Below are 55,991 nucleotides of genomic sequence, written 5' to 3'. Positions count from 1 at the left end.
GTGCATGATCGTCGACGTGGGCTCCGCGGACGACGTGCTCACCGTCCCGGTCACCGCCGTGCGCGGCATGGGCGAGGACGCCTCCGTCTGGGGCCCGGGCGACACAGGCGAGCCGGAGGAGCGGTCCGTCACGATCGGCATGTCCGACGGCACGCGCGCAGAGGTGGTGAGCGGTCTCGAGGAGGGCGAGTCCATCCTCGAGTACGTGCCGGGCACGGAGCCGGACATGGACGAGGGCATGGACTTCGGGATGGTCGGGTGACGGCGCCGCTGCTGCACCTCGAGGGCGTCGCGCGCTCCGTGCGCCTGCCGGACGGCTCGCTGCTGGAGATCCTGCGCCGCATCGACCTGACGGTGCACCCGGGCGAGCACGTGGGGATCGTGGGCCGCTCCGGCACCGGCAAGTCGACCCTGCTCAACATCCTGGGACTGCTGGATCGGCCCACCGGCGGGCACATGCTGTGGGACGGCACCCCCACCGCCCGCCTGTCGCAGCGCACCGCCTCCCGGATCCGCGGTGCGCAGATCGGCTTCGTCTTCCAGCAGTTCAACCTGCTGCCGGGACGCACGGCGCTGGAGAACGTCGCCCACCCGCTGCTCTACGGGACCGCCGCAGAGGTCCGCACCCGCAAGCGGCGCGCCCGTGAGGTCCTCGAGCGGCTGGGCCTGGGGGAGCGCGCCGATCAGGTGCCCACCCGCCTGTCCGGCGGTGAGCAGCAGCGGGTCGCGATCGCGGTGTGCTCGCTCACCCTGGTCGTCGCGATGTCGACGATGGCGCAGGACTCGCTGCGGGCCAGCTGCGAGCAGATGAGCGGCCGCGCGGCCACTCTCACCCTCGAGACGGAGGACCCGCGGCTGAGCGCCGATCCCGCCGCACTGCGGGCGGCGGCGGACCCGGTGCTCGAGGAGTTCTCGATCACGCGGACCACCGTCCTGTCGCAGTCGCAGGTGCTGGTCACCGGGCGATACGGCGACGAGTGGGCGGACACGCTGCTCATCGAGCCGGACCACGGCACGATCTTCAGCGCGGAGCTGGTCGCCGGTTGCTGGTTCGCCCCCGGCGACGAGCAGAACCTCGCCCCGGCGGCCGTCGTGAACGAGAACGTCCTGGCGGATCAGGGCCTCACAGCCTCGGACCTCCCTGCCTCGATCGAGCTGGCCGCGACCGAGGGCGGGGCCCCGCTGACCGCGACCGTCATCGGGGTGACACGCGGCAACCGGTGGGAGATGCGCGAGGTCCGCCTGCTGGCCGGCGCACCTGCCGCGACCGCGCTCGTGCAGGAGCCGCAGCAGTTCTCGCTGCAGGCGTGGGTGCCGGAGGAGATCGCTGACGACCTGGCCACGCAGGTCTCCTCCCGACTGAGCGCCATAACGGGCGGGACGTGGTCCGGCTACCGGTCCGACGCCTTCGCCTTCGGGGACGATCCCCTGGGCGTCCTGCGGACGATCCTCCTGGCGATCGCGGGGCTCATCCTGTTCCTGGGCGTCATGGGGCTGCTCAACATCGCGCTCGTGACGGTGCAGCAGCGGGTGCGGGAGATCGGCATCCGCCGCAGCTTCGGCGCCACCGGGGCCCGCGTCTTCTTCTCCGTCATGATGGAGTCCGTCGTCGCGACGAGCCTGGCCGGCGTCGTGGGGATCGCCGTCTCCGTCCTCATCCTCCGCACGCCCGCGGTCATGGCGATCCTGACCGACGGCATGGCCGCGGCACCGGCCTTCCCCGTGTCCGCGGCGCTCGTGGGCTTCGCGGTGTCCGTGGGAGCGGGCGCCCTGGCCGGGCTCCTGCCGGCGATCGTCGCGACCCGCGCCCGCATCGTCGACGCGATCCGGGCGTAGAGGCGCTGTGCGGCCGTGTGCCGCCGGCGGACGCCGTCCGCCCGGCCGGTCGGCTATCATGGTCGGCACACGGGAGCTTGGCAGATCCAGGCTGAGAGGAGGGCAGCGAGCCCTCGACCGTCGAACCTGAACCGGATAATGCCGGCGCAGGGAGACCTTTCTTCATCACCCGTGCCGTTCGTCGAACGAAAGGCACTGCTCATGACGCACTCGTCTGCAGACGCATCCACCCCCTCGACCGCGCAGACCACCCCCGCCGAGGCCGCAGCCGGCCCCGCATCCCCGTCACCGGGGCGCGCGGGTGCGGGCCGCCACCGCTGGCGGACGCTCGACATCGTCATCGCCGCGGTCCTGGGCGTCGTCATCGGTCTCATCTTCACGTTCTGGAACTTCGCCGGCTATGCCGGATTCCTCGCCCTCGATGCGCTCACACCGGGCTTCGGCGGTCTGGTCACCGGTGTCTGGCTGCTGGGCGGAGTCGTGGGCGGCCTCGTCATCCGCAAGCCCGGAGCAGCCCTGTTCGTCGAGGTCCTGGCCGCGGTCGTCTCGATGCTGCTGGGCAGCCAGTGGGCGGTCGAGACGGTCTACTCCGGCATCGCCCAGGGCCTGGGTGCAGAGCTCGTCTTCCTCCTGCTGGGCTACCGCCGTTTCGGGCTGGTGGCCGCGGCGCTGGCGGGCATCGGCTCCGCTGTCGCCGCGTGGACGATCGAGCTCTTCCTGTCCGGCAACATCGAGATGAGTGTCCAGTTCCTCGTCATCTACCTCACGTGCCTCATCATCTCCGGCGCCCTGCTGGCGGGTGCGCTGGGCTGGGTGCTCACGCGTGCGCTCGCCCGCACGGGCGCGCTCGATCGCTTCGCGGCGGGCCGGGAGATCCGGGGCCTCACGTGAGCGCGGCCGCGCGCGTACGCTCCGCCCACGGATCCGCACCCGCCCGCGTCGTCGCGACGGGGTGGGGCTGGCGGCACGCCTCCCGCAGGAGGGCGGCCGTCGCCGGGGTGGACCTCGTCCTCGAGCCCGGCGAGCGGGTCCTCCTGCTGGGTCCGTCCGGCGCCGGCAAGTCGACCCTGTTGGGCGGGCTCGCGGGCATCCTGGGCGACGAGGAGGACGGCGAGGAGACCGGCACGCTCACCCTGGACGGGCGACCCTCGGCCTCGCAGCGGGGGAGGGCCGGTCTCGTCCTCCAGGACCCGGACGCCAACACGATCCTGCCCGCGCTGGGCGACGACGTCGCCTTCGGGCTGGAGAACCTCGCGGTCCCGCGCGACGAGATCTGGCCGCGGGTCCGTGCGGCCCTCGACGCGGTGGGGCTCACCTACCCGCTCGATCGCCCCACCGCGCACCTGTCCGGCGGCGAGCGACAGCGCCTCGCGATCGCCGGTGTGCTCGCGATGGGGCCGGGCCTGCTCCTGCTGGACGAGCCCACCGCGAACCTCGACCATGCGGGCGCGGACGAGGTCCGGCGCGCCGTCGCGGCGACCTCGACGACGCTCGTCGTCGTCGACCACCGGGTGGACCAGTGGATCGATCTCGTCGACCGCGTCCTCGTCCTCGAGCCCGGCGGCGGCATCACGGCGGACGGCTCGCCCGCAGACGTCTTCGACTCCCGGGGTGCGGCTCTCGCGGCCGCGGGCGTCTGGGTGCCCGGCGCCCGCCCCCAGGTCGAGCGGGCGGGCAGGACAGCTGACCACGGCCTCGGCGGCGTCCTCCTCGAGGCGGACGGCGTTGCGGTGGGGCACGGACCCGTGCCCGTGCAGCGCGGCATCGACCTGACGATCCGTGCGGGGGTCTCGACCATCATCACGGGGCTCAACGGGACGGGGAAGTCCGCGCTCGCCGTCGCGCTCGCGGGTCTCGCCGCGCCTCTGGCCGGCACGCTCACTGCTCGAGGAGTCCTGGCGCACGGCACCGCTCAGTCGCAGCCGCACCGGTGGCGGTCGCGGGATCTGCTCACGCGGATCGGGACCGTGTTCCAGCGCCCCGAGCACCAGTTCGTCGCTCGCAGCGTGCGCGATGAGCTGGCTGTGGGCCCGCGCCTCACCCGGGCCGCGGACGCGGACGCCCGCGTCGACGGACTGCTGGAGCGGCTGCGCCTCTCGCACCTGGCCGACGCCCACCCGTACACCCTGTCCGGCGGTGAGCAGCGCCGGCTGTCCGTCGCGACGGCGCTCGCGACCGCGCCCACGGTGCTCGTCCTCGACGAGCCCACGTTCGGGCAGGACCGGACGACGTGGACGGAGCTCGCCGCCCTCGTCGCCGCGCACGTCGGCGACGGGGGAGCGGCCGTGTCCGTCACCCATGACGACGACTACGTGCGCGTCCTGGGCGATGAGCGGCTGCACCTGAGTCGTGACGGGGCACCTGTCATCGACCGGGCGGAGGCGTGCGCATGAGCACCGCACCGACCGCGGACCACTCGATGGGCGACGACACCGCCGGCCTCGCACCGAGCCCCACCGCACAGCACACCCGCACGCCCGCACGGGATCCGCTGGCCAGCCTGAACCCGCTCGCGCTGTGGATCGCGGCCGCGCTCGCGTCCTTGCCGCTGCTCACCAGCATCGACCTGGTCAGCGGTGCGACGGCGCTGGGCGTGTGGCTCGTCGTCTTCCTCGCCCTGGGCATCCGGCCGCGGACGATGCTGGCCCGGACATGGCCGCTGCTCCTCGCGGCACCGCTCAGCGGACTGAGCATGCTCCTGTACGCGCAGCCCGGCGGGCGCATCCACCTCTCGTGGTGGCTCGTGACGATCAGCGACAACTCGATCGAGCTGGCCGCGGCCATCACGGTGCGCGTCCTGGCGATCGGCGTGCCCGCGCTCGTCGCGCTCGTGGGCATCGACCCCACGCGACTGGCCGATGCGCTGGGCCAGATCGCGCGCCTGCCCGCCCGGTTCGTCGTGGGCGCCCTGGCCGCCGTGCGGCTGGCCGGCGTCCTCGCCGCCGACCACCGGTCCCTGGCCCGAGCCCGCCGCGCCCGAGGCCTGGGAGACTCCCGCTCCCTGCGCGGCGCACTCTCACTGCCCTTCGCCCTCGTCGTCGCCGCGGTGCGTCGCGGGACGATGCTCGCGACGGCGATGGAGGCCCGCGCGTTCGGCACGGGGGAGCGGACCTGGGCGAGGCCCTCGCGATTGCGCCGTCGCGATGCGGTTGCGATCGCGTGCGCGCTGGGCGTGTCGCTCGCCGCCGTGGGACTCGCGGTGGCGACCGGAGCGTTCCGGCTCGTGGGGGCTGGCGGATGAGCGCGGGCAGCACGCAGGTCGGAGCGGTGGGTTCCGGTACCACGGTTCGTTCCGGGAGTGCAGCGCATTCCGGCACCGGTGGTCCTCCGGACAGGGCCGCCCGGGTGGGTGGGCTCGTCCTGGTGGACGGGACCTCGGGAGCGGGGAAGACGACCGCGGCACGGGATCTGGCGGCGGGCACCGGGGCGCGGGTGCTGCACATGGACGACCTCTACGCGGGCTGGGAGGGGATGGCGCACGCGACGGCGACGCTCGAGCGGATCCTCACCGAGCGCGCCGCGGGCCGCACCCCGCGGTGGCGGCGCTGGGACTGGCACGCCTCCGCCTGGGGCGCGGAGGAGAGCATCGCGCCGTCCGTCCCGCTCATCGTCGAGGGGTGCGGCAGCGTCACCGCGGTGACGGCCGGGTTCGCGGACCGGGTCCTCTGGCTCGACGCGCCGGAGCCCGTCCGCCGCGCCCGGGCGCTCGCCCGCGACGGCGACGACTCCTGGTGGGAGGGCTGGAAGCGGCAGGAGGCCGCGCACCGGGCCGCCCATGACCCGCAGCGGTGGGCGACGGGTTGAACCGTCGCACGGGTGGGCGGCGACCGGTGAGCGGTCCCACGTGGATCGGGGCAGTCCGTCGCGTCGCGTGCGGTGTCCGTCCGCTTCGATAGACTGGCGGACGACCGCTGACCGGCTGCTGCAGATCAGCCCGCCACAGACCAGGAGGCACACGTGTCCGTCAACACCGACCTGCAGGGAGCCCAGTACTCCCTGCCGGCCCCCTTCGAAGTGGGCCGCGAGGCGATCGCGGAGTTCGCCCGCGCGATCGGCGCCACCCACCCCGCGCACGTCGACGCGGCCGCAGCACAGGAGCTGGGGTACACGGACGTCATCGCACCCACGACGTTCGCCGTCATCCCCTCGCAGCGCTGCGAGGCCCTCTACATCTCCAGCCCGGACTCCGGGATCGACTACTCGCGCGTGGTGCACGGCCAGGAGCAGTTCACGTACACCCGGCCCATCGTCGCGGGCGACCGCCTCGCGGCGACCACGCACGTGGACGGGCTGCGGGAATCGGGCGGCAACGCGATGATCACCACCCGCACAGAGCTGACGGACGCGCACTCCGGTGAGCCCGTCGCGACCGTCACGTCGACCATCGTCGTCCGCGGCGAGAAGTGAGGAGCCAGGCCATGACGAACACCGCCGCACCCCGCCCCTCGATCGACGCGCTCTCCGTGGGCGACACCGTCATCGACACGACGATCCCCGTGTCCCGCGCGGACCTCATCGCATACGCGGCCGCGTCCGGCGACCACAACCTCATCCACTGGAACGAGCGCTACGCCAAGGAGGTGGGCCTGCCCAACGTCATCGCACACGGCATGCTGACACTGGGCTCCGTCGTCGCGCGCGTGACCGACTGGACCGGCGATCCCGGCTCCGTGCTGGACGCGCGGACCCGCTTCACGTCGATGGTCGTCGTCCCGGACGCGGAGTCCGGGCCGCCCACGGCCCCCACCGCCCAGCTCGCGCTCACCGCGACCGTGGGCGCGATCGATGCCGAGGCCGGTGTCGTCCGCCTCGACCTCGCCGTGAGCGCGGGTGACGACTCGGTCCTGGGCCGCACCCAGGTGAAGGTCCGTCTGGCGTGAGGTTCGCAGACCTCACGACCCTGCGGGTGGGCGGCCCCATCGCCCACCCGCACGAGGCCCGCACCCGCGGGGAGCTCGTGGACTTCGTCCGGGCCCACCCGATGCAGGAGCCCACCGGCGCGGCACCGCGGAAGACCCCGGACGTCCTGTTCGTGGCCGGCGGCTCCAACCTGCTCGTGGCCGACGACGGCTTCGACGGACCCGTCTGCCTCGTCCGCACCCGCGGCATCGACTGGCAGAAGCCGGACGACTCCGGCGTCGTGCGCGTGACCGTCGAGGCGGGCGAGGACTGGGACGCCTTCGTCGCGCAGACCGTCGACCGCGGCCTGTCCGGCCTCGAGGCGCTGTCCGGTGTCCCCGGCTCCGTGGGCGCCACCCCGGTCCAGAACGTGGGCGCCTACGGCGCAGAGGTCGCGGACTGCCTCACGCACGTGCTCGCCCTGGACCGCGTGACGGGGGAGGAGCACCTCCTCACCGCGGACCGGCTGGGCTTCGGGTACCGGACGTCCGTCCTCAAGCGCTCGGCCGCAGAAGCCGGCGCGGTGCGATGGGTCGTCCTCGCCGTCACCTTCGACCTGCAGTCGAGCGGCGCGGGAGCCGCCGCGGATGCGCCGGGCGACGGCGCGGGTGCCGCCGTGCGCTACCGGCAGCTGGCCACCGCGCTGGACGTCGACCTGGGCACGCGAGTGCCGGTCGCGCAGGTGCGCCGGGCGGTGCTCGATCTGCGCGCGTCGAAGGGGATGGTGCTCGACGCCGCGGACCACGACACGTGGTCGGCCGGCAGCTTCTTCACCAACCCCATCCTGTCGCTCGTCGACGACGCCGTGGGGCGGGTGACCCCGGCGGACGTCCTTCCGGAGGGGGCGCCGTCCTACCCGGTCCTCGACCACCGCACGGGTGAGGCGGACCCCGCCGTCGTCAAGACCTCCGCGGCCTGGCTCATCGAGCGCGCGGGCTTCAGCCGCGGGTACTCCGTGGGAGACGGCCTCGCGTCCCTCTCCACCAAGCACACCCTCGCGCTCACCAACCGGGGCGAGGCGCGGGCTCGGGACCTCGTCGAGCTGGCGCGTCACATCCGGGCGGGGGTGGAGGAGGCCTTCGGGATCGTGCTGGTGCCGGAGCCCAACCTCGTCGGCATCGACCTGTGAGCGTGCGCGCACCGCGGCTGTCGTACGGCCGGGCCCTCACGGCGTGGCGCGGCGGACTGCCGCGTCCGCGCACCGTGCTGCGGTCCCTCCTCGTCCTGCTGTGCTGCCTCGTCATCGTCGCGCCGTGGGCGGTGCTGAGCGCGGAGACGGACGGGACCTTCGGCCCCCACGAGGCGCACTACTCCGTGACCGGCGACGCCGCGGTCGAGGTCGACCTGGGTCCGCTGGGCGCCGTCGTCGTCCCCGCCGACGGTCTCCTGCCCCTGGGCCTGGGCGTCCACGTGGCGGTGGGGGAGATCCCGGTGGAGTCGGGCGTGGGCGGGACCACGATCGATGCGCTGGGCGGAGACCTCACGGCCTACGCGGCGCTCTTCACGGATCCCGGCGCGCACGCGCGGACCATCGCGATCGACCTGGGGCAGGACATGGCGCTGCGCGCCGCCGCGGGGGTCCTGGTCCTGGTCGCCCTCCTCGTGGGCGGTCGGGCACTGGCCGGTGCGGCCGGGCGGACCGGCAGGATCTCCGGACGACGGCCTCGGCTGCGGGCCGGTGCCGCGACGGCCGGGCTGGCCGTGCTGGGAGGGGCGCTGCTGGTGCCCCTCGAGCCGCCGCGGGCGATCGAGTCCGATCCCGTCTTCATCGGCACGCCGCTGGCCGGCGCGCAGGTGACCGGACGGCTGGGCGGCGTCGTCGACGAGGCGGCGCAGGCGGCGGCGGACCTGATCCGGGAGAACGACGAGTTCTACGGGACCGTGCGCGGCGAACTGGCGGCCGCGTGGCCGCAGCGGCCCGTCGGCACCCGGCTGGGGGCCGGTCCTCTGCACGGACTGGCGAACCCGCAGCCGGCGGATCTCGCGACGATCGTGTGGACCAGTGACATCCACTGCCAGACCGGCATGTCCCGCGTGATCGGCGACGTCGTGCGCTGGAGCGACGCGGACCTCCACATCGACGGCGGCGACGTCACGATGACCGGCACGGATGCGGAGAACGTGTGCGTCGACTCCCTGGCACAGGCGCTGCCGGACGACGTGCCCACCGCCTTCGTCAAGGGCAACCACGACTCCCGGGACACCGTCCGCCGTGCCCGGGAGGTGGGCTGGACCGTGCTGGACGGGGAGCCGGTCGAGGTCGCGGGCCTCACCCTGCTGGGTGCGGGCGACCCGCGGCGCACCGTCTTCCCCTCCGGCGACGTCCTGGAGACGGGGGAGACGGCGGAGGAGTTCACCGGACGGGTCGCGCAGACGGCGTGCGCGGCGGAGGAGGACCTGCTCGTCATCCACGACCCGCGCCACGCGGAGCCTGCGCTCCAGGAGGGCTGCGCGGACTACGGCCTCCACGGGCACTGGCACCGTCGTGTCGAGCCGGAGCAGTGGGGCGCGGGCGTGCGGACGGTCGGCTCCACGACGGGCGGGGCGCTGGCGGACGCGCTCACCCCCGGACCGCTCAAGATGCCCGCGGAGATGAGCATCCTCCGCTACGACCGGACGACCGGACAGCTGGTCGACGTGCAGTACCTCACGGTGGGGATGGACGCCTCGGTCGAGTTCTCGCCCTGGGTCCCCGCACCGCAGCCGGGACCGCTGATCGAGGTGCGGCCGGAGCCGCCCGTCGAGACGGACGCGGACGGTTCGACGTGAGCCCGGAGGAGCATGTATGCTCGATCCTCGGCGGTGATCCCTCACCGCTGAAGGGGTGTGGCGCAATTGGTAGCGCAACGGTCTCCAAAACCGTAGGTTGCAGGTTCGAGTCCTGTCACCCCTGCCAGTCAGACCGATCCGGCCGGGTCGGTGACGGTCGTCGAGGAATGAGAGGGTCGAGTGGCTGAGACCTCCGCCGCAGAGGGGAAGAAGAGGCTCGGTCTCTTCGGCCGGATCCTCCGGTTCTTCCGCGAGATCATCGCGGAGCTCAAGAAGGTCGTGACCCCGACCCGCAAGGAGCTCATCAACTACACGCTCGTCGTGCTGGGCTTCGTCGTCATCATGATGCTCCTGATCACCGGACTGGACTTCGTCTTCGGACAGCTGACCGGATGGGTCTTCGCGGGCACGACGCCGTTCTGATCCCCGGGTCGGACTGAACCCGGGGACGGGCCCGCGGAGCGATCCGCGCGCTCCCCACCGCCACCCTGACCGCACCCACCGCATCGAACGAGGAGACACCACGTGTCGGACACCACTCCGGAAGAGCTGAACCCCGAGCTCGATCAGGCGAACGCCGCCGAGCCCGCGGTCGAGGCGGACACCGCCGGTGACCTCGACGTCGACGGCGGCCAGGACGCAGAGGTCCAGGACGCGCCGGCCGCCGAGGACGCACCTGCGGCAGAGGACGCGCCGGCGCAGGACGCGCCTGCGGCCGAGGACGCCGAGGCCGAGGCGATCGAGGACTTCAAGTCCGACCTGCGCATGCAGGACGGCGACTGGTACGTCATCCACTCCTACGCGGGCTACGAGAACCGCGTGAAGACGAACATCGAATCCCGCACGGTGAGCCTCAACATGGAGGAGTTCATCTTCGAGGTGCAGGTGCCGATGGAGGACGTCGTCGAGATCAAGAACGGGCAGCGCAAGCAGGTCCGTCGCGTCCGCATCCCCGGCTACGTGCTGGTGCGCATGGAGCTGACGGACGAGAGCTGGGGCGCCGTGCGCCACACGCCCGGCGTCACGGGCTTCGTGGGCAACGCCTACGACCCCGTGCCGCTCACCACGGACGAGGTCTTCGAGATGCTGCGCCCGATCTTCGAGGAGAAGCAGGCGAAGGTCGCCCAGGAGGCCGGCACGGCCCAGGGCAACGTGGGCGACGACGCGGAGTACGTCGTCGAGTTCGAGGTGGGCGAGTCCGTGCTCGTCAAGGAGGGCTCCTTCGAGGGCCACCCCGCGACGATCCAGGAGATCCGCCCGGAGAACCAGAAGCTCACGGTGCTCCTGTCGATCTTCGAGCGCGACGTCCCCGTCGAGCTGGGCTTCGACCAGGTCAGCAAGATCTGAGCGTCCCCGCGGGGACCCACTGCACTTCGCGACCTGCGGTCGCGAATCCCCGCGGCGTCGCCGCCGCGGACACGCATCGATCAGGACGTCCGGTGTGCGCTTCCCCACAGGGATTCGCCTCCGGGCGTTCGGTCGTGGAATACTGGTGGAGTTTGACTGCGCCCCGCATCGGAGGGGACGGTCGGACCCCGCCCGTGCGAGCGTCGCACGGGTGCTGGACGAGAAGAGTAAGGACCGAACATGCCTCCCAAGAAGAAGGTCGCCGGTCTGATCAAGCTGCAGATCCAGGCGGGAGCCGCTAACCCGGCACCCCCGATCGGCCCCGCGCTTGGTCAGCACGGCGTCAACATCATGGAGTTCTGCAAGGCGTACAACGCCGCGACAGAATCCCAGCGTGGCAACGTCATCCCCGTCGAGATCACCGTCTACGAGGACCGTTCGTTCACGTTCATCACGAAGACTCCGCCGGCTGCGGAGCTCATCAAGAAGGCCGCGGGCGTCAAGTCCGGCTCGGCGACCCCGCACACGGACAAGGTGGGGCACCTCTCCGCCGACCAGGTGCGCGAGATCGCAGAGCAGAAGATGGCCGACCTGAATGCCAACGACGTCGACGCGGCGTCCAAGATCGTCGCGGGCACCGCCCGGTCGATGGGCATCACCACCGACATCTGAGACCCCCGGGTCCCACACCACTGTGGCAGGGTCCGCGCGACCCGCACCACGACTGCTAGGAGAAGAAGCAGATGGCAAAGCGCTCGAAGGCCTACCAGGCCGCCGCAGAGAAGATCGCTGCGGATACGCAGTACGAACCGGCACAGGCGATCGCCCTGGCCAAGGAGACCTCGGTGTCGAAGTTCGACGGCACTGTCGAGGTCGCCCTGCGCCTGGGTGTCGATCCCCGCAAGGCCGACCAGATGGTGCGCGGCACCGTCAACCTGCCCCACGGCACCGGCAAGACGGCCAAGGTCCTCGTCTTCGCCGCGGGTGACCGTGCGGAGGCAGCCCGCGAAGCAGGTGCCGACTTCGTCGGTTCCGATGACCTGCTGGAGAAGGTGGCCGGTGGCTTCACCGACTTCGACGCGGCTGTCGCGACCCCGGACATGATGGGCAAGGTGGGTCGCCTGGGCAAGGTCCTGGGTCCCCGTGGCCTCATGCCCAACCCCAAGACCGGAACGGTCACGATGGACGTGGCGAAGGCTGTCACGGACATCAAGGGCGGCAAGATCGAGTTCCGCGTCGACAAGCACTCGAACCTGCACTTCATCATCGGCAAGTCGTCGTTCTCGCAGCAGCAGCTGGAGGAGAACTTCAAGGCCGCGATCGATGAGGTCAACCGCCTCAAGCCGTCCTCCTCGAAGGGCCGCTACATCTCGAAGGCGACGCTGTCGACGACGAACGGTCCGGGCGTTCCGGTGGACGCGGGCACGCTGCGCGCCTGATCGCACTGCGCATCGCACGCCGAAGGGCGGGAGACCCCACGGGGGCTCCCGCCCTTCGGCGTTCCCGGAGCTCGCTTCCCCGCGCACTAGGATCGGACGCATGACGAGTGATCAGCCGACCGGGGCCTCGGACACGGGCGGACTCGCGCAGCGGTTCCTCGATGAGCACGGCGAGGCACTGCGCACGGACGGCATCGCGCTGGCCATCAGGTCGCAGGCGGTGGGTCCTGACTTCGTCGCACGGGCGCAGGAGGGGCTCGCGGCAGCGGAGGCGCAGACCGACGGCGTCACCTGCCTGGCCGTCGTGACCGATCCGGATGCGCCCCTGCTGGGGGAGGACCTGCCGCTCGAGGACGAGCGGGCAGTGCTCCAGGAGATCGCGGTGCGGCTGGCCGAGGTCTCCTTCCCGCTCGTCCTCAGCCTCTTCGAGGCGTACGGGATGGCGACGGTGCCGATCATCCTCGTCGTGGGCACGGACGGCGTGAGCGACGATGTGGGGAACTCCGGACGGTGGCCGGACCGCTACCACGATGACTTCCGCGTCGACCCCGCGCCGGCGCTCGAGCTCGCGGCACTGCAGGGCGCCGCGCAGCTGGGCGCGGCAGACCGCCCGGACCCCCGTGTCTACGCGGGCACCGGGCGCGAGCGCGGGGACATCACGCAGTACCTGGAGACGCACGAGCCCGGGGGCGCGGACGTGCTCACCGCGATGACGGTCGCCGCTGTGGGCGGGGTGGGGCTCGTCTGGTTCTTCGGTCGGCGCGCGACGCTGTCGGAGGAGCGCGAGCGGGCTGCACTGGCTGCGCGCACCCCCACGCCCGTCCCACCGGAAGTTCTCGACCGTATGCCCCTGCTGCTGGATCGCACGTTCCCTGCCATTGATCCGCAGCAGGCGCGGTCGGAGCAGGCGCTGGACCACGCGGCCGCACTGGTGGAGGACATCGATGCGCACCGGACTCTGCGCGATCGCATCCACGGGCGACTCCGTCCGGACGGCGACGCTCTCGAGCCGGACGATGGACCTCATACGTCTGACGGCAGCTCTCGCGACACGGATGGTGCACCCTGCGAGGCCGTGGGGTGGTCGTCCGAGGTCGTCGATCCGGTCCTCCCTCCAGTTGAAGTGGCCGCGCTCCTGGTCCTCGACGCGCAGCTGGACGATCGCGTGCGGACATGGGAGACCCATGTGCGGTCCGGGGCCGCGGTGGACGGTGCGGGTCCTCCGCAGCACTGCGCGCTGAACCCCTTCCATGGGCAGGCTGCCGTCCACGGAGGCTCGGTCGTCACGGCGACGGTGGCGGGACGGGACGCCGCGATCCAGGTGCCGGTGTGCGCGGAGTGCCGGGAGGCGACGGGGTGGGACGAGCCGCCGGACGTCCTGCGGGTGCGGGCGGGCAGGCGAGTGCGCCCGTACGTCGAGGTCGACGACGGGTACGCGCGCAGCATGTTCGGCGCCCTCGCACCGCTGGCGCAGGCCTGCGTCCGACCGCCCCTCTCTGACCCTGTGGGATCGCGCACCGACGTTCCCTCGGCGGCGCGTGGGATTCTGACGATCCGGGGGATCCCGCTGCTCGTCCTGCTGGGAGCAGCCGTGGTGGGCGGTGCCCTGGCGATCCTCTTCGCGGGCCTCGAGGGGCAGGAGTTCTACACGCTGCAGGAGCAGGCTGAGCGCGCCGCGGAGACGGGCCCCACGGTGTGGGGCTATCCGCTGTGGAACTGGCTGCGCGGTGTGGGTTTCGGCAGCCTCTTCGCGGTGGTCCTCGCCGTTCTGGGACTCATCGTCGTCGGCTTCGTGCGCACCATGAGGTCGGACGATGCCTCCGATGACGGTCACACGGATCAGTCTCGTTCTCGCACTCTCCTCCAGCGGGAGGAGCCGTGACAGCAGCGGGTGCGGACGACCTCGGAGCGCTCGCCGACCCCCTCGCGCAGTCGCTGGCGGGCGACCCCGTCCACGTGACCGCGGCAGCGGAGGCGCGCGTGCCGGACGAGGCGGCGGCACAGCTGCGGGAGAAGGCGCAGGCGCTGCCGTACCCGGTGCATGTGGTGCTCGTGGACGATGCGCTGAACGAGGAGTCCGGGAGCGAGCTCGTCGACCTTCTGGCCGACCGGGTGGGGGAGGACGGGGTCTATCTCGTGGCGTCCCCGCACGGTCGCGTCTCCAGCGCCGTCGTCGAGGACGGTACGGAGGCCCTGGACGATGCGCGGGAGGCGATCGCCTCGACGCAGGGCTCGGGCTCCGGCTACGAGGGGGTGCGGCTCGTCTCGACCGCGCTCGATGCCCTTGCCGAGGACGCGGGCGTCGCGGTGGCCGATGGCGAGGCGCGGGACGCGGGAACCTCTGACCGTGCGGAGGGCATGGGGGAGGGCACGAGCAGTCAGGGAACGACCGGTCAGAGCACTGAGCCCCCGGGCGGGCCGGACTTCAGCGCGGACCAGCTGGTCCTGGGAGTCCTGCTGGCCGGCATCGTCGTGGCCGCAGCGGTCTTCGCCGTCGTCGGGCTGGTGACCAGGCGTCGCGCGGCCCGGCTCGCGCTGCCCCCGCGCGTCCGCATGCCCGCAGACCTGCTGCTGGACGCGGCGCAGATGCAGCGCAGCCGGATCCGGGCCGCGCTCATCGAGGACACGCTGGGAATCGCCGCCCGCCTGCGCGCGCTCGATTCGAGGGGACTTCCCGCCGAGCAGGTCGACGAGGTGCGGCGTGGACTGGACGCGTACACGTTCGCGGGGCGCCTCGTCGATGCCGACGACGTGACCCGTGCGGATCTGGCGGGTGCGCTCGTCCTGCTGATGGAGGCGGGGGGTGCGGTGGACCGCGCGGAGTCCGCTGCCGCTGGAGGACCCACGGGTGCTGCTGGCGGACGCAGGGGTGCCTCCCGGACGGATGCCGCCCGGCTGTGCACGGTCGATCCGACCCACGGTGCCTCGAGTGCGCGCGCACGGCTGCCGCGTGGGGCGGGTGCCGGCACCACCCCGCCACTGCCCGTCTGTGCGCCCTGCCAGCGTGACCTCACCGCGGGTCGGACTCCCGCGTGGCTCCACGACCGGGGCCGGCCGTACGTCGAACGGGACACGGTGTGGTCCCGCACCTGCTTCGGCGCAGAGGACGGCGACCTCGTCGAGATGATCCGAGTGGAGCTCGTCGGGAGAGCGGGCGGGCCGGGCGCCTGAGCAGGACCGCGGCTCAGTCGTGCGGGCCCAGGGCCAACCGGTCGGCGACGCGGGAGATGATCGCGCCCAGCAGAAGCGATCCGCCCACGGCGATCGCGACGGACGCCCACAGCGGCAGCGGGATCCAGTGCGCCGTGAGCCACCCGAAGGCCAGCGAGTAGGCGGTCCAGATCATCCCCGCCCCGGTCGTCCGCGCCAGCCACTCCTTGAGGTCCAGGCGCGTCGAGCCGGACACGAGGGCGATGAGAGTGCGACCCAGCGGGATGAAGCGGGCGAGTACGGCGAAGTACAGGCCGCCGCTCTCCAGCTTCGCCTCGAGCTTCTCGATGCGGCGCTGCGCGGCGGGGGAGCGCAACAGCGGCCACTGCGTGAAGCGGCTGCCGCGGCCCATCAGGTACATGACGTGATCGCCCAGCACGGAGCCGGCCGTGCCCGCGACGATGAGCAGGATGAGCGCGGGGCGCCCGGAATGCGCGTTGACGGCTCCCAGCGCCACGATGAGCGCACTGGACGGGACGGGCGGGATCGCGGCAGACACCGCGATGACGAGACCGAACACCGGGTACAGCCACTGCGAACCCACGAGGCTCAGCACGAACTCCTGCACATCCTGCACTGGACCAGCCTAGTGCCACCGGCCCGTCCCGCTAGGGTGGGCGCATGCTCGAGACGCACACCCCAGGAGGCACGGACGTCATCGTCGCCGCGAGTGTGTTCCTCCTGGGCGGTTCGGCCCTCGCCTGGACGCTGGTGCGTCGCGACCAGCCGGCAGCGCGGTCGCATGACGGGTCCGCGGAGGCCCGGTCCGCAACCCGCATCCCACCGGAGGCCGCCGACCGGCTCCCCGAGCTGCTGGACGCAACCGCGGGCGACATCGACCCGGCCGCCGCGACCACAGAGGCCGGGCGCACCGCCGCCCACGCCCTGCTGGAGGCAGACCAGGCCTTCGCGGTCCTCGCCGAACGCGTGCGCGCTCGCCTGCCGCAGGGGACCACCCCGGGCACAGCCGCCGAGGCCGCCGCCGGGTCCCGGCCACCCTCCCGTCAGCAGGTCGAGGACGCGGTCCCACCCGTCGAGGCCGCCGCACTCGTTGTCCTCGAGGCGCAGCTGCGGGCCCGCGTGCGGGCCTGGGAGTCGCACCTGCGCACGGGCAGCGATCCCGCAGACTCACCCCTGCCGCGCTTCTGCTCCCTCAACCCGTTCCACGGCCAGGCGACGGTGACCGAGGAGGGGACTGCGGCCTCGGCGTCGGATGCGCCCGTGTGCACCGCCTGCCGTGAGGCGTTCGCGGACGGCCGGGACCCGGACGTGCTGCGAGTCCGCACCCGCAGCGGAGTGCGCCCGGTCGAGGATGCCGAGCCCGCCTACGCGCGCGGCTTCGCAGGAGCGGGCGAGGAATTGGCACGTGCCGTGCAGGAGCCGCCGGCCTCCGGACCGGTCGGTCAGCGCGGAGGCGGGCGGGCCGCGACCGGCTCCGTCCTGGGCGCGATCGCGGTGCCGGTGGCGGGCCTCGTGCTCGGGGTGGTCGTGGGCATGCTCGTCTCGATCCTCGTGGCCGGGGACGGTGCGGCCGGCGCCGCAGCGGGGGAGGGCGCGGGACCCGTGCTCCTGGGCTACCCGCTGCTCAACGCGCTGCGCGGAGCGGGGATCGGCGCGCTGGCGGCCGTCCTGGTGTTCGGCATCGTCGCGGCGGCGATCAACGGGGTGCGCCGGCTCCGGTCGGGACGGCACACGCCGGGCGACGGCTTCGACCCCAATCGGTGCGACGAGCTCGACACCCCGGTCGTCCGCGAGAACATCAGACGGCTGCGAGACCGCTGACGTGAGCCGCACCACGGCCGTCGTCGCCGCGTTGACAGCCGGCAGCGGATGACCGTAGAGTCATGCATTGCCCAAGACCGTCGGTCTCTGCGGCGCTGACTCCGTCAGGAGGACGCGACGCGGACGAAGACCCAGCAGGACGCTGGTGACCCGCGCAGGCGAGGATCTCCCGGAATGCCCAGCATTCCTTTCACTGTGAGCGTCCCGCGCCTGTCGTGGGGCGCTCTTCCTGTTCGGGGCGGGGGCACCGACATCAACGAAAGGAATGCCATGGCGAGGCCCGACAAGGCAGCCGCGGTCGCAGAGATCAAGCAGGAGCTTGAGTCCTCGAACGCCGCCGTGCTGACCGAGTACCGCGGGCTCACCGTTGCGCAGATGAAGGATCTGCGCAGGTCACTCGGTGAGCACGCCACCTACGCCGTGGTGAAGAACACTCTCACCGCCATCGCTGCCAAGGAAGCAGGGATCGACGCCTTCGAGGGACAGCTTGCCGGACCCACGGCAATCGCGTTCGTCAAGGGCGAGCCCTCCGAGGCTGCGAAGGCGCTGCGTGACTTCGCCAAGGCGAATCCTCAGCTCGTCATCAAGGCCGGAGTCCTCGAGGGCTCCGCGCTGACGGCAGAGGACATCACCAAGCTCGCCGATCTGGAATCCCGCGAGGTGCTGCTTGCGAAGGCAGCCGGTGCACTCAAGGCAGGCCTGTACCAGGCCGCTTACCTGTTCACCGCTCCGCTGGTCAAGACCGTGCGAACCGTCGACGCTCTGCGCGAGAAGAACGGCGGTGCCGACGAGGCGCCGGCCGACGACGCCTGAGTCCGACACCCCGAACACCACCACTGACCGGTGCACATCCTCCGGTCGCGAATGGAAGGAACAGCCACCATGGCTAAGCTCACCCCCGAAGAGCTCATCGAGGCTTTCAAGGAGCTCTCCCTCATCGAGCTGTCCGACTTCGTCAAGAAGTTCGAGGAGACCTTCGAGGTCGAGGCCGCGGCTCCGGTCGCAGCCGTCGCAGCCGCTCCGGCCGCCGGCGGTGCCGGTGCCGAGGCCGCTGAGGAGCAGACGGAGTTCGACGTCGTCCTCGAGTCGGCCGGCGAGAAGAAGGTCCCGGTCATCAAGGAGGTCCGTGGACTGACTTCGCTGGGCCTGAAGGAGGCCAAGGACCTCGTGGACTCGGCTCCCAAGGCCGTCCTGGAGGGCGTCTCCAAGGAGGCTGCGGAGAAGGCCAAGGAGGCCCTGGAGGGCGCCGGCGCCACCGTCACGCTCAAGTGATGCGCGCCGCGTGAGCGGGGCGGTCGCCGCACCGCTCGCTCGGCTCTCTCACGACGGAGCCCCCGTCACCGCTTCGGTGGTGACGGGGGCTCCGTGCATTCAGAACCCTGCCGCCCGCACCCGTCCGTGCGCATCGCACCCCGTCGCCGAGGCCGGGGCCGGGTCAGAGGATCCGGGTCACCCGCACGCCCAGCACCTCCGTGCCGGCGACCGGGGCGCCCGGTGCGGCGAGGAGGGATGTGGCCATCCGTGCGGGCAGGTCCGCGCGGACGGCCGGATCGTCCGCGTCCGCCGAGGCGGCGAAGGCGGCGAGGTCCGTGCGCTGGGTCCGCACGAAGTCGAGGTCGACCGGTCGCCCGTGCCCGGGCACGACATGCGTGATGCCGGGGACCTCCACCAGGCGCTCGAGCGTGCGCACCCATGCGACGGGCGAGGCGTCGAGGCCCACCTGGGGCGGTGCGCCCTCCTCCACGAGGTCGCCCACCAGCAGGAGCGGCCCCACCCGCAGGACCAGGTCCGTGTCCGTGTGCCCGGTCGCCACGAGCGCCTCGACGACCTCGCCGTCGCCCAGCTCCAGCGTGTCGCCGTCCTCCAGCGGTTCGATCGGGACCGCCAGGTCCTCCGGGCCGGGCAGGTCGAAGGCGTGCTCGGAGGCCTCCGCGTGCTGCAGCCACGCGGAGCCGGGGGAGTCCCGGACGAAGGCGGGTGAGCCGTGGAATCCGGTGACCCCGGCCTCAGCGAAGGTGGGGTTCCCGAAGAAGTGGTCCCAGTGGTCGTGCGTGTTCGCGATGGCCAGGGGCAGATCCGTGATCTGCCGCACGGCGGCCAGGAGTCGGGTCGCCTGGTCGGGGCCGGCGCCGGTGTCGACCAGCAGGGCGCGCCGCGACCCGACCACCAGGACGGATGTGAGGCGGACGGGGTCGGATGCGAGAGTGAAGACCTGCATGCCCGCATGCTCTCATCCGCAGGGAGCGAGCGATACTACCACGACGGGCTTGCGGGCAAGCCGACACGCGAGTAGTCTGGTCCTTTGCATTGCTCTGCCTTCGTGTTGCCTTCATATAGCGGTGGGCCGGACGGAGCTCGAACCCCTCGTCACACCCTGTGCGCGCACGTCGCGCACCTCGACGACGGGACCGGGCGGGCAGGTCGAACCGGAGACATCAGGTATCACCCGGAAGGATCCCATTGGCTGCTGCCGACGACCACACCACGACCGCTGCCGCTTCACCGAAGCGCATCTCGTTCGCGAAGATCCGCGAGCCCCTGGAGGTCCCGGACCTCCTCGCCCTCCAGACGGACAGCTTCGACTGGCTGATCGGCAACGACCGCTGGCAGGATCGCGTCATCGAGGCCACGGAGTCCGGCGACGAGTCCGTCGCCACCGTCTCCGGCCTCGAGGAGATCTTCGAGGAGATCTCTCCCATCGAGGATTTCGCCGGCGCCATGTCGCTGTCCTTCCGCGAGCACCGCTTCGAGCCGCCCAAGTACTCGGTCGACGAGTGCAAGGAGCGGGACATGACCTACTCCGCACCGCTGTTCGTCACCGCGGAGTTCATGAACAACAACACGGGCGAGATCAAGTCGCAGACGGTCTTCATGGGCGACTTCCCGCTCATGACCCCGCAGGGCACCTTCGTCATCAACGGCACGGAGCGCGTCGTCGTCTCCCAGCTGGTCCGCTCGCCCGGCGCCTACTTCGAGACGACCCCGGACCGCACCTCCGACAAGGACATCTTCACGGCGAAGATCATCCCGTCGCGCGGCGCGTGGCTGGAGTTCGAGATCGACAAGCGCGACCAGGTGGGCGTCCGCCTGGACCGCAAGCGCAAGCAGTCCGTCACGGTGCTGCTCAAGGCCCTGGGCTGGAGCGAGTCGAAGATCCTCGAGGAGTTCGGCGACTACGAGTCCGTCCGCGAGACGCTCGCGAAGGACACGGTCCAGACGCAGGACGAGGCGCTGCTGGACATCTACCGCAAGCTGCGTCCGGCGGAGCCCGCGACGACGGAGGCCGCGCGCACGCTGCTCGACAACCTCTACTTCAACCCCAAGCGGTACAACCTGGACAAGGTGGGCCGCTACAAGATCAACCGCAAGCTGGGGATCGACGCGCCGCTGTCCGACTCCGTGCTCAGCACGGACGACATCGTCGCGACCATCCGCTACATCGTCGCGCTGCACGCGGGCAGGGAGACGCTGCCCGGCACCCGCGACGGCCAGGACGTCGAGCTGCGCGTCGCGGACGACGACATCGACCACTTCGGCAACCGCCGCATCCGCGCGGTGGGCGAGCTCATCGAGAACCAGGTCCGCACGGGCCTGTCCCGCATGGAGCGCGTCGTCCGCGAGCGGATGACGACGCAGGACGTCGAAGCGATCACCCCGCAGTCGCTCATCAACATCCGGCCCGTGGTCGCTGCGATCAAGGAGTTCTTCGGCACCAGCCAGCTCTCGCAGTTCATGGACCAGAACAACCCGCTGGCCGGCCTCACGCACAAGCGCCGCCTGTCCGCGCTGGGCCCCGGCGGTCTGTCCCGCGACCGCGCCGGCATGGAGGTCCGCGACGTCCACCCGTCGCACTACGGCCGCATGTGCCCCATCGAGACGCCCGAGGGTCCCAACATCGGTCTGATCGGTTCGCTCGCGTCCTACGCGCGCATCAACCCGTTCGGCTTCATCGAGACCCCGTACCGCAAGGTCGTCGACGGCGTCGTGTCGGACGAGACCGTCTACCTCACGGCGGACGACGAGCTCGACTACACGATCGCGCAGGCGAACGCACCGCTGGACGACTCCTCGACGTTCGTCGAGGACCTGGTCCTGGCCCGTCCGAAGGGCGGATCCGGTGAGGCGGAGCTGTTCCCGGTCGCGGACATCGACTTCATGGACGTCTCCGCGCGCCAGATGGTGTCGGTTGCGACCGCGCTCATCCCGTTCCTGGAGCACGACGATGCGAACCGCGCGCTCATGGGCGCGAACATGCAGCGTCAGGCCGTGCCGCTGGTCGGCTCCGAGGCGCCCTTCGTGGGCACCGGCATGGAGTACCGCGCCGCGGTGGACGCCGGTGACGTCATCACCGCGCAGAACCCGGGCGTCGTGACGGAGGTGTCCGCCGACTACGTGACCGTCATGAACGACGACGGCACGCAGCAGGTGTACAAGGCGGAGAAGTTCCGCCGCTCCAACCACGGCACGTCCTACAACCAGCGCATCGTCGTGAGCGAGGGCGACCGCGTCGAGGTGGGCTCCGTCCTGGGCGACGGCCCCTCGACCGACCAGGGCGAGATGGCGCTGGGCAAGAACCTGCTCGTCGCGTTCATGTCGTGGGAGGGCTACAACTTCGAGGATGCGATCATCCTCTCCCAGCGCATGGTGCAGGACGACGTCCTCTCCTCGATCCACATCGAGGAGCACGAGGTCGACGCCCGCGACACCAAGCTGGGCGCGGAGGAGATCACGCGCGACATCCCCAACATCGCCCCGGACGCGCTGGCGGACCTGGACGAGCGCGGCATCATCCGCATCGGCGCAGAGGTCAACGACGGCGACATCCTGGTCGGCAAGGTCACGCCCAAGGGCGAGACGGAGCTGACCCCGGAGGAGCGCCTGCTCCGCGCGATCTTCGGCGAGAAGTCGCGCGAGGTCCGCGACACCTCGCTCAAGGTCCCGCACGGCGAGTCCGGCACCGTCATCTCCGTCAAGGTCTTCGACCGCGACGAGGACGACGAGCTGGCACCGGGCGTCAACCAGCTGGTCCGCGTCTACGTCGCCCAGCGACGCAAGATCACGATCGGCGACAAGATGGCCGGCCGCCACGGCAACAAGGGCGTCATCTCCCGCATCCTGCCGGTCGAGGACATGCCGTTCCTGGAGGACGGCACCCCGGTCGACATCATCCTGAACCCGCACGGCGTGCCCCGCCGCATGAACATCGGCCAGGTCATGGAGATCCACATGGGCTGGATCTCCAAGCAGGGCTGGAAGCTCGAGGGCACCCCGGAGTGGGCGGAGAAGATGCACGGCTTCGTCGATGAGGCGGAGCCCGGCACCAACGTCGCCACGCCGGTGTTCGACGGTGCTCACTGGGAGGAGCTGCGCGGTCTGCTCGAGGCCACGAAGCCCAACGAGGACGGCGAGCGCATGGTCGACACGTCCGGCAAGGCCCGGCTGTTCGACGGCCGCTCCGGCGAGCCGTTCCCGTACCCCATCTCCGTGGGCTACATGTACATGCTCAAGCTGCACCACCTGGTGGACGACAAGATCCACGCGCGCTCGACGGGTCCGTACTCGATGATCACCCAGCAACCGCTGGGCGGCAAGGCGCAGTTCGGCGGTCAGCGCTTCGGCGAGATGGAGGTGTGGGCGCTGGAGGCGTACGGCGCCGCCTACACGCTCCAGGAGCTGCTCACGATCAAGTCGGACGACATCCCCGGCCGCGTGAAGGTGTACGAGGCGATCGTCAAGGGCGAGAACCTGCCGGATCCGGGCATCCCGGAGTCCTTCAAGGTGCTCATCAAGGAGATGCAGTCGCTCTGCCTGGACATCGAGGTGCTGTCGTCGGACGGCATGCAGGTCGAGATGCGCGATTCGGATGAGGAGGTCTTCCGCGCGGCGGAGGAGCTGGGCATCAACCTGTCGCGCCACGAGGCCAACACCGTCGAAGAAGTCTGACCCACCGAACGAATGATGCGGTGATCTCCGATCACCGTGAAACAGAGAAGGATTCACGTGCCTGACGTCAATTTCTTTGATGAACTGCGCATCGGCCTGGCCACGGCCGACGACATCCGCCGTTGGTCGCACGGTGAGGTCAAGAAGCCGGAGACCATCAACTACCGCACCCTGAAGCCGGAGAAGGACGGGCTCTTCTGCGAGCGCATCTTCGGTCCCACCCGGGACTGGGAGTGCGCGTGCGGCAAGTACAAGCGCGTCCGCTTCAAGGGCATCATCTGCGAGCGCTGCGGCGTCGAGGTGACCCGCGCCAAGGTGCGCCGCGAGCGCATGGGCCACATCGAGCTCGCCGCTCCGGTCACCCACATCTGGTACTTCAAGGGTGTGCCGTCCCGACTGGGCTACCTGCTGGACCTGGCGCCCAAGGACCTCGAGAAGGTCATCTACTTCGCGGCGTACATGATCACCTCGGTCGACGAGGAGTCGCGTCACCGCGATCTGCCCACGCTGCAGAACCAGATCGACGTGGAGAAGAAGCGCGTCGAGTCCCGTCGTGACGCGGACATCGACCGCCGCGCCAAGAAGCTCGAGGAGGACCTCAAGTCCCTCGAGGCCGACGGTGCGACCGCCGCCGCGAAGCGGAAGATCGAGACGCAGGCGGAGAAGGAGATGGGCAATCTCCGGAAGGCCGCGGACCGCGAGATCGACCGCATCGAGAAGGTCTGGGACCGCTTCAAGTCGCTCAAGGTCTCCGACCTGGAGGGCGACGAGTCGCTCTACCGCGACATGGTCGCCCGCTTCGGCCTGTACTTCACGGGCTCGATGGGTGCCGCCGCGATCCAGCAGCGTCTGCGCGACTTCGACCTGACGGCCGAGGCGGAGATGCTGCGCGAGCTCATCAAGACCGGCAAGGGACAGCGGAAGACCCGCGCGCTCAAGCGCCTCAAGGTCGTCAACGCGTTCCTCACGACGGACAACTCGCCGGAGGGCATGGTCCTGGACGCCGTCCCGGTCATCCCGCCGGACCTGCGCCCCATGGTGCAGCTGGACGGCGGCCGCTTCGCGACCTCCGACCTGAACGACCTGTACCGCCGCGTCATCAACCGCAACAACCGCCTCAAGCGCCTGCTGGACCTGGGTGCCCCTGAGATCATCGTGAACAACGAGAAGCGGATGCTGCAGGAGGCCGTCGACTCGCTGTTCGACAACGGCCGTCGCGGTCGCCCGGTCACCGGACCCGGCAACCGTCCGCTCAAGTCGCTGTCCGACATGCTCAAGGGCAAGCAGGGCCGGTTCCGCCAGAACCTGCTGGGCAAGCGCGTCGACTACTCGGGCCGTTCCGTCATCGTCGTGGGCCCCACGCTGCAGCTGCACCAGTGCGGCCTGCCCAAGACGATGGCGCTGGAGCTCTTCAAGCCCTTCGTCATGAAGCGGCTGGTGGACCTCAACCACGCGCAGAACATCAAGTCCGCCAAGCGGATGGTCGAGCGTCAGCACGGCCAGGTCTGGGACGTGCTGGAAGAGGTCATCACGGAGCACCCGGTGCTGCTCAACCGCGCACCCACGCTGCACCGCCTGGGCATCCAGGCCTTCGAGCCGCAGCTGGTCGAGGGCAAGGCCATCCAGATCCACCCGCTCGTCTGCTCCGCGTTCAACGCGGACTTCGACGGTGACCAGATGGCCGTGCACCTGCCGCTGTCCACGGAGGCACAGGCAGAGGCACGTGTCCTCATGCTGTCCGCGAACAACATCCTCAAGCCCTCGGACGGCAAGCCCGTCACGATGCCGTCGCAGGACATGATCGTGGGCATCTACCACCTCACCAGCGAGCGCTCCGGCGCCGTGGGCGAGGGCCGCGAGTTCAAGGACGTCGCCGAGGCGATCATGGCGTTCGACCTGGGCGAGCTGGACCTGGGCGCGCAGATCCGCGTGCGGGTCGATCGCGTCGTCCCGGGCCGCGACCTGGAACTGCCGGAGGGGTGGGAGCCGGGCACGCCCGCGCTCATCTCCACGACGCTGGGCCGCGCCCTCTTCAACGAGGTGCTCCCGGACACGTACGAGTACGTCAACCGCACGGTCGACAAGAAGATGCTGTCCTCGATCGTCAACCGTCTGGCGGACCACTACCCCAAGGTCGAGGTCGCGCACACGCTCGACAACTTCAAGGCGGACGGCTTCTACTGGGCCACCCGCTCCGGCATCACGGTCGCGATGTCCGACGTCGTGGCGCCGGAGACGAAGACGGAGATGCTGGACGCGGCCGAGGAGCTGGTGGACCGCGTCGAGGAGCAGTACGAGATCGGTGCGCTCACGGAGGACGAGCGTCGCGCGGAGCTCGTGAAGATCTGGACCGAGGCCACGGACAAGGTGTCCGAGGCGATGGAGCAGAACTTCCCCGAGGAGAACTCGGTGCTGCGCCTCGTCAACTCCGGCGCGTCCGGCAACTGGATGCAGGTCCGTCAGCTGGCGGGCATGCGCGGACTGGTGACGAACCCCAAGGGCGAGATCATCCCGCGTCCCATCAAGTCGAACTACCGCGAGGGCCTGTCCGTCCTCGAGTACTTCATCGCATCGCACGGTGCGCGCAAGGGCCTGGCGGACACCGCGCTCCGCACGGCGGACTCCGGCTACCTCACGCGTCGCCTGGTCGACGTGTCGCAGGACGTCATCGTCCGCGCGGAGGACACGGATTCCGCGAAGGGCATCACCCTGCCGGTCGCGCAGCGTGCGTTCGACGGGACCCTGGAGCCGCACGAGTACGTGGAGACCAGCGTCTATGGCCGCCTGACGGTGTCCGACGTGACGGGTCCCGACGGCGAGGTGCTGGTGCCGGCGAAGACGGACGTGACGGGCGAGGTCGTCGACCTGCTCGTGGCGAACGGCATCGAGTCGCTCAAGGTCCACTCGGTCCTGACGGCGGACTCGGACGTGCAGATCTCCGCGATGCACTACGGCCGCTCGATGGCCACCGGCAAGCTCGTGGACATCGGCGAGGCCATCGGCACCGTCGCTGCGCAGTCGATCGGTGAGCCCGGCACGCAGCTGACCATGCGCACCTTCCACACCGGCGGTGTCGCCGCCGGCGGCGGCGACATCACGCAGGGTCTGCCCCGTGTGACGGAGCTGTTCGAGGCGCGCACGCCCAAGGGCTTCGCACCGATCGCGGAAGCCGCGGGCCGGGTGAAGATCGACGACTCGCGCAAGACGCGCTTCGTCATCGTGACCCCGGACGACGGCGGCGAGGAGATCGAGCACGCGGTGGGCCGCCGCAGCCGCCTCCTGGTGGAGGACGGTCAGCGCGTCGACGCCGGCGCGCAGCTGGTCGAGGGTGCGATCGATCCCAAGCAGGTGCTGCGCATCCGCGGTCGCCGTGAGGCGGAGCGGTTCCTGGTCGACGAGGTGCAGAAGGTGTACCGGTCGCAGGGCGTGGGCATCCACGACAAGCACATCGAGGTCATCGTGCGCCAGATGCTCCGTCGCGTGACGGTCATCGAGTCCGGCGACACGAAGCTGCTCCCCGGTGAGCTGGTGGACCGCGGTCGCTACCAGGAGGAGAACAAGCGCGTCGTGCAGGAGGGCGGTCAGCCCGCCTCCGCCCGCGATGAGCTCATGGGCATCACGAAGGCGTCGCTCGCGACGGAGTCGTGGCTGTCCGCGGCCTCCTTCCAGGAGACGACGCGCGTCCTCACCGAGGCCGCGCTGGAGGGTCGCTCCGACCCGCTGCTGGGCCTCAAGGAGAACGTCATCCTGGGTAAGCTCATCCCGGCCGGTACCGGTATGCACAAGTACCGGGACATGATCGTCGAGCCCACGGAGGAGGCGAAGCAGGAGCTGTTCACCAACTCCTACAGCGACTTCTACCCGCCGCTGGGCGCGGACACGGGTGCCGCGATCCCGCTGGAGGACTACGACTTCGGCTCCTTCAGCTGAGTCGCTCCACCGGACGGCGAAGGCCCGCACATGCGAGAGCATGTGCGGGCCTTCGGGCATTCACGAGGGGGAGCAGGGGAGCGGGTGCAATCGTCGCAGTTCAGGTGACCTTCACCTGCGTTCATGTCACCTGAACTGGGTCATCCCAGCAGCACCTGCATCTCCTGCCACCGGTCCAGGGGCACGCGTTTGAGTCCCACGACGGCGTCCGCCATGCGCACGTCGACGATGTCCGTGCCGTCCAGGGACGCCATCCGCCCCCACGCGCCGCGGACCGCCAGGTCCGCCGCGGCCATGCCCAGCCGGGTGGACAGGACCCGGTCGTAGGCGGTGGGGGAGCCGCCCCGCTGCAGGTGGCCCAGGACGGTCGAGCGGGTCTCGATCCCGGTGGCCTCCTCGATGAGTGGGGCCAACTCGTCCGCGATCCCGCCCAGTCGGGGTCGACCGTCACGGGCCTCGCCCTTGGCGGAGACCGCCTCGTCACGGTCCGTGGGCACGAAGCCCTCCGCGACGACGACGATGGGCGCTCGGCCGCGGTCCCGGGCGGAGCGCACCCATGTGAAGAGCTGCTCGTAGGAGACGGGGAACTCTGGGATGAGGACGGCGTGCGCTCCCGCCGCCATGCCGGCGTGGAGCGCGATCCACCCCACGTGCCGGCCCATGACCTCGATGACCATGCAGCGATGGTGGGACTCCGCGGTGGTGCGCAGCCGGTCGATGGACTCCGTCGCGATCGCGGCGGCGGTGTCGAAGCCGAAGGTGTAGTCCGTGCCGTCCAAGTCGTTGTCGATGGTCTTGGGGACACCCACGACGGGGAGTCCCTCGTCGTCCGCCAGCCGCGCGGCACCGGCGAGTGTGCCTTCGCCGCCCACGGCGATGACGGCGTCCAGCCCTCGGGTCGTGATGACCTCGCGCATGCGGTCCGGTCCGCCGTCGGAGTAGGGGTGTGTGCGCGAGGTGCCCAGGATCGTTCCGCCGCGACCGGACAGACCGCGGACGTCGAACGTGGTGAGTGGCGTGATGTCGTCCTCCAGGAGGCCGCGCCAGCCGTCCCGGATCCCTGCGAACTCCACTCCGTGCGTCCGGATCCCGTGCCGGACCGCTCCTCGAATGACGGCATTGAGCCCGGGGCCGTCCCCACCCGATGTCATGATCCCGATCCTCATGCGGCCAGTCTACGACGACCGTCGCGGGCCCGGGAGGCCCATCTCCGGGAGGCTCCGCCCGGAGCTCGGGCGTCCACCCGGCGGGTGCGTCAGCGGGTGAGTCCCTGCTGATCCCGCCAGGTCCTGTCGAGCTTCACGTCGTGCCCGGCCATGAGGCTGAAGCCGGTGAGGATGACGGTGCCGTTCGAGCCGTCGCCCTGGGCCTTCCGAGAGATGTCGTTCCCGGCCATGATGTTGACGGTGCGGTCGACGATCCGGACGCCCCCAGGCACGTAGACGGTGTTGCCCGCCCACATGGCGTAGGACTCGAGGGTGAGCTCGACGCCGGGACCCATCACGTCGGTCAGGTACACCTCGTCCCCGCCCATGAGCGCGTACGTGCGGAAGACGGTGGTGCCGGGCGCGACCCCGATCTCGCGACCGCTCATGATCGCGATCGAGTTGTCGTCCGCCCACGCCCCGGTCCTCGCCGGCACGACCTCGCCGGGGCCGCGCACCGCGGGGACCGTGCCGTGCGGACGTGGGACGACCGCACTCCCGGGACCCCGGCCCACGGCCTGGTCCGCCTGTGACTGCAGTCGTGCGGCCAGGGCGACGCCCTCCGGCAGGTCGTCGACGAGGTCCGGCAGCTCGTCGACGAACCGACTGCGCAGCGCCTGCTTCTGCCGCTCGTCGACCTCGTCGGGATCCAGGCGACCGGCGGCATGGGCCTCGGACAGCACCTCGAGCACGGAGTCGCGCTCCGCGTCGCCGGCGCGCAGTCGACGCGGCGCGGGGACGTCCTTCCCGCGCTCGTCGTCGGGACCGCTGGCCTCGGACCGTGCTTCGCTCATGGGGCCAGCCTACCGAGGCGCGCGGCCGCACGCGGGATAATGGCGGCATGGATCAGCCGCTCTCGCGCCCCGACGGGTCACCGCCCCGCATCCTCGTCGTCGATGACGAGGAGAACCTCGCCCAGCTCCTCGCGATGGCCTTCTCCTACCAGTCGTGGGAGCCGCACACCGCCGGGTCGGTCCAGCAGGCGCTCACGGAGGCCCGTCGGACGGACTTCGACGCGGCGGTGCTCGACATCATGCTCCCGGACGGCGACGGGGTCGACCTCATGGCGCGCCTGCGCAGCCGGGACGCGGACCTGCCGGTCCTGTTCCTCACCGCGAAGGATGCGATCGACGACCGGGTGACGGGTCTGCGGGCCGGCGGGGACGACTACGTGACGAAGCCGTTCAACCTCGACGAGGTCGTCGCCCGGGTCGAGGCGCTGCTGCGGCGGACGCTGGGCGCCGGTGGGGGAGCGGACAGGGTCCTGACCGTGGGCGACCTGTCGGTGGACCTGGGGTCCCGGGAGGTGACCCGCGCGGGTCAGCCGGTCGAACTGACGGCCAAGGAGTTCGACGTGCTCGTCCTCTTCGCGCGCAATCCCCGTCTCGTGCTGTCGAAGGCGACGATCCTCGACCGGGTGTGGGGCTACGACTTCGGCGGCAGCGGCAACATCGTCGAGCTCTACGTCTCCTACCTTCGCCGCAAGCTCGAGACCCCGTTCCCAGACCTGCCGGCCCTGCTGCAGACGAAGCGCGGCGCCGGCTACATGCTGGTCCCGTGACCGCCGCGCACCGGTCCGGACAGGCGGACGGCTCCGCGCGGACGCACCTGTCGCGCTGGCAGCGGCTGCCGCTGCGGACCACCCTGGCGCTGGCGGTCACCGCGATCGCGGCGGTCGTCCTCGTCGTCATCGGCGTCGCGACTGTCCTGGGGCTGCGCACCTCCGTCCTCGCCCAACTGGACGCGGATCTGGCGCACGAGCTGTCCACCCCGGTCGCCGCGTGGGGCGACGCGACGGGGGCGACGGACTCGCCGTCGCCGGGTGCCGCACCCGGCGCGGCGGAGAACCGGCCGGGCCGGTTCCTGGACCGTCCCGGTGCCGGTCGCGAGTCGATCGCCGCGATCGTCATCGACGGCCGTGTCGTCGCGGGTGCCGTCAACAGCGGTGGTCGGGAACCCGCCGAGGCCATGGCCGCGGACCTGACATCCCTCGCCTCCGTGACGGGAGACGGCGACGCCGCCACCGTCGGTCTGACCCTGGACGGGGAGGAGGCCGTTTACCGCGTCGCCGCGCGCACCCTGGACGGAGCCACGCTGGTGTACGGGCTGCCGCAGGAGGACGCCGACGGGCTCGTCGCCCGGGCCGCGGTCACGACCGGGGTCGCCGTGCTCCTGGGCATCCTCATCATCGCCTCCGCCGCCGCCCTCCTGGTCGTTCGCGCGCTGCGACCGCTCGAGGAGGTCGCCGCGACCGCTGGCCGCGTCTCCGCGCTGCCGCTCAGCCACGGAGAGCCGGTGCTGCGCGAGCGGCTGCCGGGGGAGCTCACGCGTGCCCCGACGGAGGTGGGCGAGGTGGCCCGCGCGATGAACGCGATGCTCGATGATCTGGAGGCAGCCTTCGAAGCCCGCCATGCCGCGGACGGACGGCTGCGCCGCTTCGTCGCCGACGCCGGCCACGAGCTGCGGACCCCGCTGGCGACGATCCGCGGGTACGCGCAGATGCTCGAGCGCATCCCCGCGGACGATGCGCACGCCCGTGAGCAGGCGCGCGAACGGATCGAGCGGGGTGCCGACCGCATGTCCGCGTTGGTCGACGACCTCTTGCTGCTGGCGCGCCTGGACGCGGACGAACGACGCCTCGACGTGCAGTCGATCGACGTGACACCGGCACTGCTCGAGGCGGTGCAGGACGCGCACGCCGCGGCGCCGGAGCACCGCTTCGAGGTGGACGTGCCCCCGCATCCCGTCGTGGCGCGGACCGACGCGGACATGCTGGAGCGGGTCGTGCGCAACCTCCTGTCGAACGCGTGGAAGCACACGCCCGCGGGGACGCGCGTGAGTGTGCGGGCCGCGCTGGCGCCCCGTCCGCCGGCCCTCGCCCCTGCGCAGGCGCCTCACCGGCACGTCGACCCGGACGACTCGCAGCGGGTCGTCATCAACGTCGCGGATTCCGGCCCGGGCATCCCGGAGGCGATCCGCGACGAGGTGTTCGGCCGGTTCGTGCGCGCGGAGGCCGGTCGCAGTCGGAGCGGTGCGGGCTCCTCCGGCCTGGGGCTGGCGATCGTGGAGTCCGCCGTCCTGGCGCAGGGCGGGACGGTGACCCTGGTGCCGGGGGACCGGACCTGCTTCCGCGTCGTGCTGCCGGCGGACTGACCCGCGGGTTCCACAGCCGGGACACAGCGTGGACCTGCGCGCGGCCCAGCAGCGGTGCGCACCCTGGAGTCTCCGGGGACGGGGGAGAGGACCCCGCCCGCAGTGAGAGGACACCCGATGACGCAGCACCACGAGTACGACCCGAACCGCGGATCGCAGGCGGTTCCGAGTGCGGACGACGGCACCAGCCCGGCGGAGTCGCCCGCAGCGGGCCCCACGATACGGCCGGACCGGCGCGTCCGCCGCGGGGTCGCGGCACTCATCGCGGCGGGCGCGGCGGCCGTGGGACTGCTGCTGGGCGGTACCGCGGGCGGACTGGGCGGGTTCCTAGTCGGGACGGCGCAGTCCGTCCCGGGACCCGCCGCCCAGGACGGGGGCCCTGGGATGCCGGGCAGCGCGCCGGCCGGACCGGCGCCGGGTGCCGGCGGCCGGACCCAGAGGGAGCAGGAGGGGACGCAGCCGGAGGAGCCCGGGGCGGGGTCCGAGGGATCCGGGAGTGCGGACGGCGCCGCCACCGCGGACGACCCCGCGGCCTCGGCGGACTCCGGGGCCGCGGACCGGGCGGGGGCGGGCGGGGTGTGAGCGCGGGTGTGATCCTCGTTGCTGTTGGGGCTCGACTTTGACCGTGGGGGAATCAGCACGATAGCCTGGAACGTGGCTGTCCTGAGGGCAGTCGCGCCCACGCGCACTGCGTGCTCCGCCAGGCTCCTCCGCTGGGACCGGGCATCACGGAACACAGCAGCGGCTTCCAGCCCCGACACACCCGAACGCGGGTGCAGACGGGCCGCGTGGCAACCGGCATCGGGCGGTCAGCTTCACCTGGTGGCCGGCGGGACATGCCCGGCGCAGCGGATCCTCCTGGAGGATGCTCGGGATTAGGAATATCGAGAAGCAACGGAGAGCAACTCAGTGCCCACAATTTCACAGCTCGTCCGCAAGGGACGACAGGACAAGGCCGCGAAGAACGCGACGCCTGCCCTCAAGGGCGGCCCGCAGCGGCGCGGCGTGTGCACGCGTGTGTACACGACCACTCCCAGGAAGCCCAACTCCGCGCTCCGCAAGGTCGCGCGTGTGAAGCTGTCCAGCCAGATCGAGGTCACGGCCTACATCCCCGGTGAGGGACACAACCTGCAGGAGCACTCGATCGTGCTCGTGCGCGGCGGCCGTGTGAAGGACCTCCCGGGTGTCCGGTACAAGATCGTCCGCGGTTCCCTCGACACGCAGGGAGTCAAGGGCCGGCAGCAGGCTCGCAGCCGCTACGGAGCGAAGAGGGAGAAGAAGTAATGCCGCGCAAGGGACCCGCACCCAAGCGACCGGTCGTCATCGACCCGGTCTTCAACTCGCCCATCGTCACCCAGCTCATCAACAAGGTGCTGCTGGACGGCAAGCGCTCGACGGCTGAGCGCATCGTCTACGGCGCACTCGAGGGCACCCGTGACAAGCTGAACGGACAGGATCCCGTCACGACGCTGAAGAAGGCGCTCGACAACATCCGTCCGTCGCTGGAGGTCCGCTCCCGCCGCGTGGGCGGCGCGACCTACCAGGTCCCGATCGAGGTCCGCGCCGGACGCTCGACGACCCTGGCGCTGCGCTGGCTCGTGGGCTACGCCCGTCAGCGTCGTGAGAAGACGATGACCGATCGCCTCATGAACGAGATCATGGATGCGGCGAACGGTCTGGGCGCCGCTGTGAAGCGTCGCGAGGACACGCACAAGATGGCGGAGTCCAACAAGGCGTTCGCCCACTACCGCTGGTAATCGGGACGACGGTCCCCGGCCCGGGGCCCGCCTGATCGGCGGCGTCCCGGACCGGGGGAGTCATCGACACGAGAGAGAGAAACCGTGGCACTTGACGTGCTCAGCGACCTCAGCAAGGTCCGCAACATCGGCATCATGGCCCACATCGATGCCGGCAAGACGACGACGACGGAACGCATCCTCTACTACACCGGCGTGAACTACAAGCTCGGCGAGACGCACGACGGCGCCTCGACGATGGACTGGATGGAGCAGGAGCAGGAGCGCGGCATCACGATCACGTCCGCCGCGACGACCTGCTACTGGCAGGACAACCAGTTCAACATCATCGACACCCCCGGCCACGTCGACTTCACGGTCGAGGTCGAGCGCTCGCTGCGCGTGCTCGACGGCGCGGTCGCGGTCTTCGACGGCAAGGAGGGCGTGGAGCCCCAGTCGGAGACGGTGTGGCGCCAGGCGGACAAGTACAACGTGCCCCGCGTCTGCTTCGTCAACAAGATGGACAAGCTGGGTGCTGACTTCTACTACACGGTCAGCACGATCAAGGACCGACTGGGCGCCAAGCCGCTCGTCATCCAGCTGCCGATCGGTGCGGAGAACGACTTCCGCGGCGTCGTCGACCTCGTCGAGATGAAGGCCTACGAGTGGCCGGACGAGAGCAAGAAGGGCCAGGACATGACGGAGGTCGCCATTCCGGCCGACCTCCAGGAGCGCGCGGAGGAGTACCGCGCGCTGCTCATCGAGGACGTCGCCGAGGCGACGGATGAGCTCATGGAGACGTACCTCGAGGAGGGCGAGCTCTCCATCGACGAGATCAAGGCCGGCATCCGCCAGCTGACGATCGCGTCCGAGGCCTACCCGGTCATGTGCGGCTCGGCGTTCAAGAACAAGGGCGTGCAGCCCATGCTCAACGCCGTCACGGATTACCTCCCGTCCCCGCTGGACGTCCCCGCTATCGAGGGCCACCCGGTGGACGACGAGGAGACCGTGCTCACGCGCGAGCCCCGCAAGGACGGCCCGTTCGCGGCGCTGGCCTTCAAGGTCGCGACGCACCCGTTCTTCGGCTCCCTCACCTACGTGCGCGTCTACTCCGGCACCGTGAAGACCGGCGACCAGCTCGTCAACACGACGAACGGCCGGAAGGAGCGCGTGGGCAAGCTCTTCCAGATGCACTCCAACAAGGAGAACCCGGTGGAGGAGGCCTTCGCGGGCCACATCTACGCGTTCATCGGTCTGAAGGACACGACGACCGGCGACACGCTCTGCGATCCGGCGAACCCGATCGTCCTCGAGTCGATGAGCTTCCCGGAGCCCGTCATCTTCGTCTCGATCGAGCCCAAGACCAAGGGCGACCAGGAGAAGCTGGGCACCGCGATCCAGAAGCTGGTGAAGGAGGATCCCACCTTCGCGGTCAACCTCGACGAGGAGACCGGCCAGACGACGATCGGCGGCATGGGAGAGCTGCACCTCGACGTGTTCGTAGATCGCATGAAGCGCGAGTTCAAGGTCGAGGCCAACATCGGCAAGCCGCAGGTCGCGTACCGCGAGACCATCCGTCGTGCGGTCGAGAAGATCGACTACACGCACAAGAAGCAGACCGGTGGCTCCGGCCAGTTCGCGAAGATCCAGATCTCGATCGAGCCGATGGAGGTCGAGGGCGACAACGTCTACGAGTTCGTCGACTCGATCACCGGCGGTCGCGTCCCGCGCGAGTACATCCCCAGCGTGAGCCGGGGCATCGAGGACGCGATGCAGATGGGCGTGCTGGCGGGCTACCCGCTGGTGGGCATCAAGGCGACGCTCATCGACGGCGCGTACCACGACGTCGACTCGTCGGAGATGGCGTTCAAGATCGCCGGCTCGATGGCTCTGAAGGAGGCGGTGCCGCGTGCGAACCCGGTGCTGCTGGAGCCGGTCATGGATGTCGAGGTCCGCACTCCGGAGGAGTACATGGGCGACGTCATCGGCGATCTGAACTCGCGCCGCGGCATGATCCAGTCCATGGAGGATGCCTCGGGCGTCAAGGTCGTCAAGGCGACCGTCCCGCTGTCGGAGATGTTCGGCTACATCGGCGACCTGCGTTCCAAGACGCAGGGCCGCGCGGTGTACTCGATGCAGTTCCACAGCTACGGTGAGGTTCCCAAGAACGTCGCCGACGAGATCATCCAGAAGGTCCGCGGCGGGGAGTGATCCTCTCCCACCCGTGACATCGTTCCGCCCGCCGGGCGGCGGGCGGAACGATGTCGGTCAGTAAACCACCCAATCGGCTCTAGGATGTGAACCGCATATCCTTAGCCAAACACCAGGAGGAACCCAGTGGCAAAGGCCTCTTTCGACAGGACGAAGCCCCACGTCAACATCGGCACCATCGGTCACGTCGACCACGGCAAGACCACGCTGACCGCAGCGATCACCAAGGTGCTGGCTGACAAGTACCCGGATCTCAACGAGGCGCGCGCGTTCGACCAGGTCGACAACGCTCCCGAGGAGCGCCAGCGCGGCATCACGATCAACGTCTCGCACGTCGAGTACCAGACGGAGATGCGCCACTACGCGCACGTCGATGCGCCGGGTCACGCCGACTACATCAAGAACATGATCACCGGCGCCGCCCAGATGGACGGTGCGATCCTCGTCGTCGCCGCCACCGACGGCCCGATGCCCCAGACCCGCGAGCACGTGCTGCTCGCGCGCCAGGTGGGCGTGCCCTACATCGTCGTCGCGCTCAACAAGTCCGACATGGTCGACGATGAGGAGCTCCTGGAGCTCGTCGAGTTCGAGGTCCGCGATCTGCTGTCCTCGCAGGACTTCGACGGCGACAGCGCTCCCGTCGTGCAGGTCTCCGCACTCAAGGCGCTCGAGGGCGACGAGAAGTGGGTCAAGTCCGTCGAGGACCTCATGGAGGCCGTCGACCAGAACGTTCCGGAGCCGGAGCGCGAGATCGACAAGCCCTTCCTCATGCCCGTCGAGGACGTCTTCACGATCACCGGTCGTGGAACCGTCGTCACCGGCCGTGTGGAGCGCGGCGTCCTCCTCCCCAACGAGGAGATCGAGATCGTGGGCATCAAGGAGACGTCCTCCAAGACCACGGTCACCGCGATCGAGATGTTCCGCAAGACCCTCCCCGACGCGCGCGCCGGTGAGAACGTGGGCCTGCTGCTCCGCGGCACGAAGCGCGAGGAGGTGGAGCGCGGTCAGGTCATCGTGAAGCCGGGCTCGATCACCCCGCACAAGAACTTCGAGGGCCAGGTCTACATCCTGTCCAAGGACGAGGGCGGGCGTCACAACCCGTTCTACTCGAACTACCGTCCGCAGTTCTACTTCCGCACGACGGACGTCACCGGCGTCATCACGCTGCCCGAGGGCACCGAGATGGTCATGCCCGGCGACAACACCGACATGTCGGTCGAGCTCATCCAGCCGATCGCCATGGAGGAGGGCCTGCGCTTCGCCATCCGCGAGGGTGGCCGCACCGTGGGCGCCGGCCGTGTCGTGAAGATCACCTCCTGATCTGAATGACCGACGCGCTGGTCTCTGACCAGCGCTTCCACTGACAGAGGGCCTCGGGGACCACCCCGGGGCCCTCTGTCGTCCCTACCGCTTTGGCTGCCGGGATTTGCCACGACACGCCCGGCATGCCAAGATGGACGGGTTGTGTTCCGGGACCACTGACCCCTGCACGGCGGTGTGCGCACCGCGAACGGTCCCGGCGGCTCCGACCGGAGAATCTGCCTGAGCGCGGGTTCGAGTCGGACGACTTTTGCACGAGTGTCGGAATTCGCCCGGAGGGCAAGGACGACACGCCCGACCTCGGGGGTCGGTCACGTCAAGCCGGCGCAGACGCTCGTCCGCAAGGAGGGTGTTGATGGCCGGGGAAATCTGAAGGAAGAGACTTTCGCCATGGCGGGACAGAAGATCCGCATCCGGCTCAAGTCGTACGACCACGCTGTCATCGACAGCGCTGCGCGCAAGATCGTCGACACGGTCACGCGTGCAGGCGCCACGGTCGTCGGCCCGGTGCCGCTGCCCACGGAGAAGAACGTCTACTGCGTCATCCGTTCGCCGCACAAGTACAAGGACAGCCGCGAGCACTTCGAGATGCGCACTCACAAGCGTCTCATCGACATCGTGGACCCGACGCCCAAGGCCGTCGACTCGCTCATGCGTCTCGACCTGGCCGACGACGTCAACATCGAGATCAAGCTCTGAGGGGGAGGACCATGGCCAACACACGCTCCAAGGCTCTCCCCACGACGCGCGCCGTCAAGGGCATCATGGGCACCAAGCTGGGCATGACCCAGGTGTGGGACGAGAACAACAACTTCGTCCCCGTCACTGTCGTGCAGGCTGCGCCCAACGTCGTCACCCAGGTCCGCAGCGAGGACGTGGACGGTTACACAGCCGTCCAGATCGGCTTCGGCGAGATCGATCCGCGCAAGGTGAACAAGCCGGACGCGGGTCACTTCGAGAAGGCCGGCGTCACGCCGCGCCGCCACCTGGTCGAGCTCCGCACCGCCGACGCGGCCGAGTACGAGCTGGGCCAGGAGATCACCGCTGAGGTGTTCGAGGCCGGCGCGAAGATCGACGTCACCGCGACCACCAAGGGCAAGGGCACCGCTGGTGTCATGAAGCGCCACAACTTCGCAGGCGTCGGCGCGTCCCACGGTCAGCACCGCAACCACCGCAAGCCGGGCTCGATCGGCGGGGCCGCGACCCCGGGTCGCGTCTTCAAGGGCATGCGGATGGCCGGTCGCATGGGTGCCGTCAAGCACACCACGCAGAACCTCACGATCCACTCCGTCGACGCCGAGGCCGGTCTGCTGCTCATCAAGGGCGCCGTCCCCGGCCCCAAGGGTGGAGTCGTCCTGGTCCGCTCCGCCGCGAAGGAGGCATAAGAGATGACTGACACGTTGACCATCGACGTCATCGACGCGGACGGCGCGAAGGCCGGCACGACGGAGCTTCCCGGCTCCGTGTTCGCCGTTCCCACGAACGTCCCGCTGATCCACCAGGTCGTCATCGCCCAGCTGGCTGCCGCACGTCAGGGCACCCACAAGGCGAAGACCCGGGCCGAGGTCGCCGGCGGTGGGCGCAAGCCGTACCGCCAGAAGGGCACCGGCAACGCACGCCAGGGCTCGATCCGCGCACCGCAGTACGCGGGCGGCGGCATCGTCCACGGCCCCGTGCCGCGCGACTACTCGCAGCGCACGCCCAAGAAGATGAAGGCGGCCGCACTGCGCGGTGCGCTCTCCGACCGGGCACGCCTGGGCCGCGTCCACGTCGTCACCGCACTGGTGACGGGCGAGGCGCCGTCCACCAAGGCCGCGCGCGCAGCGCTTCAGAAGATCTCGGAGCGCAAGAACCTGCTGGTCGTCGTCGAGCGCGGCGATGACCTCACCTACCTGAGCGTGCGCAACCTGCCGCGCGTCCACGTCCTGCCGGCCGATCAGCTCAACACGTACGACGTGCTGATGTCCGACGACGTGGTGTTCACGCAGGCCGCACTCGACGCCTTCCTCGCGCGCACGGCCGGCACGGCCGCAGCGGCGAGCACTGAGGAGGACGCACAGTGAGCTCCGTGACCATCAAGGATCCGCGCGACATCATCATCGCGCCGGTCGTGTCCGAGAAGACGTACGCACTGATGGACGAGGGGAAGTACACCTTCCTCGTCGACCCGCGGTCGAACAAGTCGGAGATCAAGTACGCCATCGAGGCGATCTTCGGCGTCAAGGTCGCTCGTGTGAACACGCTGAACCGACAGGGCAAGGTCCGCCGGACGCGTTTCGGCCTGGGCAAGCGCAACGACACGAAGCGTGCGATCGTCAGCCTCAAGGACGGCGACATCGACATCTTCGGCGGCGCGCTCTGAGCGCCGGCTGACAGACAAAGGATTAGAAGACAATGGGAATCCGTAAGCACAAGCCGACGACGCCGGGCCGCCGTGGCAGCTCCGTCGCCGACTTCGTCGAAGTGACCCGGTCGACACCGGAGAAGTCGCTTCTTCGTCCCCTCCCGAGAAAAGGCGGACGCAACAGCAACGGTCGTGTGACCACCCGCCACCAGGGCGGCGGTCACAAGCGCCAGTACCGCGTCATCGACTTCCGTCGCCATGACAAGGACGGCGTCGAGGCTCGCGTCGCGCACATCGAGTACGACCCGAACCGCACGGCCCGCATCGCGCTGCTCCACTACGTGGACGGCACGAAGCGCTACATCATCGCGCCCAACAAGCTCAAGCAGGGCGACGTGGTGGAAGCCGGTCCGGACGCGGACATCAAGCCGGGCAACAGCCTGCAGCTGCGCAACATCCCCGTGGGCACCGTCGTGCACGCGGTGGAGCTGCGTCCGGAGGGCGGCGCCAAGATCGCTCGCTCCGCAGGTGCCTCCGTGCAGCTCGTCGCGAAGGACGGCCCGTACGCGCAGCTGCGCATGCCGTCCGGTGAGATCCGCAACGTCGACGCGCGCTGCCGCGCCACCGTCGGCGAGGTGGGCAACGCCGAGCAGTCGAACATCAGCTGGGGCAAGGCCGGTCGCATGCGGTGGAAGGGCAAGCGCCCCACCGTCCGCGGTGTGGTCATGAACCCGATCGACCACCCCCATGGCGGTGGCGAGGGCAAGACCTCGGGTGGTCGTCACCCGGTCAGCCCGTGGGGCCAGCCGGAAGGCCGGACCCGTCGCCCCAACAAGGAAAGCGACAAGTACATCGTGCGCCGCCGTCGCACCGGCAAGAAGCGCTGATAGGGAGCCTCACACATGCCTCGCAGTTTGAAGAAGGGCCCCTTCGTCGACGAGCACCTCTACAAGAAGGTCGCTGCTCAGAACGAAAAGGGCACCAAGAACCTCATCAAGACCTGGTCCCGCCGCTCGATGATCATCCCGGACTTCCTGGGTCACACGATTGCCGTGCACGACGGTCGCAAGCACGTCCCGGTGTTCATCACCGAGGCGATGGTCGGGCACAAGCTCGGCGAGTTCGCACCGACGCGGATGTTCCGCGGCCACGACAAGGACGACCGCAAGGGCCGCCGCCGCTGACGCGGCGCTGCCCCGGTCTCTGAGACTGAAGGAAGAAGGAAACGATGGAAGCCAAGGCGAAGGTGCGCTACCTGCGCGTCACGCCCCAGAAGGCTCGCCGCGTCGTCGACCTCATTCGTGGTCAGCAGGCGACGGAAGCACTCGCCGTGCTCAAGTTCGCTGAGCAGGCCGCGTCTGAGCCGGTGTACAAGCTGGTCGCATCCGGTGTCGCGAACGCGCGCCAGGAGGCGGAGAAGCTGGGCGAGTCCTTCAACGAGGACGAGCTCGTCATCACCCAGGCGTTCGTGGACGAGGGACCGACCATGCGTCGGTTCCGTCCCCGCGCGCAGGGTCGTGCCGGCCGGATCAACAAGCGCACGAGCCACATCACCGTGGTGCTGGGCTCCGGCGACGACATCCCGGCTGACCGGAAGGGGAACCGCTGATGGGTCAGAAGATCAATCCCAACGGATTCCGACTCGGAATCACGACGGACCACCGCTCCAAGTGGTACGCCGACTCCTCGAAGCCCGGTCAGCGCTACGCCGACTACGTGGGTGAGGACATCAAGATCCGGCAGCTGCTGAGCACCGGACTGGAGCGCGCGGGCATCTCGCGCGTCAACATCGAGCGCACGCGTGACCGCGTTCGCGTCGACATCCGCACTGCGCGCCCCGGCATCGTCATCGGCCGCCGCGGCGCCGAGGCGGACCGCATCCGCGGCGAGCTCGAGAAGCTCACCGGGAAGCAGATCCAGCTGAACATCCTCGAGGTGAAGAACACCGAGGTCGACGCTCAGCTGGTCGCGCAGGGTGTGGCGGAGCAGCTCGCCAGCCGTGTGGCGTTCCGACGCGCGATGCGCAAGGCGATCCAGAGCGCGCAGCGCGCGGGCGCCAAGGGCATCCGTGTGCAGTGCTCCGGCCGCCTGGGCGGCGCGGAGATGAGCCGGACCGAGTTCTACCGCGAGGGCCGTGTGCCGCTGCACACGCTTCGCGCGAACATCGACTACGGCTTCTTCGAGGCGCACACCACCTTCGGCCGCATCGGCGTGAAGGTGTGGATCTACAAGGGCGATCTCACCGACAAGGAGCTTGCGGCGCAGGAGGCCTCGCAGCCGTCCGGTCGCGGTCCCCGCGGCGGTGGCGCTCCCGGCGGTGCCCGCGGACGCCAGCGCGGCGGTCGCGGTCGCGGTCGCGGCGCGGACGCCCAGAAGACGACTGACAACACTGCTGAGGCCGCCCCCGCGGCCGAGGCCGGATCGGAGGGCTGACGCATGCTCATCCCACGCCGTGTCAAGCACCGCAAGCAGCACCACCCGGGCCGCCGCGGTATGTCGAAGGGCGGCAACACCGTCTCGTTCGGCGACTGGGGCATCCAGGCGCTGAGCCCGGCATACGTGACGAACCGTCAGATCGAGGCTGCTCGTATCGCGATGACCCGTCACATCAAGCGAGGCGGAAAGGTCTGGATCAACATCTACCCGGACCGCCCGCTGACCAAGAAGCCGGCTGAGACCCGCATGGGCTCCGGCAAGGGCTCGCCCGAGTGGTGGGTCGCGAACGTGAAGCCGGGACGGGTCATGTTCGAGCTCGCCGGTGTCTCCGAGGATGTCGCGCGCGAGGCCCTGCGTCTCGCGATGCACAAGCTTCCGCTCAAGGCCCGCATCGTGCGGCGCGAAGGTGGTGAATGAGAATGGCGATCGGTTCCAAGGATCTCTCCATGGACGCGCTCGATGGCTTCGACAACGAGCGCCTCGCCGAAGAGCTGAAGAAGGCGAAGGCCGAGCTCTTCAACCTCCGCTTCCAGACGGCCACCGGCCAGCTGGAGAGCCACGGTCGGCTCAAGGCGGTCCGCCGCGACATCGCACGGATCTACACGGTGCTGAACGAGCGCAAGCTCGCGATCCGCACCGATCCGACCGCAGCGAAGGAAGAGGGTAACTGATGTCCGAGCAGACACAGACCGTCGTCGAGCGCGGTTCGCGCAAGACGGCTCGCGGCTACGTCGTCTCCGACAAGATGGACAAGACCATCGTCGTCGAGGTCGAGGACCGCAAGAAGCACCGCCTGTACGGCAAGGTGCTCCGCACGACCAGCAAGATCAAGGTCCACGACGAGCAGAACACCGCCGGCATCGGCGATCTGGTCGTCGTGGCCGAGACCCGTCCGCTGTCCGCGTCCAAGCGCTGGCGCCTCGTCGAGATCGTCGAACGCGCCAAGTGACCGCGTCGCTCTGACCCCCGCCTCCCCCGGTCCCGCCTCTTCCGCGGCGGCCACCGGGGACCGGGGGTGAGCGGACGGCTGCCCCATATCCGTTCCGCCAGGCTCGCCCGAACGCGAGAACCGGCGAGACGACAGGAGAGAACAAGTGATTCAGCAGGAGTCGCGACTCAAGGTCGCCGACAACACAGGTGCGAAGGAGATCCTCGCAATCCGTGTGCTCGGCGGCTCTGGCCGGCGCTACGCCGGCATCGGCGACCAGATCGTCGCCACCGTCAAGGATGCGATCCCTGGCGGCAACGTCAAGAAGGGCGATGTGGTCAAGGCCGTCATCGTCCGCACCGTCAAGGAGCGTCGTCGTCCGGATGGCTCGTACATCCGCTTCGACGAGAACGCCGCCGTCATCCTCAAGGCCGACGGCGAGCCCCGTGGTACCCGCATCTTCGGCCCTGTGGGCCGCGAGCTGCGCGACAAGAAGTTCATGAAGATCGTCTCGCTGGCTCCGGAGGTGCTCTGATCATGGCGAAGCTCAAGATCAAGAAGGGTGACCTGGTGCAGGTCATCGCCGGTGCGCGTCAGTCGCGCGGTGGCGATCGCGGCAAGCAGGGGAAGGTCCTCGAGGTCTACCCGGAGCGCAACCGCGTGCTCGTTGAGGGCGTCAACCGCGTCTCGAAGCACCGGAAGCCCTCGCAGACCGCGTCCGGCGTCACCGCCGGCGGCATCGAGATCCACGAGGCTCCCATCCACGTGTCGAACGTGATGCTCGTCGATCCCAAGGACAACAAGCCGACCCGCGTGGGCTACCGCGAGGAGACCGTCGAGCGCGACGGACGCTCCCGCACGGTCCGTGTCCGCGTGTCGCGTCGCACGGGGGAGGACATCTGATGACTGAGACCACTCACGCCCGCCCGGCCCCGCGCCTCAAGCAGGTCTACCGGGACGAGATCGTCGCGAAGCTGCAGGAGGAGTTCTCTTACGGGAACCCGATGCAGGTCCCCGGCCTCGTCAAGGTCGTCGTGAACATGGGTGTCGGAGACGCCGCCCGTGATTCGAAGCTGATCGAGGGTGCGATCAACGATCTGACCCTCATCACGGGCCAGAAGCCCGTCGTCACCCGTGCCCGGAAGTCCATCGCGCAGTTCAAGCTGCGCGAGGGCCAGCCGATCGGTGCGCACGTGACGATGCGCGGTGCCCGCATGTGGGAGTTCGTCGACCGCGTCGTCAGCCTGGCGCTGCCCCGCATCCGCGACTTCCGCGGACTGTCGGACCGCCAGTTCGACGGCAACGGCAACTACACGTTCGGTCTCACGGAGCAGTCGATGTTCCACGAGATCGACCAGGACTCGATCGATCGCGTCCGCGGTATGGACATCACGATCGTGACGACCGCCAAGACGGACGACGAGGGCCGCGCACTCCTGCGCCACCTCGGCTTCCCGTTCAAGAAGAACTGAACCTCTACGTCGCAGGTCCCCACCCACTGGGAGGGGAAACCGTGACGAGGAAGGGCACGAGCCCACTATGACTATGACCGATCCCGTCGCAGACATGCTCACGCGTCTGCGCAACGCGAACTCGGCGTACCACGAGGACGTGAGCATGCCTTACAGCAAGCTCAAGTCCGCGATCGCCGTGATCCTCAAGAGCGAGGGCTACATCTCCGACTACCGCGTCTCGGACGCGGAGGTCGGCAAGACCCTCGAGCTCGACCTCAAGTTCGGACCCAACCGCGAGCGTTCGATCGCCGGCATCCGCCGCGTGTCGAAGCCGGGTCTGCGCGTGTACGCCAAGTCCAACAGCCTCCCGCGGGTGCTGGGCGGACTGGGCATCGCGATCATCTCGACCTCGTCGGGACTGCTCACGGACAAGCAGGCAGCAAAGCAGGGCGTGGGCGGCGAAGTCCTCGCGTACGTCTGGTAACGGGAAGGAGGAGACACTATGTCACGCATCGGCAAGAACCCCATCTCCGTCCCCTCCGGCGTCGACGTCACCGTCGACGGCCAGGACGTCCGTGTGAAGGGTCCCAAGGGCGAGCTGTCGCTCGTCATCGCGTCCCCGATCGCCGCCACCCTCGAGGACGGCACCATCACGGTGACCCGTCCTGACGAGGAGCGCGAGTCGCGGTCGCTGCACGGCCTCACCCGCACGCTGATCCAGAACCTGATCATCGGCGTGACCGAGGGCTACTCGAAGCAGCTCGAGATCGTGGGCACGGGTTACCGCGTCCAGGCCAAGGGCCAGGATCTGGAGTTCGCTCTGGGCTACAGCCACTCGATCACCGTGAAGGCCCCCGAGGGGATCTCCTTCGCCGTCGAGGGCCAGAACAAGGTGACCGTCAACGGCATCGACAAGCAGCAGGTCGGAGAGGTCGCCGCGAACATCCGGAAGCTCCGGAAGCCCGAGCCCTACAAGGGCAAGGGCGTCCGCTACGCCGGCGAGAACGTCCGTCGCAAGGTCGGAAAGGCTGGTAAGTGATCATGGCCTTCGGAAAGAAGCAGAGCCTCGGCAAGAGCAAGGCCGCTGCACGCGCGCGTCGTCACGCTCGTCTGCGCAAGCACATCAACGGCACCGCCGAGCGCCCGCGCCTCGTGGTCTCGCGCTCGTCGCGCCACGTGTTCGTCCAGGTCATCGACGATGTGGAGGGCCGCACGGTCGCATCCGCATCGACGATGGAGCAGGACCTCCGCGCGTCGGGCGACGACAAGACCGCCAAGGCGCACCGCGTCGGCGAGCTCGTCGCCGAGCGGGCGAAGGCCGCCGGCGTCGAGACCGTGGTCTTCGACCGCGGCGGCAACGCCTACCAGGGTCGCGTGGCCGCAGTGGCCGACGGGGCCCGTGAAGGAGGACTCGCACTGTGAGCACGGAAGAGAACAAGGCGCCCGAGGCCGTCGCAGGCCAGGGCGACTCGCAGCAGGCCGGCAACGACTCCGGTGACCGCGGTCGCGGTCGCGGCCGGGGTCGCGGCGAGGGCGGGGGCCGTCGCGGCAACCGTCAGGACCGCGAGGAGAAGAGCCAGTTCATCGAGCACGTCATCACGATCAACCGCGTGTCGAAGGTGGTGAAGGGCGGCCGTCGCTTCTCCTTCACGGCTCTCGTCGTCGTGGGCGATGGTGACGGCATGGTCGGCATGGGCTACGGCAAGGCCAAGGAGGTCCCCGCGGCCATCGCGAAGGGTGTCGAGGAGGCGAAGAAGAACTTCTTCCGCGTCCCCCGCATTCAGAAGACGATCCCGCACCCCATCACGGCGGAGGACGCCGCCGGCGTCGTGCTGCTGCGTCCGGCCGCTCCGGGCACCGGCGTCATCGCCGGCGGTCCGGTCCGTGCGGTGCTGGACGCTGCTGGTGTCCACGACATCCTGTCGAAGTCGCTGGGCTCCTCGAACGCGATCAACATCGTGCACGCCACGATCGCCGCGCTCAAGGGCCTCGAGCGTCCGGAGGAGGTCGCGGCACGCCGCGGCCTGCCGGTCGATGAGGTCGCTCCGGCGGCTCTCCTGCGTGCTGCTGAGGGGGCGAACTCCTGATGGCGAAGCTCAAGATCACGCAGCTGAAGTCGGAGATCGGCGGCAAGCAGAATCAGCGCGAGACCCTGCGTTCGCTGGGTCTCAAGCGGATCAACGACGTGGTGGTGAAGGACGATCGTCCTGAGATCCGCGGCATGATCAATGCCGTGGGCCACCTCGTCACCTGGGAAGAGGTGGACTGAAATGGCAGAAGAGCACGCACTCAAGCTGCACCACCTGCGTCCTGCTCCCGGTTCGAACACTCCCAAGACCCGCGTGGGTCGCGGTGAGGGCGGCAAGGGCGGCAAGACCGCAGGCCGCGGCACCAAGGGCACGAAGGCCCGTTACCAGGTGCCGCACGGGTTCGAGGGCGGACAGACGCCGCTGCACATGCGTCTGCCCAAGCTCCGCGGCTTCAAGAACCCGAACAAGGTGACCTACCAGGTCATCAACCTCGAGAAGCTGTCGGCCCTGTTCCCGGAGGGCGGCGACGTCACGGTCGCCGACCTCGTGGAGAAGGGCGCGGTCCGCGCCAACCAGCCCGTCAAGGTGCTGGGCACCGGCGAGATCACCGTCGCGATCAACATCACGGCGGAGAAGGTCTCGGGCTCGGCCGAGCAGAAGATCGTCGCAGCGGGCGGGTCGGTCACGACCGCCTGAACCGGCGCATCGCCGCACGGCAGAACGCCTGTGGGGAGCAGTCCAGTGGGACTGCTCCCCACAGGCGTTTCCGCGTCCAGGAGAAGAGTCGCCGGGCGAGTCTGCGGATTCGGCCCGTCTGATGCCCCCTGGTAGAGTGCTCGAGGAATATTGTCGTTTCGTCGTCGATCCCATCTGTGGCCCTGCCTGCCGTCGGTGCGCTGCGACTCCGCCTGACGGGGTCTTCGCGCGCGACCGTGCTCCGGCCGCCGGACCGGCGGACATGTATGAGGAGGACGAGTGCTCGGAGCTGTAGGGCGCGCTTTCAGGACGCCTGATCTTCGCAACAAGCTGCTCTTCACCCTCGGGATCATCGTGCTGTACCGGCTCGGTTCGTTCATCCCGTCGCCCGGCATCGACTACCCGCAGGTGCAGGAGTGCGTGGCCTCGCCCGCACTGACAGAGGGCGCCTTCGGGATGATCAACCTGTTCTCGGGCGGTGCGCTCCTGCAGCTGTCGATCTTCGCGCTGGGCATCATGCCGTACATCACGGCCAGCATCATCACCCAGCTGCTGCGCGTGGTCATCCCCCGGTTCGAGGCCCTGCACAAGGAGGGCGCGTCCGGTCAGGCCAAGATGACGCAGTACACGCGCTACATGACCCTGGGCCTGGCCGTCCTGAACGCGACCACCCTGGTCTCCACGGTGCGCACCGGCGCACTGTTCGGCGATGTGGAGGGCTGCCAGGACCTCATCATCAACGACACGTGGTGGGGCATCGGCATCATCGTCATCACCATGACCGCCGGCACCGGACTCGTCATGTGGCTGGGCGAGCAGATCACGGAGCGCGGCGTGGGCAACGGCATGTCGCTGCTCATCTTCACCTCGATCGCGGCTGGCTTCCCGTCCTCGTTCGGCAACATCCTCAGCTCGCAGGGCATCGACATCTTCCTGCTCGTCATTCTCGTGGGACTCGTCATCGTCGCGCTGGTCGTCTTCGTCGAGCAGTCGCAGCGCCGGATCCCCGTGCAGTACGCGAAGCGCATGGTGGGTCGTCGCATGTTCGGCGGAACCTCGACGTACATCCCGATCAAGGTGAACCAGGCCGGCGTCATCCCGGTCATCTTCGCCTCGTCCGTGCTGTACCTGCCCAGCCTCATCTCGCAGTTCGGCAGCCCGGAGGACGGCTGGGTGCAGTGGATCAACACGTACTTCACGGCCGGTGACCACCCGCTCTACATGGTCACGTACTTCCTCCTCACCGTCTTCTTCACGTTCTTCTACGTCGCGATCACCTTCAATCCGGAGGAGGTCGCGGACAACATGAAGCGCTACGGCGGGTTCATCCCGGGCATCCGCGCGGGCCGGCCCACGGAGCAGTACCTCAGCTACGTGCTCAACCGGATCACGCTGCCCGGCTCGCTGTACCTGGGCTGCGTCGCCCTCATCCCGCTCGTCGCTCTGGTGCTCATCAACGCGAACCAGGACTTCCCCTTCGGCGGCACATCGCTGCTCATCATCGTGGGCGTGGGGCTGGAGACGGTCAAGCAGATCAACTCCCAGATGCAGCAGCGCCACTACGAGGGACTGCTGCGCTGACTCCTTCCCGGAGCATCGCGGACCGCACGGTCCCGGTGCCGGGATCCCGCACCACGGTCGTGGGTCGTCCCTGACGGCGGCCTCGGCAGACAGAGGAAAGGAACCTCATGACCACTCGCATCATCCTCATCGGTCCCCCCGGAGCGGGGAAGGGCACCCAGGCTGCGCGCCTGAGCGAGGCACTGGGCGTGCCCGCGATCTCCACCGGCGACATCTTCCGCGCGAACGTCAAGGGCGAGACGGAGCTGGGCCGCACTGCGAAGCGTTACATGGACGCGGGCGAGTACGTGCCGGACGAGGTCACCAACTCGATGGTCGCGGACCGCCTGTCGCAGGACGACGCGAAGGACGGGTTCCTGCTGGACGGCTACCCGCGCACGCGGGCGCAGGTCGCGGACCTCGATGCGATGCTCGAGGAGCGCGGTGCGTCGCTCGACCACGTCGTCGAACTGACGGCCGATGTCGACGAGGTCGTGGGCCGTCTGCTGGCCCGCGCTTCCCTGCAGGGGCGTTCGGACGACACGGAGGACGTCATCCGCCACCGCCTGGACGTGTACGCGGAGCAGACGCAGCCGCTCACGGACGTCTACGACCAGCGGGGACTGCTGCGTCAGGTCGACGGCCTGGGCGACGTCGAGACCGTCACGGAGCGCATCCGGCAGGCGATCGGCGCCTGATGCTTACCGGCGTCGAGCTGAAGTCGGACGATCAGATCCGCACGATGCGTCGTGCGGGCCTCATCACACGGGCCGCCCTCCAGGCGGCCCGTGCCGCGTGCGTGCCGGGAGCCACGACGGCGGACGTCGATGCGGCCGGTGCCCGTGTCATCGAGGAGGCCGGCGCCACCTCGAACTTCAAGGGCTACCACGGCTACCCCGCGACCCTGTGCGTGTCCGTCAACGAGGTCGTGGTGCACGGGATCCCCGGCGATCGGGTGCTGCAGCCCGGTGACATGGTCTCGATCGACGGCGGCGCGATCGTCGACGGCTTCCACGGCGACTCCGCCCTCACCGTCTTCGTGGGCGGCGAGGAGCAGGCGGATCCCGGGCACGTTCGCCTCTCGCAGGTCACGGAGGAGATCCTGTGGGCGGGCATCGCCGCGATGGCGACGGGACGCAAGGTGGGCGACATCGGTGCCGCGATCGAGGCGCGGGCGCAGGAGCTCGCCCCCGATCTGGGCCTCATCGAGGACTTCACGGGTCACGGCATCGGCACGCAGATGCACATGGACCCGGAGGTCCTCAACTACGACGCCAAGCGCAAGGGGCCCAAGCTGCGGCCCGGCATGTGCCTGGCGATCGAGCCGATGCTGGTCGCCGGCGACATCGCGACGGAGACGCTCGCGGACGACTGGACGGTAGTGACGGCCGACGGCTCCCGCGCCTCGCACTGGGAGCACACGGTCGCCCGCCACGCCCGCGGCATCTGGGTGCTGACGGCCGAGGACGGGGGAGCGGAGCGGCTGGCGCCCTACGGCGTCACGCCCGTCGCCCTCGACTGAACTCCGCACTGCGCCTCCACGGCCGGGACTGTCACGCGACGGTCTCGGCCGTGACCATTCGGTGACCACAACGAACAGAAGTGTCATAAGTCCTACTCGTCTGGAAGAGTCGGACTGGCGAGTCGCCCGCACGTCGTGTGCGTGCGCGCGCTCAGTATCCACGTGAAGCAGAAGGATGAACGAATGGCACACCCCACCACGGGCAAGCGCTTCGTCGCTCTGAGCGCAGCAGTCGCTCTGGGCTTCGGCGGCGCGATGATCGCCGGCCCCGCCTCCGCGGCGCCTACCGCTGAGGCTACGGCCACGGCGACGCCCACCGCGGCGCCCACCACTGACGCACCGGTCGACGTCAAGTTCGAGGCGGCTGCGGCCAAGGCCTTCACTGCCAGCGACAAGATCGCGGCGATCGGACACGGCGCGAACGGCGAGCTCATCGCCCAGGTCGTCGCCGAGAACGTCGACGACAAGCAGGTCGCGGAGGCTCTGGAGCCTGTCGAGGCTTTCGCCCAGGAGACCACCGGTGATGACCTGGTCATCCAGGAGGTGGGCGGCACCTACACCGCTTTCGCACCCGAGCAGGGCGACGACGAGGGCGCTGAAGCCACCGCTTACTCCGCTAGCGACGATATCGTCGCAGGTGCCGGTTACGGCGTGGACACCGGTGGCGGCCAGTACGGTCTCTGCTCTGTCGGATTCCCCGCGACTGACGCGTCCGGCAACGATGTTCTGATCACCGCTGGTCACTGCAGCGATGTGGGCGGCGAGGTCTACGTCGAGCGCCCCTCGACCACCAACGTGTTCACGGGCACGTACGACACCTTCGAGCTCGACGAGTCGCGCAAGCTGGGAACGTTCGTGGAGTCCCAGTTCGGCCCCATGACTCTTGAGGACTACAACAACGGTGCCGAGCTCGACCCCGCGTCCGCACAGGACTTCGCGGTCATCGAGGTCGACGAGTCCGCCGGATTCAACCTGCTGGGCGAGGTCGCGACGTGGAGCGAGTCCTCCGGTGGCGAGGACGATCTCGCTGCGGATACGACCCCGATCACCGGCACGCACGACGTGGTCGAGGGTGACATCGGCAAGACGGTCTTCCACTCCGGTCGCACCACGGGCACGACCAGCGGCGAGATCGACATGGTCGACGGCATCGCGCCGATCGGAGATCCGACCGATGGCACGCAGTACCTGGTGTACGGCTTCTCGTCGAACACACCGGTCGACAGCGGCGACTCGGGCGGAACGGTCATGATGGGCGACAAGGCCGTTGGCGTTGTCTCCGGTGGCGCTCCTGCCTCAGACGGACAGGATGCCCTCCTGTGGGCCGCGGAGCTGTCCGAGGGCCTCAAGCAGCTCGACGGTGACTACGAGATCAAGACGTCCGGCGAGCCCACTGAGGAGCCCACGGAGACGGCGACCCCCACCCCCACTCCCACGGAGACGGATGACGCGGATGTCGACCCGTCGCTGGCCGTCGACCCCCAGGAGATCGCAGCCGAGCGCTTCATCGCCGAGGACGAGGACCAGGCCATCGAGGACGACCGCGGCGTCACCTACACGGTGACGGACGCGGAGCCCGGCTCTGAGGTCACGTTCGACACCTACGCGGGTGGCGACGCTGCGAACGCTGGCTCCGGCGCTGCCCCGGCGGCGGATGCGGCGGACGAGCCCGCCAAGTCGATCACGGTCACGGCGGATGAGGACGGCGTCGCGTCCTCGCGCGTGTGGGGTCTGCCCACCGCGGACGCCTCGGCCTACGTGGGCGACTACTCGGTCGTCGCGACGACGGAGACGGAGACCCTCGAGGGCTCCTTCAGCGTCGTCGAGGGATCGGGTGACGGCGACGAGGGTGACGGCGGCGAGGACCTGCCCCGCACCGGTTCGACCGTCGCTCCGCTGGTCGCCGGTGCTGCCGGACTGGTCGCCCTGGGTGGCGCGCTGGTCTACGTGGCACGCCGCCGCCAGGCATGAGCATCAGTCACTGACGCAGTGATGCGCTGAGCGTCACCGCAGCAGCCCGCAGGGGGTGCAGGATCGGACACGATCCTGCACCCCCTGCGGCGTTCCATCCGGCTGTACCGTGGAAGACGCGCGCCCCGCCCCGGGGCGCCGATCGATCGAGGAGAGAGCACATGGCAGAGCAGACACCGCCGGTCCTGGGACGCTGGAACGCCCAGGATCCCGCGAACGCCTTCCTGTCCTTCGGGGACCTCGTGCCGGAGGGGGAGTCCCGGCCCTTCACGAGCCCTGGGGAGGGGCAGCTGTCCGGCTCCGACGGCTGCAACGGCGTGGGCGGCTCCTATCGCCCAGACGGTGACACGGCCACGATCCGTCGCGGCCCCAGCACGCTCCGCGCCTGCCCGGGTGTCGATACGTGGCTGCGCGGCGCCGCATCCGTCCGCGTCGACGGCGACACCCTGCACGTCTTCAACAGCAAGGACGAGGAGATCGGGACCCTCACCCGGGCCCACGACGCGTGACGCCGCCGTCCGGTGTGCGGTCTCGTGCACATGGCACGACGATGCCCGTGTGCGCGGAACCGGGACCGCGAAACGCACCGCGTCACGCTCCGCGCAGCACCGGCCCCACGTTCGCGCTGATGAAGGCCCGCCGCATCTGCTGCGCGGACAGGTACAGGTCAGTGCGACGCCGGCGGCGGGACTCGGATCCGCCCACCGGATTGTGGACGTGCAGACGCAGCGGATGCCCGGCGCCCGCGCGACCGGTCTCATCGCAGCGCAGCACCCGACGCGCCACGTAGACGTGCGCATCCATGAAGGCGACGGTGCCCTCGCCGTCCTCGCGGTCCAGTTCGAACGAACCGCCGGGACGCCTGAGGGTCGAGAGTACGACGGGTCTGCCCTTCTCCAGCCAGCCGCCCACGGCCTCGACGGTGCGCGGGACCGGACGGGCAGGACTCCACCTGCCGGTCGTGAGCAGCAGGCCGATGCCCGCGAAGTCGTTCTGCAGACGCCGGTACGAGCCGTCGGACCACGCGACGACCGCGGCCTTCTCCACGAGGGAGGCCACGGAGGCCTTGAGCCGGGTGTCGCCCGCACGGTGCCGCAGCGGCACCCGCGTGCTCACGATGACCGACGTCCGCCGCACCGGCAGGAACGGGATGCGCCGCAGACCCGGCATCGGCACGCGGGGGAGTGTGAGATCGATCGCGACGAGGTCGACGTCAGCCGAGTCTCGGCGGACGATCCCCGACGACTCCGCGGAGTCTGCGCACAGCCCGTCCTCCACCGGGACGGGCGTCACCAGTCTGTCCAGGAAGCCGGGGGAGACGTTCTCGCAGGAATCGAGCACCGCGATGAGCCAGCAGTCGCCCAGGTGACCCTGGCGGGCGCGCCGGCGGCGAGGTGCGGTCGAGCGGACGGCGACCGGCTCGAACACCTGCGGACCGCGTGGCAGCGGCTCGAGGCCCCGCGCTCGGGCCAGCAGGCATGCCACCAGGCGGGTCGGCAGTGCGGGCGAGGCGGCCTCGGCGGTGGTGAGGAACCGGACCAGCCGCGCACCCGGAGCCGGTTCGAGGAACCGGAGGACGGCCTCGGCGGCGGCCCGGTGCAGGGGCAGTGCGGTGAGGGACGTCGACTGCGCGCGGTCGACGAGGCGGGCGGCCGCGGCCCGGTCCGCAGGACCGGCCAGCGGATCCAGCAGGTCCGGGAGGGCGCGCTCCACCAGCAGGGGGACTCGGGAGACTGGCATGGTGATCCCTCCGGCGTGTCCGCCTTGCGCGGTCGTCGCGATGTGGCGTATGCGCGCGCACTGCTGTAGAGTGTTCTCTTGGCCTGTGACCACGGGACCTCTGTGCACGCCGTCTGCGGCTCGATCTGTGGGGAGTATACCCAGATCACCGTGACACGACGGATGCAGGGGCGCGGACGGACAGGCTGCCGGTCGACGAGGGGCTCACGCCCCGCAACGAACGAATGACACGCGGTGCGACCGCGGGAAATCGAGGGTGAGAACACACATGGCCAAGAAAGAAGGGGTCATCGAGATCGAGGGGACTGTCGTCGAGGCGCTCCCCAACGCTTCATTCCGGGTCGAACTGACCAACGGCCACAAGGTTCTCGCTCACATCTCGGGCAAGATGCGCCAGCACTACATCCGCATCCTGCCGGAGGACCGCGTCGTCGTGGAGCTCTCGCCCTACGACCTGTCGCGCGGCCGGATCGTCTACCGGTACAAGTAAGCAGAAGATCGCTTCGACGATTTCGCAGGCGCAGCCCCGGGGGCATCCCGGGGCCTTCGCGGTGGAAGAAGGAACAGCTATGAAGGTGAAGCCCAGCGTCAAGCCGATCTGCGAGAAGTGCAAGGTCATCCGTCGACACAGCCGTGTCATGGTGATCTGCGAGAACCCGCGCCACAAGCAGCGTCAGGGCTGATCGTCCCGCTTCGGACAGATCTGGTGTCACGACCGCGGTCGTGAGCCGCACACCCACGCAGACCCCGCCCCCCGCCCCCACGATCCACCGGTTCGGACGGGCGCGGGACGACACCCCCGGTCGGAGGCCGGGGACCCGCAGTGACGAAGACACTGCCGGACAGGGTCTGCACCAGCACCTCCGGAACAATCAGAAGGAAGAACAGATGGCACGTCTTGCCGGAGTCGACATCCCCCGTGAGAAGCGGGTCGTTGTCGCCCTGACATACATCTACGGTGTGGGCCGCACGCGTGCGCGCCAGACCCTGACGGAGACGGGCATCGACCCGTCGACCCGTGTGAAAGACCTGACCGACGCAGAGCTCGTGCAGCTCCGCGATTACATCGAAGGCACCTTCAAGGTCGAGGGCGACCTCCGCCGCGAGGTGTCCGCCGACATCCGCCGCAAGGTGGAGATCGGCTCCTACGAGGGCCTCCGCCACCGTCGTGGCCTTCCCGTGCGCGGACAGCGCACGAAGACCAATGCGCGCACCCGCAAGGGACCCAAGCGCACCGTGGCCGGTAAGAAGAAGTAATCCCCTCAGGATCGATCAGGAGTTTCCAGGAATATGCCTCCCAAGTCACGCACAGCAGCACGCAAGACGCGTCGCAGCGTCAAGAAGAATGTCGTCGCCGGTCAGGCGCACATCAAGTCCACGTTCAACAACACCATCGTGTCCATCACGGACCCGTCCGGTGCTGTCATCTCCTGGGCCTCGTCCGGTGAGGTGGGCTTCAAGGGTTCGCGCAAGTCGACGCCCTACGCCGCGCAGATGGCGGCGGAGTCCGCTGCCCGCCGCGCGCAGGAGCACGGCCTCAAGAAGGTCGATGTCTTCGTGAAGGGCCCGGGTTCGGGCCGCGAGACCGCGATCCGCTCCCTCCAGGCCGCCGGCCTGGAGCTGGGCACGATCCAGGACGTCACCCCCACCCCGCACAACGGCTGCCGTCCGCCCAAGCGTCGGCGCGGCTGATCCTCCCCGATCGGCTCTCCGCCGCCGGTGACGCGAGTCCCCGGCGGCGGTCGCACCGATCGGACCTCCACCAGCCAGCGTTTCGAGCACGAACCCCTCGCGTGCTCTCGAATGCCCGCGAACGTCATATGGCGGATGTTCGCTGAAAGGAAGCCCACGTGCTCATTGCACAGCGCCCCACGCTCACGGAAGAGGTCGTCTCCGAGCGCCGCTCGCGGTTCACCATCGAACCGCTGGAGCCCGGATTCGGCTACACCCTCGGCAACTCGATGCGTCGCACCCTGCTCTCGTCCATCCCCGGCGCCTCGGTCACGAGCGTCCGGATCGACGGAGTCCTGCACGAGTTCTCGACGGTGCCGGGGGTCAAGGAGGACGTCACCGAGTTCCTCCTCAACCTGAAGTCGCTGGTCGTCTCGTCGGAGTTCGACGAGCCCGTCGTCGCGTACCTGCGCAAGCAGGGCCCGGGAGCGGTCACGGCCGAGGACATCTCCGCACCCGCCGGTGTGGAGATCCACAATCCCGAGCTGTACATCGCCACGCTCAACGACACCGGTCGTCTCGACATCGAGCTGACGGTGGAGCGCGGTCGCGGTTACGTGTCCGCAGCCCAGAACAAGAACGCGGACGCAGAGATCGGCCGGATCCCGGTCGACTCGATCTACTCGCCCGTGCTCAAGGTGTCGTACAAGGTCGAGGCCACCCGTGTCGAGCAGCGCACGGACTTCGATCGCCTCATCATCGATGTGGAGACGAAGCCGTCGATCGTCCCCCGCGATGCCCTCGCCTCCGCGGGCAAGACGCTCGTGGAGCTGTTCGGCCTGGCGCGCGAGCTCAACGT

At 69.6% G+C, this 55,991-nt stretch carries 63 protein-coding genes, 1 tRNA gene and 1 riboswitch (2 of these 65 only partly in view); of the genes, 59 read left to right on the top strand and 5 right to left on the bottom strand.

Annotated elements, in window-relative coordinates; all coding sequences use genetic code 11:
- The 17 genes from HGBR_RS11175 to HGBR_RS11095 form a co-directional block, all read left to right on the top strand.
- On the top strand, positions 1–262 hold the 3' portion of the coding sequence (locus tag HGBR_RS11175; protein ID WP_147522451.1) for a permuted SH3 domain-containing protein. 470 nt of this gene lie to the left of the window's left edge; only the last 262 of its 732 coding nucleotides appear in the window; the start codon falls outside the window, past its left edge; it ends in the stop codon at positions 260–262.
- Complete coding sequence (locus tag HGBR_RS21080; RefSeq protein WP_019159430.1) at positions 259–1,836, top strand: ABC transporter ATP-binding protein/permease; 1,578 nt, start codon at positions 259–261, stop codon at positions 1,834–1,836. The genes HGBR_RS11175 and HGBR_RS21080 overlap by 4 nt, the downstream gene beginning before the upstream one ends.
- A gap of 59 nt (positions 1,837–1,895) precedes the next feature.
- Positions 1,896–2,006: riboswitch (TPP riboswitch) on the top strand.
- 31 nt (positions 2,007–2,037) lie between these two features.
- Positions 2,038–2,727, top strand: a complete 690-nt coding sequence (locus HGBR_RS11165; RefSeq protein ID WP_083882865.1) for an ECF transporter S component — start codon at positions 2,038–2,040, stop codon at positions 2,725–2,727.
- Positions 2,724–4,229 (top strand): ABC transporter ATP-binding protein, encoded by a 1,506-nt coding sequence (locus HGBR_RS11160; RefSeq protein WP_051013404.1) that lies wholly within the window; start codon positions 2,724–2,726, stop codon positions 4,227–4,229. Before HGBR_RS11165 ends, HGBR_RS11160 begins: the two co-directional genes overlap by 4 nt.
- A complete protein-coding gene (locus HGBR_RS11155) occupies positions 4,226–5,077 on the top strand; it encodes an energy-coupling factor transporter transmembrane component T family protein (protein ID WP_019159427.1) in 852 nt (283 codons plus the stop codon). The genes HGBR_RS11160 and HGBR_RS11155 overlap by 4 nt, the downstream gene beginning before the upstream one ends.
- A 104-nt stretch (positions 5,078–5,181) precedes the next feature.
- On the top strand, positions 5,182–5,640 hold the full coding sequence (locus tag HGBR_RS11150) for an AAA family ATPase (RefSeq protein WP_019159426.1): 459 nt from the start codon (positions 5,182–5,184) through the stop codon (positions 5,638–5,640).
- A 153-nt stretch (positions 5,641–5,793) separates the two neighbouring features.
- Entirely contained in the window at positions 5,794–6,243 is a 450-nt protein-coding gene (locus HGBR_RS11145; protein ID WP_019159425.1) for an FAS1-like dehydratase domain-containing protein, read from the top strand.
- An 11-nt stretch (positions 6,244–6,254) separates the two neighbouring features.
- Positions 6,255–6,716, top strand: a complete 462-nt coding sequence (locus tag HGBR_RS11140; protein WP_019159424.1) for a MaoC/PaaZ C-terminal domain-containing protein — start codon at positions 6,255–6,257, stop codon at positions 6,714–6,716.
- Positions 6,713–7,864, top strand: a complete 1,152-nt coding sequence (locus HGBR_RS11135) for a UDP-N-acetylmuramate dehydrogenase (protein ID WP_019159423.1) — start codon at positions 6,713–6,715, stop codon at positions 7,862–7,864. Before HGBR_RS11140 ends, HGBR_RS11135 begins: the two co-directional genes overlap by 4 nt.
- Positions 7,861–9,504: a metallophosphoesterase family protein gene (locus HGBR_RS11130; RefSeq protein ID WP_019159422.1), complete on the top strand. Its 1,644-nt coding sequence runs from the start codon at positions 7,861–7,863 to the stop codon at positions 9,502–9,504. Before HGBR_RS11135 ends, HGBR_RS11130 begins: the two co-directional genes overlap by 4 nt.
- A 51-nt stretch (positions 9,505–9,555) precedes the next feature.
- Positions 9,556–9,631, top strand: a tRNA-Trp gene (locus HGBR_RS11125).
- A gap of 53 nt (positions 9,632–9,684) precedes the next feature.
- A complete protein-coding gene (gene secE, locus HGBR_RS11120) occupies positions 9,685–9,927 on the top strand; it encodes a preprotein translocase subunit SecE (protein ID WP_019159421.1) in 243 nt (80 codons plus the stop codon).
- 102 nt (positions 9,928–10,029) lie between these two features.
- Positions 10,030–10,851, top strand: a complete 822-nt coding sequence (gene nusG, locus HGBR_RS11115; RefSeq protein ID WP_019159420.1) for a transcription termination/antitermination protein NusG — start codon at positions 10,030–10,032, stop codon at positions 10,849–10,851.
- Between the two features lie 240 nt (positions 10,852–11,091).
- Positions 11,092–11,523: a 50S ribosomal protein L11 gene (gene rplK, locus HGBR_RS11110; RefSeq protein WP_019159419.1), complete on the top strand. Its 432-nt coding sequence runs from the start codon at positions 11,092–11,094 to the stop codon at positions 11,521–11,523.
- A gap of 71 nt (positions 11,524–11,594) precedes the next feature.
- Positions 11,595–12,290 (top strand): 50S ribosomal protein L1, encoded by a 696-nt coding sequence (gene rplA, locus HGBR_RS11105; protein ID WP_019159418.1) that lies wholly within the window; start codon positions 11,595–11,597, stop codon positions 12,288–12,290.
- Between the two features lie 100 nt (positions 12,291–12,390).
- Positions 12,391–14,172, top strand: coding sequence for an EI24 domain-containing protein (locus HGBR_RS11100; RefSeq protein ID WP_019159417.1), 1,782 nt, complete (start codon positions 12,391–12,393; stop codon positions 14,170–14,172).
- A complete protein-coding gene (locus HGBR_RS11095; protein ID WP_019159416.1) occupies positions 14,169–15,461 on the top strand; it encodes a hypothetical protein in 1,293 nt (430 codons plus the stop codon). Before HGBR_RS11100 ends, HGBR_RS11095 begins: the two co-directional genes overlap by 4 nt.
- Before the next feature lie 13 nt (positions 15,462–15,474).
- Here the strand turns inward: HGBR_RS11095 and HGBR_RS11090 are convergent, their stop codons facing one another.
- Positions 15,475–16,077: a DedA family protein gene (locus tag HGBR_RS11090; protein ID WP_083882857.1), complete on the bottom strand. Its 603-nt coding sequence runs from the start codon at positions 16,075–16,077 to the stop codon at positions 15,475–15,477.
- A gap of 44 nt (positions 16,078–16,121) precedes the next feature.
- Here HGBR_RS11090 and HGBR_RS11085 point away from each other — a divergent pair, with 44 nt between their 5' ends.
- From HGBR_RS11085 to rplL, 3 genes are all read left to right on the top strand, one after another.
- Positions 16,122–17,282: a hypothetical protein gene (locus HGBR_RS11085; RefSeq protein WP_019159414.1), complete on the top strand. Its 1,161-nt coding sequence runs from the start codon at positions 16,122–16,124 to the stop codon at positions 17,280–17,282.
- A gap of 270 nt (positions 17,283–17,552) precedes the next feature.
- Entirely contained in the window at positions 17,553–18,095 is a 543-nt protein-coding gene (gene rplJ, locus HGBR_RS11080) for a 50S ribosomal protein L10 (RefSeq protein WP_019159413.1), read from the top strand.
- 69 nt (positions 18,096–18,164) lie between these two features.
- Positions 18,165–18,554: a 50S ribosomal protein L7/L12 gene (gene rplL / locus HGBR_RS11075; RefSeq protein WP_019159412.1), complete on the top strand. Its 390-nt coding sequence runs from the start codon at positions 18,165–18,167 to the stop codon at positions 18,552–18,554.
- Positions 18,555–18,717: 163 nt separating this feature from the next.
- Here rplL and HGBR_RS17580 read toward each other — a convergent pair whose 3' ends face one another.
- Positions 18,718–19,500 carry an MBL fold metallo-hydrolase gene (locus HGBR_RS17580; RefSeq protein ID WP_019159411.1) on the bottom strand — a complete coding sequence of 261 codons (783 nt, stop codon included), beginning with the start codon at positions 19,498–19,500 and terminating at the stop codon, positions 18,718–18,720.
- Positions 19,501–19,742: 242 nt separating this feature from the next.
- Between HGBR_RS17580 and rpoB the strand changes: the two genes are divergently transcribed.
- Entirely contained in the window at positions 19,743–23,225 is a 3,483-nt protein-coding gene (gene rpoB / locus HGBR_RS11065) for a DNA-directed RNA polymerase subunit beta (protein WP_019159410.1), read from the top strand.
- A 57-nt stretch (positions 23,226–23,282) separates the two neighbouring features.
- Positions 23,283–27,155 carry a DNA-directed RNA polymerase subunit beta' gene (locus tag HGBR_RS11060; protein WP_019159409.1) on the top strand — a complete coding sequence of 1,291 codons (3,873 nt, stop codon included), beginning with the start codon at positions 23,283–23,285 and terminating at the stop codon, positions 27,153–27,155.
- A gap of 140 nt (positions 27,156–27,295) precedes the next feature.
- Here the strand turns inward: HGBR_RS11060 and HGBR_RS11055 are convergent, their stop codons facing one another.
- Entirely contained in the window at positions 27,296–28,321 is a 1,026-nt protein-coding gene (locus tag HGBR_RS11055) for a 6-phosphofructokinase (RefSeq protein WP_026077527.1), read from the bottom strand.
- 89 nt (positions 28,322–28,410) lie between these two features.
- Complete coding sequence (locus HGBR_RS20380) at positions 28,411–29,154, bottom strand: DUF1707 SHOCT-like domain-containing protein (RefSeq protein ID WP_019159407.1); 744 nt, start codon at positions 29,152–29,154, stop codon at positions 28,411–28,413.
- 47 nt (positions 29,155–29,201) lie between these two features.
- Here HGBR_RS20380 and HGBR_RS11045 point away from each other — a divergent pair, with 47 nt between their 5' ends.
- The 32 genes from HGBR_RS11045 (at position 29,202) to HGBR_RS17570 (ending at position 52,230) form a co-directional block, all read left to right on the top strand.
- The gene (locus HGBR_RS11045; RefSeq protein WP_019159406.1) at positions 29,202–29,921 is read left to right on the top strand and encodes a response regulator transcription factor; all 720 of its coding nucleotides are present in this window, start codon (positions 29,202–29,204) and stop codon (positions 29,919–29,921) included.
- On the top strand, positions 29,918–31,513 hold the full coding sequence (locus HGBR_RS11040) for a sensor histidine kinase (RefSeq protein WP_019159405.1): 1,596 nt from the start codon (positions 29,918–29,920) through the stop codon (positions 31,511–31,513). Before HGBR_RS11045 ends, HGBR_RS11040 begins: the two co-directional genes overlap by 4 nt.
- 117 nt (positions 31,514–31,630) lie before the next feature.
- The gene (locus HGBR_RS11035) at positions 31,631–32,095 is read left to right on the top strand and encodes a hypothetical protein (protein WP_019159404.1); all 465 of its coding nucleotides are present in this window, start codon (positions 31,631–31,633) and stop codon (positions 32,093–32,095) included.
- Positions 32,096–32,422: 327 nt separating this feature from the next.
- Entirely contained in the window at positions 32,423–32,797 is a 375-nt protein-coding gene (gene rpsL, locus HGBR_RS11030) for a 30S ribosomal protein S12 (protein WP_019159403.1), read from the top strand.
- Positions 32,797–33,270, top strand: coding sequence for a 30S ribosomal protein S7 (gene rpsG / locus HGBR_RS11025; protein WP_019159402.1), 474 nt, complete (start codon positions 32,797–32,799; stop codon positions 33,268–33,270). The genes rpsL and rpsG overlap by 1 nt, the downstream gene beginning before the upstream one ends.
- A gap of 84 nt (positions 33,271–33,354) precedes the next feature.
- Entirely contained in the window at positions 33,355–35,460 is a 2,106-nt protein-coding gene (gene fusA, locus HGBR_RS11020) for an elongation factor G (RefSeq protein ID WP_019159401.1), read from the top strand.
- 126 nt (positions 35,461–35,586) lie between these two features.
- Positions 35,587–36,780, top strand: coding sequence for an elongation factor Tu (gene tuf, locus HGBR_RS11015; RefSeq protein ID WP_019159400.1), 1,194 nt, complete (start codon positions 35,587–35,589; stop codon positions 36,778–36,780).
- Between the two features lie 390 nt (positions 36,781–37,170).
- The gene (rpsJ, locus tag HGBR_RS11010; RefSeq protein WP_009379191.1) at positions 37,171–37,479 is read left to right on the top strand and encodes a 30S ribosomal protein S10; all 309 of its coding nucleotides are present in this window, start codon (positions 37,171–37,173) and stop codon (positions 37,477–37,479) included.
- 11 nt (positions 37,480–37,490) lie between these two features.
- On the top strand, positions 37,491–38,165 hold the full coding sequence (gene rplC / locus HGBR_RS11005) for a 50S ribosomal protein L3 (protein ID WP_019159399.1): 675 nt from the start codon (positions 37,491–37,493) through the stop codon (positions 38,163–38,165).
- 3 nt (positions 38,166–38,168) lie between these two features.
- Positions 38,169–38,843, top strand: a complete 675-nt coding sequence (gene rplD / locus HGBR_RS11000) for a 50S ribosomal protein L4 (RefSeq protein ID WP_019159398.1) — start codon at positions 38,169–38,171, stop codon at positions 38,841–38,843.
- Positions 38,840–39,142 (top strand): 50S ribosomal protein L23, encoded by a 303-nt coding sequence (rplW, locus tag HGBR_RS10995; RefSeq protein ID WP_019159397.1) that lies wholly within the window; start codon positions 38,840–38,842, stop codon positions 39,140–39,142. The genes rplD and rplW overlap by 4 nt, the downstream gene beginning before the upstream one ends.
- Before the next feature lie 32 nt (positions 39,143–39,174).
- Positions 39,175–40,011 carry a 50S ribosomal protein L2 gene (gene rplB / locus HGBR_RS10990; RefSeq protein WP_026077525.1) on the top strand — a complete coding sequence of 279 codons (837 nt, stop codon included), beginning with the start codon at positions 39,175–39,177 and terminating at the stop codon, positions 40,009–40,011.
- 15 nt (positions 40,012–40,026) lie between these two features.
- A complete protein-coding gene (gene rpsS, locus HGBR_RS10985) occupies positions 40,027–40,308 on the top strand; it encodes a 30S ribosomal protein S19 (protein WP_026077524.1) in 282 nt (93 codons plus the stop codon).
- A 44-nt stretch (positions 40,309–40,352) separates the two neighbouring features.
- Positions 40,353–40,733 (top strand): 50S ribosomal protein L22, encoded by a 381-nt coding sequence (gene rplV / locus HGBR_RS10980; protein ID WP_019159394.1) that lies wholly within the window; start codon positions 40,353–40,355, stop codon positions 40,731–40,733.
- Entirely contained in the window at positions 40,733–41,557 is an 825-nt protein-coding gene (gene rpsC / locus HGBR_RS10975) for a 30S ribosomal protein S3 (RefSeq protein WP_019159393.1), read from the top strand. Before rplV ends, rpsC begins: the two co-directional genes overlap by 1 nt.
- 3 nt (positions 41,558–41,560) lie before the next feature.
- The gene (gene rplP, locus HGBR_RS10970) at positions 41,561–41,977 is read left to right on the top strand and encodes a 50S ribosomal protein L16 (RefSeq protein ID WP_019159392.1); all 417 of its coding nucleotides are present in this window, start codon (positions 41,561–41,563) and stop codon (positions 41,975–41,977) included.
- Positions 41,978–41,979: 2 nt separating this feature from the next.
- Positions 41,980–42,231: a 50S ribosomal protein L29 gene (rpmC, locus tag HGBR_RS10965; RefSeq protein ID WP_019159391.1), complete on the top strand. Its 252-nt coding sequence runs from the start codon at positions 41,980–41,982 to the stop codon at positions 42,229–42,231.
- Positions 42,231–42,509: a 30S ribosomal protein S17 gene (gene rpsQ, locus HGBR_RS10960; protein ID WP_019159390.1), complete on the top strand. Its 279-nt coding sequence runs from the start codon at positions 42,231–42,233 to the stop codon at positions 42,507–42,509. The genes rpmC and rpsQ overlap by 1 nt, the downstream gene beginning before the upstream one ends.
- Before the next feature lie 145 nt (positions 42,510–42,654).
- Positions 42,655–43,023 (top strand): 50S ribosomal protein L14, encoded by a 369-nt coding sequence (gene rplN, locus HGBR_RS10955; protein ID WP_019159389.1) that lies wholly within the window; start codon positions 42,655–42,657, stop codon positions 43,021–43,023.
- Between the two features lie 2 nt (positions 43,024–43,025).
- Positions 43,026–43,391, top strand: coding sequence for a 50S ribosomal protein L24 (gene rplX, locus HGBR_RS10950; RefSeq protein ID WP_019159388.1), 366 nt, complete (start codon positions 43,026–43,028; stop codon positions 43,389–43,391).
- Positions 43,391–43,960: a 50S ribosomal protein L5 gene (gene rplE, locus HGBR_RS10945; RefSeq protein WP_019159387.1), complete on the top strand. Its 570-nt coding sequence runs from the start codon at positions 43,391–43,393 to the stop codon at positions 43,958–43,960. The genes rplX and rplE overlap by 1 nt, the downstream gene beginning before the upstream one ends.
- A gap of 67 nt (positions 43,961–44,027) precedes the next feature.
- A complete protein-coding gene (gene rpsH, locus HGBR_RS10940; protein WP_026077523.1) occupies positions 44,028–44,426 on the top strand; it encodes a 30S ribosomal protein S8 in 399 nt (132 codons plus the stop codon).
- Between the two features lie 18 nt (positions 44,427–44,444).
- Positions 44,445–44,981, top strand: coding sequence for a 50S ribosomal protein L6 (gene rplF / locus HGBR_RS10935; protein WP_019159385.1), 537 nt, complete (start codon positions 44,445–44,447; stop codon positions 44,979–44,981).
- Positions 44,982–44,983: 2 nt separating this feature from the next.
- Positions 44,984–45,364, top strand: a complete 381-nt coding sequence (rplR, locus tag HGBR_RS10930; RefSeq protein ID WP_026077522.1) for a 50S ribosomal protein L18 — start codon at positions 44,984–44,986, stop codon at positions 45,362–45,364.
- The gene (gene rpsE / locus HGBR_RS10925; RefSeq protein ID WP_019159383.1) at positions 45,361–46,029 is read left to right on the top strand and encodes a 30S ribosomal protein S5; all 669 of its coding nucleotides are present in this window, start codon (positions 45,361–45,363) and stop codon (positions 46,027–46,029) included. Before rplR ends, rpsE begins: the two co-directional genes overlap by 4 nt.
- Complete coding sequence (gene rpmD, locus HGBR_RS10920; protein ID WP_019159382.1) at positions 46,029–46,211, top strand: 50S ribosomal protein L30; 183 nt, start codon at positions 46,029–46,031, stop codon at positions 46,209–46,211. The genes rpsE and rpmD overlap by 1 nt, the downstream gene beginning before the upstream one ends.
- Before the next feature lies 1 nt (position 46,212).
- Positions 46,213–46,668, top strand: a complete 456-nt coding sequence (gene rplO / locus HGBR_RS10915) for a 50S ribosomal protein L15 (RefSeq protein ID WP_019159381.1) — start codon at positions 46,213–46,215, stop codon at positions 46,666–46,668.
- 279 nt (positions 46,669–46,947) lie between these two features.
- Positions 46,948–48,249 (top strand): preprotein translocase subunit SecY, encoded by a 1,302-nt coding sequence (gene secY / locus HGBR_RS10910; protein WP_019159380.1) that lies wholly within the window; start codon positions 46,948–46,950, stop codon positions 48,247–48,249.
- 107 nt (positions 48,250–48,356) lie between these two features.
- Positions 48,357–48,926: an adenylate kinase gene (locus HGBR_RS10905; RefSeq protein ID WP_019159379.1), complete on the top strand. Its 570-nt coding sequence runs from the start codon at positions 48,357–48,359 to the stop codon at positions 48,924–48,926.
- Positions 48,926–49,750, top strand: coding sequence for a type I methionyl aminopeptidase (gene map, locus HGBR_RS10900; RefSeq protein WP_019159378.1), 825 nt, complete (start codon positions 48,926–48,928; stop codon positions 49,748–49,750). Before HGBR_RS10905 ends, map begins: the two co-directional genes overlap by 1 nt.
- 183 nt (positions 49,751–49,933) lie before the next feature.
- Positions 49,934–51,721 (top strand): trypsin-like serine protease, encoded by a 1,788-nt coding sequence (locus HGBR_RS10895; RefSeq protein WP_019159377.1) that lies wholly within the window; start codon positions 49,934–49,936, stop codon positions 51,719–51,721.
- Between the two features lie 161 nt (positions 51,722–51,882).
- Positions 51,883–52,230, top strand: a complete 348-nt coding sequence (locus tag HGBR_RS17570; protein ID WP_019159376.1) for an META domain-containing protein — start codon at positions 51,883–51,885, stop codon at positions 52,228–52,230.
- Positions 52,231–52,312: 82 nt separating this feature from the next.
- Here HGBR_RS17570 and HGBR_RS18945 read toward each other — a convergent pair whose 3' ends face one another.
- Positions 52,313–53,461 (bottom strand): hypothetical protein, encoded by a 1,149-nt coding sequence (locus HGBR_RS18945; protein ID WP_019159375.1) that lies wholly within the window; start codon positions 53,459–53,461, stop codon positions 52,313–52,315.
- Positions 53,462–53,729: 268 nt separating this feature from the next.
- On the opposite strand from HGBR_RS18945, the gene infA reads away from it, so the two are divergent.
- From infA to HGBR_RS10860, 5 genes are all read left to right on the top strand, one after another.
- Positions 53,730–53,951: a translation initiation factor IF-1 gene (infA, locus tag HGBR_RS10880; RefSeq protein WP_019159374.1), complete on the top strand. Its 222-nt coding sequence runs from the start codon at positions 53,730–53,732 to the stop codon at positions 53,949–53,951.
- 79 nt (positions 53,952–54,030) lie between these two features.
- On the top strand, positions 54,031–54,144 hold the full coding sequence (gene rpmJ, locus HGBR_RS10875) for a 50S ribosomal protein L36 (protein ID WP_019159373.1): 114 nt from the start codon (positions 54,031–54,033) through the stop codon (positions 54,142–54,144).
- Between the two features lie 205 nt (positions 54,145–54,349).
- Positions 54,350–54,718, top strand: a complete 369-nt coding sequence (rpsM, locus tag HGBR_RS10870; RefSeq protein ID WP_019159372.1) for a 30S ribosomal protein S13 — start codon at positions 54,350–54,352, stop codon at positions 54,716–54,718.
- Positions 54,719–54,751: 33 nt separating this feature from the next.
- Positions 54,752–55,153 (top strand): 30S ribosomal protein S11, encoded by a 402-nt coding sequence (rpsK, locus tag HGBR_RS10865; protein ID WP_019159371.1) that lies wholly within the window; start codon positions 54,752–54,754, stop codon positions 55,151–55,153.
- Between the two features lie 158 nt (positions 55,154–55,311).
- On the top strand, positions 55,312–55,991 hold the 5' portion of the coding sequence (locus tag HGBR_RS10860; protein ID WP_019159370.1) for a DNA-directed RNA polymerase subunit alpha. It continues 322 nt past the right edge of the window; the window shows 680 of its 1,002 coding nt (coding positions 1–680); it begins with the start codon at positions 55,312–55,314; its stop codon lies beyond the right edge, outside the window.

The organism is Brevibacterium senegalense, from assembly GCF_000285835.1.
In the GTDB taxonomy this organism is placed as follows: Bacteria; Actinomycetota; Actinomycetes; order Actinomycetales; family Brevibacteriaceae; genus Brevibacterium; species Brevibacterium senegalense.
The sequence above is the reverse complement of the archived record's forward strand: the minus strand, read 5'-3'. Positions and strand labels throughout refer to the sequence as shown.

Excerpts from the sequence above, each read along its gene's own strand:
- HGBR_RS11165 (WP_083882865.1), top strand. The coding sequence starts at position 2,038 with ATGACGCACTCGTCTGCAGACGCATCCACCCCCTCGACCGCGCAGACC.
- HGBR_RS11155 (WP_019159427.1), top strand. The coding sequence starts at position 4,226 with ATGAGCACCGCACCGACCGCGGACCACTCGATGGGCGACGACACCGCC.
- HGBR_RS11140 (WP_019159424.1), top strand. The coding sequence starts at position 6,255 with ATGACGAACACCGCCGCACCCCGCCCCTCGATCGACGCGCTCTCCGTG.
- rplK (WP_019159419.1), top strand. The coding sequence starts at position 11,092 with ATGCCTCCCAAGAAGAAGGTCGCCGGTCTGATCAAGCTGCAGATCCAG.
- rplA (WP_019159418.1), top strand. The coding sequence starts at position 11,595 with ATGGCAAAGCGCTCGAAGGCCTACCAGGCCGCCGCAGAGAAGATCGCT.
- HGBR_RS11100 (WP_019159417.1), top strand. The coding sequence starts at position 12,391 with ATGACGAGTGATCAGCCGACCGGGGCCTCGGACACGGGCGGACTCGCG.
- HGBR_RS11085 (WP_019159414.1), top strand. The coding sequence starts at position 16,122 with ATGCTCGAGACGCACACCCCAGGAGGCACGGACGTCATCGTCGCCGCG.
- rplJ (WP_019159413.1), top strand. The coding sequence starts at position 17,553 with ATGGCGAGGCCCGACAAGGCAGCCGCGGTCGCAGAGATCAAGCAGGAG.
- rplL (WP_019159412.1), top strand. The coding sequence starts at position 18,165 with ATGGCTAAGCTCACCCCCGAAGAGCTCATCGAGGCTTTCAAGGAGCTC.
- HGBR_RS17580 (WP_019159411.1), bottom strand. The coding sequence starts at position 19,500 with ATGCAGGTCTTCACTCTCGCATCCGACCCCGTCCGCCTCACATCCGTC.
- HGBR_RS11055 (WP_026077527.1), bottom strand. The coding sequence starts at position 28,321 with ATGAGGATCGGGATCATGACATCGGGTGGGGACGGCCCCGGGCTCAAT.
- HGBR_RS20380 (WP_019159407.1), bottom strand. The coding sequence starts at position 29,154 with ATGAGCGAAGCACGGTCCGAGGCCAGCGGTCCCGACGACGAGCGCGGG.
- HGBR_RS11045 (WP_019159406.1), top strand. The coding sequence starts at position 29,202 with ATGGATCAGCCGCTCTCGCGCCCCGACGGGTCACCGCCCCGCATCCTC.
- HGBR_RS11035 (WP_019159404.1), top strand. The coding sequence starts at position 31,631 with ATGACGCAGCACCACGAGTACGACCCGAACCGCGGATCGCAGGCGGTT.
- rpsG (WP_019159402.1), top strand. The coding sequence starts at position 32,797 with ATGCCGCGCAAGGGACCCGCACCCAAGCGACCGGTCGTCATCGACCCG.
- rpsJ (WP_009379191.1), top strand. The coding sequence starts at position 37,171 with ATGGCGGGACAGAAGATCCGCATCCGGCTCAAGTCGTACGACCACGCT.
- rplC (WP_019159399.1), top strand. The coding sequence starts at position 37,491 with ATGGCCAACACACGCTCCAAGGCTCTCCCCACGACGCGCGCCGTCAAG.
- rplD (WP_019159398.1), top strand. The coding sequence starts at position 38,169 with ATGACTGACACGTTGACCATCGACGTCATCGACGCGGACGGCGCGAAG.
- rplB (WP_026077525.1), top strand. The coding sequence starts at position 39,175 with ATGGGAATCCGTAAGCACAAGCCGACGACGCCGGGCCGCCGTGGCAGC.
- rpsS (WP_026077524.1), top strand. The coding sequence starts at position 40,027 with ATGCCTCGCAGTTTGAAGAAGGGCCCCTTCGTCGACGAGCACCTCTAC.
- rplV (WP_019159394.1), top strand. The coding sequence starts at position 40,353 with ATGGAAGCCAAGGCGAAGGTGCGCTACCTGCGCGTCACGCCCCAGAAG.
- rpsC (WP_019159393.1), top strand. The coding sequence starts at position 40,733 with ATGGGTCAGAAGATCAATCCCAACGGATTCCGACTCGGAATCACGACG.
- rplP (WP_019159392.1), top strand. The coding sequence starts at position 41,561 with ATGCTCATCCCACGCCGTGTCAAGCACCGCAAGCAGCACCACCCGGGC.
- rpmC (WP_019159391.1), top strand. The coding sequence starts at position 41,980 with ATGGCGATCGGTTCCAAGGATCTCTCCATGGACGCGCTCGATGGCTTC.
- rpsQ (WP_019159390.1), top strand. The coding sequence starts at position 42,231 with ATGTCCGAGCAGACACAGACCGTCGTCGAGCGCGGTTCGCGCAAGACG.
- rplX (WP_019159388.1), top strand. The coding sequence starts at position 43,026 with ATGGCGAAGCTCAAGATCAAGAAGGGTGACCTGGTGCAGGTCATCGCC.
- rplE (WP_019159387.1), top strand. The coding sequence starts at position 43,391 with ATGACTGAGACCACTCACGCCCGCCCGGCCCCGCGCCTCAAGCAGGTC.
- rpsH (WP_026077523.1), top strand. The coding sequence starts at position 44,028 with ATGACTATGACCGATCCCGTCGCAGACATGCTCACGCGTCTGCGCAAC.
- rplF (WP_019159385.1), top strand. The coding sequence starts at position 44,445 with ATGTCACGCATCGGCAAGAACCCCATCTCCGTCCCCTCCGGCGTCGAC.
- rplR (WP_026077522.1), top strand. The coding sequence starts at position 44,984 with ATGGCCTTCGGAAAGAAGCAGAGCCTCGGCAAGAGCAAGGCCGCTGCA.
- rpmD (WP_019159382.1), top strand. The coding sequence starts at position 46,029 with ATGGCGAAGCTCAAGATCACGCAGCTGAAGTCGGAGATCGGCGGCAAG.
- rplO (WP_019159381.1), top strand. The coding sequence starts at position 46,213 with ATGGCAGAAGAGCACGCACTCAAGCTGCACCACCTGCGTCCTGCTCCC.
- HGBR_RS10905 (WP_019159379.1), top strand. The coding sequence starts at position 48,357 with ATGACCACTCGCATCATCCTCATCGGTCCCCCCGGAGCGGGGAAGGGC.
- map (WP_019159378.1), top strand. The coding sequence starts at position 48,926 with ATGCTTACCGGCGTCGAGCTGAAGTCGGACGATCAGATCCGCACGATG.
- HGBR_RS10895 (WP_019159377.1), top strand. The coding sequence starts at position 49,934 with ATGGCACACCCCACCACGGGCAAGCGCTTCGTCGCTCTGAGCGCAGCA.
- HGBR_RS17570 (WP_019159376.1), top strand. The coding sequence starts at position 51,883 with ATGGCAGAGCAGACACCGCCGGTCCTGGGACGCTGGAACGCCCAGGAT.
- HGBR_RS18945 (WP_019159375.1), bottom strand. The coding sequence starts at position 53,461 with ATGCCAGTCTCCCGAGTCCCCCTGCTGGTGGAGCGCGCCCTCCCGGAC.
- infA (WP_019159374.1), top strand. The coding sequence starts at position 53,730 with ATGGCCAAGAAAGAAGGGGTCATCGAGATCGAGGGGACTGTCGTCGAG.
- rpmJ (WP_019159373.1), top strand. The coding sequence starts at position 54,031 with ATGAAGGTGAAGCCCAGCGTCAAGCCGATCTGCGAGAAGTGCAAGGTC.
- rpsM (WP_019159372.1), top strand. The coding sequence starts at position 54,350 with ATGGCACGTCTTGCCGGAGTCGACATCCCCCGTGAGAAGCGGGTCGTT.
- rpsK (WP_019159371.1), top strand. The coding sequence starts at position 54,752 with ATGCCTCCCAAGTCACGCACAGCAGCACGCAAGACGCGTCGCAGCGTC.